The sequence below is a fragment of the Ornithinibacillus xuwenensis genome, assembly GCF_039614845.1.
Lineage (GTDB): Bacteria > Bacillota > Bacilli > Bacillales > Amphibacillaceae > Ornithinibacillus > Ornithinibacillus xuwenensis.
The window spans coordinates 57,672-104,767 of record NZ_JBDIML010000009.1; the positions used below are offsets into that span (position 1 = coordinate 57,672).

The 47,096-nt window shown below is 36.6% G+C and carries 39 protein-coding genes, 1 pseudogene and 2 riboswitches (1 of these 42 only partly in view); of the genes and pseudogenes, 11 read left to right on the forward strand and 29 right to left on the reverse strand.

Annotation, left to right across the window (positions count from 1 at the left end):
- On the reverse strand, positions 1–1,183 hold the start of the coding sequence (locus tag ABC228_RS17775; RefSeq protein WP_345826524.1) for a diguanylate cyclase. It extends 4,223 nt beyond the left edge of the window; the window shows 1,183 of its 5,406 coding nt (coding positions 1–1,183); the start codon lies at positions 1,181–1,183; its stop codon lies beyond the left edge, outside the window.
- 95 nt (positions 1,184–1,278) lie between these two features.
- A riboswitch (cyclic di-GMP riboswitch) is annotated at positions 1,279–1,365 on the reverse strand.
- A gap of 288 nt (positions 1,366–1,653) precedes the next feature.
- On the opposite strand from ABC228_RS17775, the gene ABC228_RS17780 reads away from it, so the two are divergent.
- Positions 1,654–2,556: a DMT family transporter gene (locus tag ABC228_RS17780; RefSeq protein WP_345826525.1), complete on the forward strand. Its 903-nt coding sequence runs from the start codon at positions 1,654–1,656 to the stop codon at positions 2,554–2,556.
- 41 nt (positions 2,557–2,597) lie between these two features.
- Here the strand turns inward: ABC228_RS17780 and ABC228_RS17785 are convergent, their stop codons facing one another.
- The 23 genes and pseudogenes from ABC228_RS17785 to ABC228_RS17895 all read right to left on the reverse strand — a co-directional run bounded on the left by ABC228_RS17785 (position 2,598) and on the right by ABC228_RS17895 (position 29,904).
- On the reverse strand, positions 2,598–3,938 hold the full coding sequence (locus ABC228_RS17785) for a short-chain fatty acid transporter (protein ID WP_427902239.1): 1,341 nt from the start codon (positions 3,936–3,938) through the stop codon (positions 2,598–2,600).
- Positions 3,939–4,150: 212 nt separating this feature from the next.
- Positions 4,151–4,282 (reverse strand): annotated as a pseudogene (locus ABC228_RS19125) (AEC family transporter); the annotation flags it as partial.
- Between the two features lie 154 nt (positions 4,283–4,436).
- Entirely contained in the window at positions 4,437–5,924 is a 1,488-nt protein-coding gene (locus tag ABC228_RS17795; RefSeq protein ID WP_345826527.1) for a tripartite tricarboxylate transporter permease, read from the reverse strand.
- 28 nt (positions 5,925–5,952) lie between these two features.
- The gene (locus ABC228_RS17800) at positions 5,953–6,477 is read right to left on the reverse strand and encodes a tripartite tricarboxylate transporter TctB family protein (protein ID WP_345826528.1); all 525 of its coding nucleotides are present in this window, start codon (positions 6,475–6,477) and stop codon (positions 5,953–5,955) included.
- 66 nt (positions 6,478–6,543) lie between these two features.
- Positions 6,544–7,524, reverse strand: coding sequence for a Bug family tripartite tricarboxylate transporter substrate binding protein (locus tag ABC228_RS17805; RefSeq protein WP_345826529.1), 981 nt, complete (start codon positions 7,522–7,524; stop codon positions 6,544–6,546).
- Positions 7,525–7,562: 38 nt separating this feature from the next.
- A complete protein-coding gene (gene pdxA, locus ABC228_RS17810) occupies positions 7,563–8,567 on the reverse strand; it encodes a 4-hydroxythreonine-4-phosphate dehydrogenase PdxA (protein WP_345826530.1) in 1,005 nt (334 codons plus the stop codon).
- 131 nt (positions 8,568–8,698) lie between these two features.
- Complete coding sequence (locus tag ABC228_RS17815; RefSeq protein WP_345826531.1) at positions 8,699–9,463, reverse strand: DeoR/GlpR family DNA-binding transcription regulator; 765 nt, start codon at positions 9,461–9,463, stop codon at positions 8,699–8,701.
- Between the two features lie 424 nt (positions 9,464–9,887).
- Positions 9,888–11,552, reverse strand: coding sequence for a glycoside hydrolase family 13 protein (locus ABC228_RS17820; protein ID WP_345826532.1), 1,665 nt, complete (start codon positions 11,550–11,552; stop codon positions 9,888–9,890).
- 239 nt (positions 11,553–11,791) lie between these two features.
- The gene (locus ABC228_RS17825; protein WP_345826533.1) at positions 11,792–13,831 is read right to left on the reverse strand and encodes a methyl-accepting chemotaxis protein; all 2,040 of its coding nucleotides are present in this window, start codon (positions 13,829–13,831) and stop codon (positions 11,792–11,794) included.
- 137 nt (positions 13,832–13,968) lie between these two features.
- Entirely contained in the window at positions 13,969–16,008 is a 2,040-nt protein-coding gene (locus ABC228_RS17830) for a methyl-accepting chemotaxis protein (protein ID WP_345826534.1), read from the reverse strand.
- Positions 16,009–16,140: 132 nt separating this feature from the next.
- Positions 16,141–17,883 carry a methyl-accepting chemotaxis protein gene (locus ABC228_RS17835; RefSeq protein WP_345826535.1) on the reverse strand — a complete coding sequence of 581 codons (1,743 nt, stop codon included), beginning with the start codon at positions 17,881–17,883 and terminating at the stop codon, positions 16,141–16,143.
- Between the two features lies 1 nt (position 17,884).
- Positions 17,885–18,241, reverse strand: a complete 357-nt coding sequence (locus tag ABC228_RS17840) for a response regulator (protein WP_345826536.1) — start codon at positions 18,239–18,241, stop codon at positions 17,885–17,887.
- Between the two features lie 15 nt (positions 18,242–18,256).
- Complete coding sequence (locus tag ABC228_RS17845) at positions 18,257–18,718, reverse strand: chemotaxis protein CheW (protein WP_345826537.1); 462 nt, start codon at positions 18,716–18,718, stop codon at positions 18,257–18,259.
- A gap of 13 nt (positions 18,719–18,731) precedes the next feature.
- Positions 18,732–20,705: a chemotaxis protein CheW gene (locus ABC228_RS17850; RefSeq protein WP_345826538.1), complete on the reverse strand. Its 1,974-nt coding sequence runs from the start codon at positions 20,703–20,705 to the stop codon at positions 18,732–18,734.
- Between the two features lie 20 nt (positions 20,706–20,725).
- A complete protein-coding gene (locus ABC228_RS17855) occupies positions 20,726–21,187 on the reverse strand; it encodes a chemotaxis protein CheX (protein ID WP_345826539.1) in 462 nt (153 codons plus the stop codon).
- 81 nt (positions 21,188–21,268) lie between these two features.
- A riboswitch (cyclic di-GMP riboswitch) is annotated at positions 21,269–21,353 on the reverse strand.
- A gap of 185 nt (positions 21,354–21,538) precedes the next feature.
- Positions 21,539–22,354: a PIN domain-containing protein gene (locus ABC228_RS17860; protein ID WP_345826540.1), complete on the reverse strand. Its 816-nt coding sequence runs from the start codon at positions 22,352–22,354 to the stop codon at positions 21,539–21,541.
- Positions 22,355–22,374: 20 nt separating this feature from the next.
- Positions 22,375–22,725: a hypothetical protein gene (locus tag ABC228_RS17865; protein WP_345826541.1), complete on the reverse strand. Its 351-nt coding sequence runs from the start codon at positions 22,723–22,725 to the stop codon at positions 22,375–22,377.
- 200 nt (positions 22,726–22,925) lie between these two features.
- A complete protein-coding gene (locus tag ABC228_RS17870) occupies positions 22,926–23,363 on the reverse strand; it encodes a hypothetical protein (RefSeq protein ID WP_345826542.1) in 438 nt (145 codons plus the stop codon).
- 92 nt (positions 23,364–23,455) lie between these two features.
- Positions 23,456–24,283 (reverse strand): MBL fold metallo-hydrolase, encoded by an 828-nt coding sequence (locus ABC228_RS17875; protein ID WP_345826543.1) that lies wholly within the window; start codon positions 24,281–24,283, stop codon positions 23,456–23,458.
- A 456-nt stretch (positions 24,284–24,739) separates the two neighbouring features.
- Positions 24,740–25,891, reverse strand: a complete 1,152-nt coding sequence (locus ABC228_RS17880) for a mannitol-1-phosphate 5-dehydrogenase (RefSeq protein ID WP_345826544.1) — start codon at positions 25,889–25,891, stop codon at positions 24,740–24,742.
- Entirely contained in the window at positions 25,892–26,329 is a 438-nt protein-coding gene (locus ABC228_RS17885; RefSeq protein ID WP_345826545.1) for a PTS mannitol transporter subunit IIA, read from the reverse strand. It lies immediately after the preceding gene.
- A gap of 14 nt (positions 26,330–26,343) precedes the next feature.
- Entirely contained in the window at positions 26,344–28,437 is a 2,094-nt protein-coding gene (locus ABC228_RS17890) for a BglG family transcription antiterminator (protein WP_345826563.1), read from the reverse strand.
- A gap of 39 nt (positions 28,438–28,476) precedes the next feature.
- On the reverse strand, positions 28,477–29,904 hold the full coding sequence (locus tag ABC228_RS17895) for a PTS mannitol transporter subunit IIBC (protein ID WP_345826546.1): 1,428 nt from the start codon (positions 29,902–29,904) through the stop codon (positions 28,477–28,479).
- A 288-nt stretch (positions 29,905–30,192) separates the two neighbouring features.
- Here ABC228_RS17895 and ABC228_RS17900 point away from each other — a divergent pair, with 288 nt between their 5' ends.
- The gene (locus tag ABC228_RS17900; protein WP_345826547.1) at positions 30,193–31,917 is read left to right on the forward strand and encodes an FAD-dependent oxidoreductase; all 1,725 of its coding nucleotides are present in this window, start codon (positions 30,193–30,195) and stop codon (positions 31,915–31,917) included.
- Positions 31,918–31,995: 78 nt separating this feature from the next.
- Complete coding sequence (locus tag ABC228_RS17905) at positions 31,996–32,457, forward strand: divergent PAP2 family protein (RefSeq protein ID WP_345826548.1); 462 nt, start codon at positions 31,996–31,998, stop codon at positions 32,455–32,457.
- Between the two features lie 44 nt (positions 32,458–32,501).
- Here the strand turns inward: ABC228_RS17905 and ABC228_RS17910 are convergent, their stop codons facing one another.
- Entirely contained in the window at positions 32,502–32,768 is a 267-nt protein-coding gene (locus ABC228_RS17910) for a DUF1292 domain-containing protein (RefSeq protein WP_345826549.1), read from the reverse strand.
- A 234-nt stretch (positions 32,769–33,002) separates the two neighbouring features.
- Between ABC228_RS17910 and ABC228_RS17915 the strand changes: the two genes are divergently transcribed.
- From ABC228_RS17915 to ABC228_RS17925, 3 genes are all read left to right on the forward strand, one after another.
- A complete protein-coding gene (locus tag ABC228_RS17915) occupies positions 33,003–33,170 on the forward strand; it encodes a hypothetical protein (protein WP_345826550.1) in 168 nt (55 codons plus the stop codon).
- Positions 33,171–33,410: 240 nt separating this feature from the next.
- Positions 33,411–33,788: a hypothetical protein gene (locus ABC228_RS17920; RefSeq protein ID WP_345826551.1), complete on the forward strand. Its 378-nt coding sequence runs from the start codon at positions 33,411–33,413 to the stop codon at positions 33,786–33,788.
- Positions 33,788–33,943 (forward strand): hypothetical protein, encoded by a 156-nt coding sequence (locus ABC228_RS17925; RefSeq protein ID WP_345826552.1) that lies wholly within the window; start codon positions 33,788–33,790, stop codon positions 33,941–33,943. Before ABC228_RS17920 ends, ABC228_RS17925 begins: the two co-directional genes overlap by 1 nt.
- A gap of 231 nt (positions 33,944–34,174) precedes the next feature.
- On the opposite strand, the gene ABC228_RS17930 is transcribed toward ABC228_RS17925, so the two are convergent.
- Positions 34,175–35,938 (reverse strand): DUF5050 domain-containing protein, encoded by a 1,764-nt coding sequence (locus tag ABC228_RS17930; protein ID WP_345826553.1) that lies wholly within the window; start codon positions 35,936–35,938, stop codon positions 34,175–34,177.
- 460 nt (positions 35,939–36,398) lie between these two features.
- Here ABC228_RS17930 and ABC228_RS17935 point away from each other — a divergent pair, with 460 nt between their 5' ends.
- The 5 genes from ABC228_RS17935 to ABC228_RS17955 all read left to right on the forward strand — a co-directional run bounded on the left by ABC228_RS17935 (position 36,399) and on the right by ABC228_RS17955 (position 43,723).
- Positions 36,399–37,556 (forward strand): HD-GYP domain-containing protein, encoded by a 1,158-nt coding sequence (locus ABC228_RS17935; RefSeq protein ID WP_345826554.1) that lies wholly within the window; start codon positions 36,399–36,401, stop codon positions 37,554–37,556.
- A gap of 180 nt (positions 37,557–37,736) precedes the next feature.
- Positions 37,737–38,924, forward strand: coding sequence for a peptidase (locus tag ABC228_RS17940; protein ID WP_345826555.1), 1,188 nt, complete (start codon positions 37,737–37,739; stop codon positions 38,922–38,924).
- Between the two features lie 293 nt (positions 38,925–39,217).
- Positions 39,218–40,684 (forward strand): methyl-accepting chemotaxis protein, encoded by a 1,467-nt coding sequence (locus ABC228_RS17945; protein ID WP_345826556.1) that lies wholly within the window; start codon positions 39,218–39,220, stop codon positions 40,682–40,684.
- Positions 40,685–40,916: 232 nt separating this feature from the next.
- The gene (locus ABC228_RS17950) at positions 40,917–42,626 is read left to right on the forward strand and encodes a methyl-accepting chemotaxis protein (protein WP_345826557.1); all 1,710 of its coding nucleotides are present in this window, start codon (positions 40,917–40,919) and stop codon (positions 42,624–42,626) included.
- A gap of 29 nt (positions 42,627–42,655) precedes the next feature.
- Complete coding sequence (locus ABC228_RS17955; protein WP_345826558.1) at positions 42,656–43,723, forward strand: sugar ABC transporter substrate-binding protein; 1,068 nt, start codon at positions 42,656–42,658, stop codon at positions 43,721–43,723.
- 76 nt (positions 43,724–43,799) lie between these two features.
- On the opposite strand, the gene ABC228_RS17960 is transcribed toward ABC228_RS17955, so the two are convergent.
- From ABC228_RS17960 to ABC228_RS17970, 3 genes are read right to left on the reverse strand one after another with little or no spacing between them, the layout of a single operon-like run.
- Positions 43,800–45,101: a TRAP transporter large permease gene (locus tag ABC228_RS17960; RefSeq protein WP_345826559.1), complete on the reverse strand. Its 1,302-nt coding sequence runs from the start codon at positions 45,099–45,101 to the stop codon at positions 43,800–43,802.
- Positions 45,101–45,601 carry a TRAP transporter small permease gene (locus ABC228_RS17965; RefSeq protein WP_345826560.1) on the reverse strand — a complete coding sequence of 167 codons (501 nt, stop codon included), beginning with the start codon at positions 45,599–45,601 and terminating at the stop codon, positions 45,101–45,103. The genes ABC228_RS17960 and ABC228_RS17965 overlap by 1 nt, the downstream gene beginning before the upstream one ends.
- Positions 45,602–45,615: 14 nt before the next feature.
- Complete coding sequence (locus ABC228_RS17970; RefSeq protein WP_345826561.1) at positions 45,616–46,656, reverse strand: TRAP transporter substrate-binding protein; 1,041 nt, start codon at positions 46,654–46,656, stop codon at positions 45,616–45,618.
- Positions 46,657–47,096 lie beyond the last annotated feature (440 nt).

The following is a 47,096-nucleotide window of genomic DNA, read 5'->3' on the forward strand; positions in this document are numbered from 1 at the left end:
CGACTAATTCTGGAAAATATCGCATAAGCTCTTCCTTGTATTTCTCAACCGTATGAATATCAGTTTCCACAATCATCTTACTTAAAATATCAATCCACATTTGCTTACTGCTACCTGTATCACTTAAACTAAAGCTTGCATAGACAGTTGCCTTTTGTAGCCCTAACAAAAACTTCATTTCCTTTAGAAAACGTGTTTTCCCAATCCCATCTTCTCCCTGAACTAAGAAAATTCGCTTACTGGGCTTATATTGTGATAAGTTCCCGAAGTTTCTGATAATAATATCGGTTTCCAATTCCCTTCCGACACTTTTCGTGTGGAATTGTAGCTTCTCTATCTCTTCTGTTTCTATTATAGAAAGCTTCAGGCCAAGACTTTCACCTAGCTTTGTTGTCATATCTTGAATAGAAGAAAATGGATAATCCTCTAACACTAACAAATCTTCTAAGATAGGGATTAATGCCTCCGTGATCCTCGAATTCGCTTGATCTAGTGAAGTATTTTCCTGCTTTAAAATCCGAAGTTCATCCCTAGGGTTTGTTATGTATGCTTTCTTACGTAGCATCGCCAAAAGGATAACCCCTAGTGCATACATATCCGCTTCCACATCAGGCTCATTGCCAGATAACACTTTAGGTGATTTGAAGTAAGAATCCTCAATCCCCTCATTGGTATGGATATGCTTATCTAATTCAACAGTTGCAAGATCCTTCAGCATCAGCTTGTAGCGACGATTTGATTCAACAACGAATATGTTATTTAAATTTAATTCACCATATATAAAGCCTTTTAAATGTAGATAATGCACAGCTGTACAAAGCTCGACAAATGCATCGAGAACTTGGTCAATTGTCATACTTTGAACAAAATCTACAAATGGTTCCTCTGTAGCAATATGGGCAGAAGTAAAGAAATAATTTTTATCCTGCTGCACTTTATTATCTATGTGCGAAATTGTATTGAAGTGAAAATTACGAACAATGCGCTTACTAGTCAAATTTTTAATCGCAATAAAAGAATCGGTGTAATAATCAATTAAGGATTGCGGTGTATATTCAGCATTTAGTAGACTTAGTCGAATTACCTTATTATCTGCTCGCATATCAACAGCTAAATAAGTTGAAACTAGTCTGTTCTGATGTAATTGCTCCATTATTCGATATCGGTTATTAATGACTTCCACTATTTTCACCTCTTAGTCATAAAGACTTCGTTTTAGGAAAATCAAAAAATGGCTATCCAAAGAACGATAGCCAAACATTCTAAAAAACGTAATATTTTGGCAGCCAGGCTATCATGGGTATGTACACCGGTAGACCCTTGGCTTTGCGTCCTATACTTTCGAATAGTTTGCCCTTTTCTCAATCTATATGGATATTAAGGTCATATTCACTACTACTTAATACCTATTTTACACCACTTCTATGATTATTCAATGATTAAAACAAGTTTTATTTTTTAAAAATGTAAAAAAAATCAAGTCTATTTACACTACTTTTTAGCTTACATATTATAACACGCTCCTACTGAAATTACAAAATTTTCAAAATTATAATTCTAGCAATTATTTTCCATCTCATACGAAGCAAATAACACCCTTGTCTAACCTTGTTATGGTAAGGTAACAGTAGGAAACTTTGAGAGGAAAATAGGATGAAAACAACTAAAAAAACCTTCATTTGGTTACTTATTCTAATCATTACGATCATCTGGGGATATGCATGGGTATTGATGAAGGCATCCCTTCAATTTGTAGGTCCATTCACTTTTTCTGCACTTCGTTTTGGAACAGGAACGATTACTCTATTAGTTATTCTTGTAATCTTAAAGATTAAACTTCCACCAAAACAGTATGTAAAACCACTAGTGGTTGTTGGCTTGTTACAGACAACGATTGTTTTTCTTTTCGTTATGTATGGACTTCGATTTGTCGATGCTGGGAAATCTTCCATCATTCTCTACACGATGCCCATTTGGAGTAGCTTATTAGCAGCTAAGTTTCTTGACGAAAAGCTAACTCCTAAAAAGCTAATAGGACTTATAGTCGGAATGGTTGGCTTAGTACTTATTATTGGATGGGATTTCTTCCAAGCACAAAGCATCGATACGATTATTGGAGAATTACTCATTGTTATCGCTGCAATTTCTTGGGGAGCTTCCAATGTATATTACCGATTACGATTAAACCATCTTCCCAAATTACAAGTTTCTGCTTACCAAATGTTTTTTGGAACAATCGGTATTGTTGTAGCAGCTATGATAATGGAGTGGGGGCAACCAATTAATTGGAATGGTCAAAGTATATTTTATATTCTTTTTACTGGTGTATTAGCTTCTGCTTTATGCTTCACGATATGGTTTGTCATACTGAGTAAAATTGATATGGTATCTGCAACATTATCCACCTTACTTGTACCAGTGTTTGGATTGTCCTTTAGTTGGCTAGCACTAAGTGAAGCAATTACACCAAGTATTTTATATGGTTCTTTCTTTATCATCGTAGGAATCACGATATCACAACTTACCGGAAGAAAAAGAAGCAATGCTAACCCATAATTAGCATTGCTTTTTTTAACGTTATTAGTATGAATGAATGATTAGAAAAACAATAATCCAATTGATATCGGAATGAAGCTCCAAAACAGAATCATCACACAGAATCCCATAATATCACGAACCTTTAATCCTGCAATGGCCAGAATTGGTAACGCCCAGAACGGCTGAACCATATTCGTCCAAGCATCTCCCCATGCAACCGCCATGGCTGTTTTCGCAGTATCCACATCTAGACCAATGGCAGCAGGAATCATGATATCGCCTTGAATTGCCCATTGGCCACCACCTGATGGAACAAAGAAATTTAAGATACCAGCACTGATAAAGCTTAACCACGGCAATGTAAAATCATTTGAAATATTGACAAACCACATCGATAGTTGATCAGATAGACCGGAGCTAATCATCATACCCATTATCCCAGCATAAAAAGGAAACTGAACGATAATGCCTCCTGCATTTTTAACAGCATCTGTGGCACTATTTAAAAAGCGACGTGGTGTTCCATGAAACAGTATTCCGAAGAATAAAAAGATAAAGTTCACAATGTTAATATTTAAATTCAGACCATTTTGAACAAAGTGATAAAGAATGAAAGCTAATCCTAACAACCCAATTAAAATCGAAATAACTCTACTATTTTCTAATCGCTCAGCTGGTGTACTTGTTTTTTCCTCTGCTTCTTCTACTTCTTCCTCTTCTATTACAGAAGCTTGGAGGTTCAACAATTCTGGATCAATTTCTCCTACGTTACGAGTTGGTCTCATCAATAGTCTATTTAACAACGGTAGGGATATTAGTAGCGTTCCGACAATAAACAGATTATAACTGCTAAATAGTGTCTCTGTAACAGGAATAATTCCCATCGTTTCTTCCAGAAAATGACCTTGTGTTGCAATGGTTAATGGAATAGAACCTGAAAATCCACCATGCCATAATAAGAAACCACTATAGGCACTTGCCATCAATAAACGATAATCAACTGATGGTACTCGTTTTGCAACGTGAATAGCCAATAGCGCCCCCACCACTAATCCAAAGCCATAATTTATTAAACAAGCAATGGAAGCAACAAATGTTACTAATAAAATTGCTTGCCCTGGTGTATTTGCTAGCTTACTAATTTTACCTAATAACCTTTTTACGATCGGACTATTTGCTAAAATGTACCCCGTAACCACTATCAGAGACATTTGCATCGCAAATTCTAGTAAGTTCCAAAAACCGCCTCCCCAAAATTCAACCATTTGAACTGGTGAATTATCAGTAAAAACGATACCAAGGATAAAAACAATAAATGTAAGAATAATTGCAAAAAGAAATGCATCTGGTAAGTACCTACGCACCATGCGATCAAAGAAATTCGCAATCGAGCTCAGCATATCCTATTACCTCCTCTTTAATAGATTAGATGTAGTATATTGTATTCGTTGGAGTAGGAATTATTCTATGAATACACTAAATAATATAACCAAAGAATGATTCGTCCATATGTTAGATTAAATTATTCCAATAATAATAGCAATGTATCTACTATAGGATACATTGCTATCAGGGCTGCTCCTTTAATAACCGAAGACTTTAATAACGCTTATTATGATGAAACAAACCAAATTGGTAACGTAATAACACTTAGTAGTGTACTAACAAAAACAGTAGAAGCTACTAGATCTGGTTCGACATCAAATGCTACCGAAAACATGGTTGTATTTGATGCTGTAAGCATTTCGGATACGATAATAATCACCGAAGCTAAAATCGTATCTTCAATACCCATCAAGTAAACAATTTCAAATGCAAGTAAAAACAAACTTATCAACTATTGTAGATAGCTACTACAGTTAATAAGTTTGTTAATAGAATTTCTATGTTTTTTACGATTACGATGTTGCTTTGCGTTTTTTACGGAACTTACTCCACAATGGTAGAATTAATGCAAGTAGAGCAAGACCTAATAGTACGGCACTAATTGGTCGAGTGAAGAAAATGCTGAAATCCCCACTAGACATTTGTAGCCCTCGTCTAAATTCTACTTCTGCAATTGGTCCAAGAACCAATCCAAGTATTACCGCGGCTAATGGAAACTTCATTTTATCTAAATAAAATCCAATTAGTCCAAATAAAAGCATAATCCATATATCAAATATAGAGTTACGAACTGCGTATGTTCCAATTACACAAAAGATTACAATGAATGGCCCTAATACTTTGTATGGAACCTTCATTATTTTTGAGAATATACGAATAAATGGTTTAGACAAGACCAAGATTAATAGATTGACTAATAATAATGAAATAAAGATTGTATAAACTAAATCTGGTGAATCCTTAATTAACATCGGACCTGGTTGCATTCCGTGCATAACAAATGCACCTAGGATAATGGCAGTCGTTGCACTTCCAGGGATTCCAAGTGATAGTAATGGAACCATCGCGCCCATCGCCGCAGCATTATTTGCTGATTCAGGTGCTGCAATCCCTTCCGGTACTCCTGTACCGAATTCTTTCGGATTTTTAGACCAGCGAGTTGCTTCACTATAGCTCACCATCGAGGCTGTAGTAGCTCCAACACCAGGTAGAATTCCGATTGTAATACCTAAAATAGAAGAACGAAGAATCGTACCTTTAATTCGATTAAAAATCGTACTATCAAATATTTTTGTCTTAAACTTTTGCATTTGTTGCTTAATCGTATGATCTTCTTTACTTTTTCTTAGAACCTCCGATACAGCGAATAAGCCAATTAAGACTGGGATAAGATCAATACCACTTAATAGCTCTAATGAACCAAATGTAAATCGCTCTGCTCCTGTCATCGGATCCATTCCGATTGTTGCAATAAATAATCCTAATGCAACCCCAATAAAGCCTTTAATTAAATCACCACCACTTAGTGATACAACAACTGTTAGTCCAAGGACTGCTAATGCAAAGTATTCCGGTGAAGAAAAACTAAGTGCAAACGAAGCAAGTAATGGTGTTAAGAATATAAGACATAGTACACCAAGTGTACCACCTGTAACCGAACTAAATATTCCAATACCTAATGCTTGGCCCGCTTTTCCTTTTTGGGCCATCGGATAACCATCCAGAACGGTTGCAACCGCTTCTGGTGTTCCTGGTGTACGGAAAAGTATGGCACTAATCAGGCCAGAAAAAACAGATGATGCATAAATAGTTGTTAATAATATAAAGGCTGGAATAGCATCTAATCCATATGAAATTGGAAGTAAGATAATAACAAGCATCGTACCACTAATTCCCGGTAGGGCTCCACCCAGGAATCCTATTAATGTTGCAGCAAATAATATTAATAAAGGAATTGGTTGAAACATATTTTCAATCCCTAATAACAATCCTTCAACCATTATTTACACTCCTTTCTCTACATCTTTCTTAATAAATCCAGAAGCTTAGTGTATGGAAAATCCCAATTCCTCGTGGGAATGGAATTCCTAAGACATAGATAAATAATACGACGAAGATAACCGTACTAATAACCGTTGAAAGTATTAGCATCATCTTCTTTCTCATTCCTAGAAGCCAAGCTGTAAACAAGAATAAGAGTGGCGTAGCAAAAAGGAAGCCGATAACCTGCAATAATGCAACATAGATGGCCATCGCAATCAAAATATACCAATGACTGCCCTTTAGCCCTTCATTAGCTCTTCCTTCAACTTGCGGTAGTTCTTCTCCATCATCCGTATTTTCATCTGAAGCAATAGCACTTTTTTTGCTTTCTAGTATTGTTTTGATTACCTGAAGAATACCCATGATTAGCATAAAAACTAATATAATAGTTGGCCATTCTGCTGAACCAATGATGGTAGATGTTCTAGAATCTGGAATTTGCAATGCAATAACTAAGAAAAACACAGAAAACAGAATTGTAATAACGCCCAATACCAAATTTGATTTCATTCTGCATTTCCTCCTTAAAAGAGGAGGGGGGATAATCCCCCCTCTTCCAAAAATCACTATTCTTTATTATTCAATCTCTGCAATGATTTCTTTATATTTCTCAATATCTTGTTCTAATTTTTTCGTGAAGTCTTCAGAACCCATCCAACCATCACGAAGGTTTAGATAAGAATTAGCAGCGTATTCTTGATACTCTTCAGATTCCATTGCTTTTTTAGCAGCATCTTCTAATAAATCAACAATTTCTTGTGGCGCATCAGCAGGAATCATTAGATAACGCTCAACACCATCCGTTAAATCCCAACCTTTTTCAACTGTAGTTGGAACATCTGAGAAGTCCTCTAAACGTTCTTCAGCAAAGAATACTAATGGCGTAAATTCTCCCTCTTCGATGTAAGAAACTGTCGGGCCAACTTCCTCTAAAATTACATCAATATGTCCACCTAATAGATCAGAGTGCATGTTTCCTGCACCTTCCATTGGGATATAATTCATGTCAACGCCAGCCTCTTTAATGAAACGACGTGCTGTAATTTCATCAATACCCATTGTACCAACTGCACCAAGATTCACTTCACCAGGATGTGCTTTTGCATATTCAATCAACTCATCAATGCTTTCAAACGTACCGTTTTTAACTTGTAGTGCATAAATATCACTTTGAATACGTGCAATCGGTTTCACTTTATCTAAACCGAACTGGTTTGTTCCAGCTGCAGTAGTTACCGCATAAGCAGAGTCACCGATTAGTGTATAACCATCTGCATCTTCTTGCATGGCATTTTGCATTGCAATAACACCAGATCCACCTTCTTGGTTAATAATATTGAAGTTTGCACCAAGATCCTCAGCCATTAGGTTTGTAATCGTACGTACGAAAGTATCTGTACCTCCACCTGGTCCGTGACCAACATAAACTTCAATATCTCTTTCTGGATAATCTTCTGTAGAAGCTTCTTCATTTTTAGACCCTGAGTTTGAGCATGCTGTCAAAACAATAAGTAATAAAGCGATTAATCCTACAAATAATGATTTCTTTTTAAACATTCGGTTTTCCCCCTTGGAATAGTTGATAGTATGTTAAATTAGTTTGAATAACCATTCATACGGACAGTCATTTTTATTGCTTCTTTTGTAGCTCCTGCATCTGCTTCACCTTTACCAGCGATGTCAAAAGCTGTGCCATGAGCAGGTGTTGTCAATGTAATTGGTAGTCCACCACTCATCGTGACACCTCGATTAAAGCCTAGTAATTTCATTCCAGTTTGTGCCTGATCATGATACATTGCTAATAGGCAATCAAATGGATCTTTTTCCAATCGTAAGAATAACGTGTCTGCTGGATAAGGCCCACTAACATTAATGCCTTCTGCTTGCATTTCCTTAATTGCTGGAATGATAAAGTCAATCTCTTCATTTCCTAGCATTCCACCTTCACCAGCGTGTGGGTTTAAGGCAGATACAACAATTTTGGGATTATCATAACCAGCGGTCTTTAATGTTTCATTAGCAAAGCGGATACGCTGAACAATTTTTTCCTTCGTAATGTTTTCGCTTACATTTTTCAACGGAATATGTGAAGTTGCACGCGTAACCCATAAAGAATTCATTACATTGACTTCACTAAATCCTTCCTTACATTCTAGTAGGTCTGCAAAGAAATGTAGCTCATCCTGGAAGTGATGTCCTCCACGGTGTAAAGCTTCTTTATTTAATGGCGCATACATAACTCCGTCGATTTTCTTCGTTTTTGCTAAATCTAGTACATACTTTAGAGTCTCTCCAGTTACTTTCCCTGAATGAGGTGATAGCTTCCCTAGCTCATATTCACTAGGATCTAAGTTTTCTAGATTCACAAAATAGATTGTTCCTTGATTTCTTTCTGCTTGGTCAACATCCTCTATTTCAACCAAGTCCAAATCTGCCCCCGCAATGGATTGGCCTTGTTGAAGGACACGCTTGTCTCCCACAATAACCCATGTTGCTAATTCTCGAATCTCTTGATCTTGAAATGCTTTAACAATTAATTCTGGACCAATACCAGTTGCATCACCTAAAGTGACACCGATAATTAGGTTTTCATTTTTCAATGTAGCGTACCTCACAATCGTTGTTTTTTCTAAACCTTCATTAGGTGTTTCTCAATAAAGCGGAAGTTTCTGTGATTTTTAAACATAATAGCAAGTATTAATATTCAAATTCGTATGCGTTTACATTTTTGTTATTGTATATCCCCGAGAAGTATTTTCGTCTTCTCTTGATAAGCTTCTATAATGGAAGGATCTGTATTCCTATCGGTAATAATTCCTTCAATTTCTGTAAAACTACATACTTTTGAAAAAGCTTTTTTATTAAATTTGCTATTATCTGCTAATAACCATGTTCTTTCAGCAGCGTTAACCATCAACTGCTTAATCATAGACTTTTCAAAGGTTGGTGCACTCACTCCACTTTCTAAATCTATTGCGTGAGCACCAAGGAAGAAGATGTCGGCATATATAATCTCGAGCATTTTCTGTGTAGCTGACCCATATAACGCGCCTATCCCTTGCTGCAATTCACCACCAGTAACAATTACTTTATTCGAACTGTCTAATAACTCGTTGGCAATGTTGACATCATTGGTTACTATTGTTAAGTCGCTTCGGGGTTTTAGTAATCTAGCTAATTCTAAAGTAGTTGTTCCCGAGTCTAATATAATAGTAAAATTTTCCTCTATTAAGGGTAGAGCTTTTGATGCAACCGCTTTCTTTTGTTCGTTATTTTTAGTGGCTTTCGAAGAATATGGGACTTCTTCCGCAAGCATTTCAAGCGAAACCGCTCCTCCATGCGTACGAATGACTTTGCCTTTTGCTTCTAATTCCTTTAAATCTCTTCGAATTGTCATTGATGATACATCCAACTGTTGAGAAACTTCCTCGATATCAATCTTTTTATTGACTAAAATCTGTTGTTCTAACCATTTTCTTCTCTCAATTGGGAACACTCAACTTCAACTCACTTACTATAAATTTGTTAATTTTAAACAACCACTCTTGTTATATTATGTTTTAGTTGTTCATAATTGTCAATATATTTTTAGGAATTTTATAAAAAACAATCGAACATTGTCGATTACCTGTATTTAGAAGTTATTTTTACATTGTCAATGTTAATAATTAACAATCCTGCCACTTTTATACCTTGGGAATATATTCTTTTTACGGATAAAACACTATCTTACGCTCTATACAATAACCACGATGTTAATTTTAAACATGATGATGTTAAAGCTAATCAAGAGTACTGTAAAATTGTAATGAATTATTAGGAAGTAGAAACTGTTTATCTCCATTTAAAAAAGACTAAAAACGATAGATTTATCGTTTTTAGTCTTCAGCATTTCTCCTCGATAAGGTCACAGAATTTATCTAACCAATATAAACCCGTGCCTCATATGGACGTAGTTTGATCGTAGCGCTCTCCAAGTTTTCCTCTACGTCTTCATAATTCCCAATTAGTAGCGTTCCAGTAGTAAGCTCATTATCTCGTATTTGGAATTCTGCTACTTCCCTACTAAAGTTTGTCAATACAAGCAGCTTTTGATCTTCATAAGCCCTAGTATATGCATATACTTGCTCATTAGCGTCATCAATTAGCTTATACTCTCCGTAAACAATAATCGGATTAGACTTACGTAATTGAATTAATTTACGGTAATAATGATAGATTGAATTTGTATCTTGAACTGCTTGTTCTGCATTTATATCTGAATAATTCGGATTTACCTTAATCCATGGTTTGCCTGTCGTAAACCCTGCATTGTCACTAGCATTCCATTGCATTGGAGTTCTAGCATTATCTCGCCCTTTTACATAGATAGATTCCATGACACTTTCATGTGGCTCACTACCCTCAAGTACTTTTTCTTTATACATATTTAGGATTTCAATGTCCTTATAGTCATCAATAGAATCAAATCGGACATTCGTCATGCCAATTTCTTCTCCTTGGTACACGTAAGGAGTACCTTGGAGCATATGAAGAAATGTAGCCAGCATTTTTGCTGATTCTACTCGATACTCCTTATCATCCCCAAAACGAGAAACCATTCTTGGCTGATCATGGTTATTCATATATAAACTGTTCCAGCCAACTCCATGGAGACCGGTTTGCCATTTCGTAATATTGTCTTTTAAATCCTTTAATTCTAATGGTTTCAAGTCCCATTTTCCATTTGGACCAGAGTCTAAATCCATATGCTCAAAGGTAAACACCATATTTAACTCATTACGACTCGGATCAGTATACAGCTTTGCATCTTCAACACTAGCACCCGGCATTTCGCCCACTGTCAAAATGTCATAGCTCGATAACACCTTTTGATTCATTTCCTGCAAGTAATCATGGATTCGGGGACCGTTAATGTAATATTGCCCACCTCCAACGTATTTCTTACCCTCAGGATTAGGAGCATCTGGTAGTCCAGGTGCCTTCGAAATAAAATTAATAACATCCATGCGGAAGCCATCAATTCCTTTTTCTAGCCACCAGTTCATCATGCTATAAATTTCATTGCGAAGTGTTTCGTTCTCCCAGTTTAAATCTGGTTGTTTTTTACTGAATATATGTAAAAAGTATTCACCAGTTTGCTCATCGTATTGCCATGCAGAACCACTAAAGGTTGATTCCCAATTATTGGGCTCTTTTCTCCAAATATAATAATCACGATATGGGTTGTCAGTTGATTTACGAGATTCCATAAACCATGCATGTTCATCAGATGAATGATTGACAACGAGATCCATGATGAGTTTCATATCTCGGTTATGTACTTCCTTTAGTAATTCCTCCCAATCCGCCATTGTTCCAAACTCATCCATAATGGCTTGATAATCACTAATATCGTAGCCATTGTCATCATTTGGAGATTTGTAAACTGGCGATAGCCAAATTACATCAATCCCTAGATTTTTTAAATAATCTAGTTTTTGTGTAATACCTTTAATATCTCCAATTCCATCACCATTACTGTCATGAAAACTACGCGGGTATACTTGATACACGACACTTTCTTTCCACCATTGTTTGTTCATTATGTCAGCTCCTAACAAAGTTCTGCTACTCGATAGTCTGCTATATCCTATCATGTAAATTGTATTATCTATTGTTCATTCGAAATCTCTAAATAGCGTTCAGTAGACAGCTACATTCAATAACATTTGAAAACCTTTTCAGTTTTTAATGTATCATAGACATGTGCTTTCGACAATTACCAAGTCTACAAAAAGAAAAAGATAGTAGTGCAACTAATACACTACTATCCTTATAGAATTTACAACTTAAATTTACGAACTAACCCATTTAATTCTTCGGCTAGCTTCGCTAATTGTTCAGAGCTACCAGCCACTTCCTCCATAATACTGCTCGTTTGCTGTGTCGATGCAGATGTTTGCTCAACTCCAGCTGCAGATTCCTCTGAGATTGCTGCGATTTCTTCAATAGAAGTACTCATTTTCTCACTATTAGTTGAAATGTCAGCTAGGTTCTCTGAAATGCTAGAAATACTGGTTACCATGCCAGATACAGCCTGACTAATCTTGCCAAAGGTCTCTCCTGTCGTAGCAATATGTGAGGTTCCTTGCTTCACCTCTTCATAGCCACCTTCTAGTGAGTCCGTTACATTTGTCGTCTCCGTTTGGATATTGGAAACAATCTCGGTAATATGTGTAACAGAATCTGACACTTGCTCTGCAAGCTTTCTGACTTCATCCGCAACAACAGCAAAGCCTTTGCCATGCTCCCCAGCTCTTGCCGCTTCAATTGCAGCGTTTAACGCTAGAAGGTTTGTCTGTTCAGCGACATCCTTAATAACGGTTACTAAGTTTGAAATTTCCTGTGAATGTTTGTCAAGACCTGTTACCTTCTGAACAGCCTCTTGGACAATACGATCAATCCGTTCCATTTGTTCTGTAGAGGTAGTCATTAATTGACTTCCTTCATTCGTCAATGATAAGACTACATTCGAATCTTTTCCGATTAAAAGACCCTGATCATTGGCTTCTTTTACCTTCGCGACAAAGGAACTCATCACTGATGACAAATCACTCGCACTATTTGCTTGTGTTTCGGAACCTGCCGCAAGCTCCTGCATGGTTGTTGCAACTTGGTCTGTCCCTGTTTTTACTTCATTTGCTGATTGTGTCAATTCTTCACTTTGACTCGATACCGTTTCTGATACTTCATTAATCTGATTTAATAGATCTCGCATATTCGTATTCATTTCATTTGTGGCTACAACGAGTTTTCCGATTTCATCTTGTGATTTAACTTCAAGCGCCTCATGGCTTAAGTCGCCACTAGCAATGCTTCTCATTCGCTCCATAATACGTTGAATCGGCTTCGTGATACGTCTTGTAACCCATATTGTTACTGCAACACCAATAATCAATACAATACCTAAACTAATTGAAATAGGAATAATAATTGCTTGAGCTTTTTTCTCAAAATCAACTTTGTTAATTGTTCCGGCAATAATCCAATCTGTAGTTGAATTTTTGACGAAACCTAGGGCTTTATCTTTTCCCTCTGATTCATACTCAACGACTCCATGGTCACCAGCGTCTACGATTTTTTGGTAGTAGTCTTCTTGTGACTGATCCTGCCCAATATTATCTACGGTTGGATGGGCAACATACTTGCCATCATTATCAAAAATCACAACATAACCAGTATCACCGATTTTTACTTTCGAAACCATTTCAATAAGTGTATTAACCGATACATCAGCACCCATTACACCAACTAATTGATTACCATTAAAATATGCTTTCGCTGCTGTTACAACCGTTTCACCGGTTCCCGCATCCACATATGGATCTGTCCAAATAATTTCTCCACCAGCGTCTACAGCATCCTGATACCATGGTCTTTCTCGTGCATCAAAATCTGCAGGAAGATCTAATATCGGGTATACAACCATCTCACCATTTTCTTCCAACCCAGTATAGAGGTTTAAAATGGAAGGTGATGTTTCTTTCGTCTCTTTTAAATAATTTATCACTTGATCATGTTTATCAGCTTGATAGTCTACCAATAGCTCATTAGACGTATAACGATCTAATGTACCAGTGATATTGGAGAAAAACATTTCAAATGTATCATCCATACTTACCATTTGACTTTCCACATTGTTTACGAGCTCATCTGTTGTATTTTGCACACTCGATAGATAGCTTACTACGGAAACAGTTCCCCCAGCTAATATAATCAAAAGGATAAACGGAATTAAGATTTGATTCTGAATGGACTTCGTAAAGAAATTACCTTTCCCTTTACCCACATTTACATGCTTGTCAGTTTTCTTTCTTTTCATTTTATTACCTCCAGTTTTAAATATTCAGTATTTTTTTCACCCAATTATTTATATGAAAACTGCATAAGCGTGTCCATGAAGGAAACGACTTATGCAGTTTAACTATTTTATCTCTCTCTATTTTTTCTATTATTTCTTTATAATTTAAATTGACGTACTAAGCCATTTAGCTCTTCAGCAAGTTTTGCTAATTGCTCAGAGCTTCCGGCAACTTCTTCCATGATGCTGCTTGTTTGCTGTGTGGATGCAGAGGTTTGTTCAACACCAGCTGCGGATTCTTCTGAAATTGCAGCAATTTCTTCTACTGATGCGTTCATCTTCTCACTGTTGTTCGCAATCTCTACTAAGTTCTCTGAAATTGTTGTAATACTACTTACCATTCCAGTTACAGATTGTGTAATTTTCCCGAAGGTTTCTCCTGTTGTCTCAATTTGGGAGGTTCCTTGCTTAACTTCCTGATAGCCACCTTGGAGTGATTCGGTTACATTATTCGTCTCTGACTGGATATTTGTAACAATATTCGTAATATCGGTAACAGAATTTGAAACTTGTTCTGCAAGCTTTCTTACTTCATCTGCTACAACGGCAAATCCTTTCCCATGCTCACCAGCTCTTGCAGCTTCAATGGCTGCGTTTAACGCTAATAGATTAGTTTGTTCGGCAACATCTTTAATCACAGTAACTAGATTTGAGATTTCCTGTGACTGCTTATCAAGACCAGTTACCTTTTGAACGGCATCTTGAACAATACGATCAATCTTCTCCATCTGTTTCGTCGAATCAGTCATTAACCTGCTACCTTCATTGGTCATAGCTAGAACTTGTTTTGAGTTTTCTTCTATAGACAACCCTTGTTCGTTTGTATCCTTTACCTTTGTAACAAAAGTGCCCATGATCGATGACAAGTCACTCGCACTATTTGCTTGTGTTTCAGAACCAGAAGCAAGCTCTTGCATTGTCGTAGCTACTTGGTCTGTTCCTGTTTTTACTTCATTAGCAGATTGCGTTAACTCCTCACTTTGACTTGAAACAGTCTCGGATACTTTATTAATCTGATTTAGTAGATCACGCATATTTTGGTTCATGTCATTGGCTGCTAATACAAGTTGGCCTACTTCATCTCGAGCTTTTGTTTGTAGGTCATCATAACTTAAATCACCACTTGCAATAAGCCTCATTCGTTCCATAACCGTTTTGATTGGATTTGTAATTCTACGTGTAATGAAGAACGTTATAACGCCTCCAATAATTAATACAATACCAAGACTAATCGTGATAGGAAGAATAATTGCTTGTCCTTTTTCCTCAAATTCATCGATATAAACTGTACCGCCTATTATCCAGCCTGTAGTTGGATTTTTAACAAATCCCATTACTTTATCCTTACCTTCAAACTCATAGTGAACAATCCCTTGATCACCAGTGCTCACTATTTTTTTATAATATTCCTCTTGTGATTGATCCTCACCAATATATTCCGCATTTGGATGGGCAGCAAACTTTCCGGCGTTATCAAAAATAGTTGCATAACCCGTGTCACCAATAGTTATTTTATCTACCATTTCGATAAGGGTTTCTGCTAATACATCTGCAGATAGTACGCCCGTTAATTTACTTCCGTTATAAATAGCTTTAGAGGCAGTCACAACTAATTCGCCAGTACTTTCATCAAGATATGGGTCTGTCCAAACAGTTTCTCCTTTTGCACTTACTGCATTTTGATACCATGATTGCTCTTTTACATTGAAATCATTACTTAATTCTGTCTCAGGATAAATAATAACTTCCCCAGTTTCTTCATATCCTATATAAATATTAGCGATATTGGCATCAGCTACTTGGGTCTCTTTCAGGTCTTTCAAGATATCCCCAAAATAATTGGAATCATATTTCATCATCATATCTTTTGATGCTAATCTATCCAGTGACGTCTCGATACTAGAGAAAAACATTTCAAATGTATCATTCATCCCGACCATTTGACTTTCCACATTGTTAACAAGCTCATCAGTTGTATTTTTTACACTAGTTGTATAACTTACAATTGAAACAGCTCCTCCAGCAATAATAATGAGTAAAATGAAAGGAATTAAAATTTGATTTTGTATTGATTTGGTAATAAAGTTGCCAGTATTTCTAGTATGTTTATCAGTTTTATTTTGGTTATTATTTCTCAATTTGTCTGTGTCCCCTAGCATGTATTATTCTAGATGTCTAATTTAGAACCACTATTTTGGAAAACTGCATAAGCGCCTCCTTGAAGGAAACAACTTATGCAGTTTATGTATGTTCTCTCTATCTATTTTTCTCTATAGTTTAAATTGTCGTACTAATCCGTTTAGCTCTTCTGCTAATTTAGCTAATTGCTCAGAGCTTCCGGCCACCTCTTCCATGATGCTACTTGTTTGCTGTGTTGATGCAGAGGTTTGTTCAACACCTGCTGCGGATTCTTCAGAAATTGCAGCGATTTCTTCAATGGATGTACTCATCTGCTCACTGTTGTTCGCAATCTCTGCTAAATTCTCTGAAATTGTTGTGATACTACTTACCATTCCAGTTACAGCTTGTGAAATTTTCCCGAAGGTTTGTCCTGTTGTCTCAATTTGGGAGGTTCCTTGCTTAACCTCCTGATAGCCACCTTGTAGTGATTCTGTTACATTATTCGTCTCTGACTGGATATTTGTAACAATATTCGTAATATCGGTAACAGAATTTGAAACCTGTTCTGCAAGCTTTCTTACTTCATCTGCTACAACGGCAAATCCTTTCCCATGCTCACCAGCTCGTGCAGCTTCAATGGCTGCGTTTAACGCTAATAGATTAGTTTGTTCGGCAACGTCCTTAATCACAGTTACTAGATTTGAGATTTCCTGTGACTGCTTATCAAGACCAGTTACCTTTTGAACAGCATCTTGAACAATGCGATCGATTTTCTCCATCTGCTTGGTAGAATCAGTCATTAATTGGCTACCTTCATTGGTCATAGCTAGAACTTGTTTTGAGTTTTCTTCTATAGACAACCCTTGTTCGTTTGTATCCTTTACCTTTGTAACAAATGAACTCATTACTGCAGACAAGTCACTTGCACTATTTGCTTGTGTTTCAGAACCAGAAGCGAGCTCCTGCATCGTTGTTGCAACTTGCTCTGAGCTAGCTCTTACTTCATTTGCTGATTGTGTTAACTGATCGCTCTTACTTGTTACAGTTCCAGATACTTCCGAGACTTGGTTAATAATAGAGCGTAAATTAGAGCTCATCTCATTAATAGAAGAAGAAAGCTTACCGATTTCATCTTTTCCATCATAATTAATATTTTCAACAGATAAGTCACCGGCTGCAATTTGATTACTCACTTCTACTACTTTATTTAAGTTTCGAGAAACCAATCTACTAATAAGAAGAAGTAACAGCGTTCCAATTACAGCTGAAATAACAAGTGCAGCAAGCTGTACAATAAACGTTAATTGTTGACTTTCCTTAACATTATCGATTGCTAACTCTCTATCTGCATTTACAGTATCCTGTAAACTATCCAAAAATTTAACAGTCTCTTCACTAATTCTGTTGGACTGCAGCACATAGTTTTCTGCTGAGACAGTTTTATCATTTTGTACCGCTGGTAGAATACTACCTTCAAATAGATCATTCATTAATTGATCATTGGCAACAATTTGTTCGAACAAGGTAATCTGTTCTTCTGTATCAAGTTCATCTTTAATATCAGCTTCCAATTTATCAAAGAATTCCTTTTCCATCTCTAATTGTTCTAATATCTCTGGATTTTCTGTTGCCCAATAATTTACGATATGATTACTCTTGGACCTTGTAAGAGAACCCATTTCTGAAATATTTAATGCACGATCACCTCTACGCTCTAGTGCATCCACATTATCCCCAATATTTCCAACTAAAATTGCACCAATTGCTGAAGATACTCCAAATAGAATTAATACGACCGTTAGAACAATCCCGTATTTCCAGCCTATCTTTAGGTTATTAAATAATTTAAATGATTTTTTTTGTCTTTGTACGTTAGTCTTTTTTTTCCCCATTCTACAACACCTTTGCGAGTGACTCCGAAATACGATCTGCATTAAATGGCTTCACCACAAAGTCATTTGCACCTGCTTTTATCGCATCTACAACCATTCCTTGTTGTCCCATTGCAGAGCACATAATTATTTTGACATTTGGTAATTTCTGTTTAATTTCAGTTGTTGCATCCACACCATTCATCTCTGGCATTGTGATATCCATTGTAATAAGGTCTGGATTTAGCTCGGTTGCTTTTTCGATTGCTACTAAGCCATTTTCAGCTTCGCCAACAACCTCATGTCCTAGTTTTGTAATAATATCTCTTAGTTGCATACGCATAAATGCTGCGTCATCTGTAATTAACACTCGTGCCATCTTGATGTCCTCCAATTAATTAGCTACTTCTTTTAATTCTTCCGCTTCTTCCATTGCTAATACTTTACCTAGTTCAAGTAATATTAGTAACTCGCTTTCAAGTTTCGCAACACCTTTAATATATTCCTTACGAACCATTCCGCCCATTTCTTTTGCCTCTTCGATTACACTCGAATCAATATCCAATACATCTGTTGCTGCATCTACAATTAGCCCTACTTGAATGTTGTCGACCTTTACAACGACAATACGGTTCAAATCAGATGGTTCTGTTTGATCGATTTCTAACCGTTCCTTTAAATCAATTACTGGAACAGTCTCACCATGAAGGGTCATGATACCCTTAATGAATTCTGAAGTTCCTGGTACCTTTGTGATTTCTTTCATTTTTTCAATGGACATAACCTGCTTCACATCTGCGCCATATCGTTGACCATTTAAGGTAAAAACGATAATCTTTACTGTCTCTTCCATCATGATGCCTCCCTCGTTATTTTACTAATGCATTTGGATCAACAATTAAACATACTTGACCATTACCAAGAATGGTTGCGCCACTAATTGCAAACACATTTTTCAAATAATTACCTAGTGTTTTTAATACGACTTCTCTTTGTCCGATAAAGGAATCCACTAGTAAGCCCGTACGTTTATCACCTTTTTGAATGATGACCGCTGAATTACTAGCGACATCTTCCTCTGTCACACCATAGACCTTATTCAAGGATACTAATGGTACAATATGACCTCTAAAGTCCATAACCTTTTGTCCATGAACATATTTAATATCTTTATCTTCCAATGCTACTGTTTCAATAATAGAAGAAAGTGGTACAGCAAATGTTTCATGTTGAACCTTCACTAGTAATGTAGAAAGGATAGAAAGCGTCAATGGTAATTGAATAGAGAATTTACTTCCATTACCAGGATTAGAGGTTACAATAATAGAACCACCTAATGACTCAATTTTGTTTTTAACAACATCCAACCCAACACCACGGCCAGAAATATCCGAAATTTGATCAGCTGTACTGAAACCAGATGCAAATATTAAATGATATACTTCTTCATCTGTTAACTGTTTGGAATGATCCTCGCTAATCAATCCGTTTTCAATGGCTTTCTTCTCAACCTTTTCACGGTTAATTCCTGCGCCATCATCCTCAATGTCAATATAAACATTATTTCCACTATGATAGGCTTGAAGTACGATTTTTCCTTCTTCTTCTTTTCCTGCTTGAATCCGTTTCTCAGGGGACTCAATCCCATGGTCCAGAGAGTTACGAATTAAATGAACAAGAGGATCACCAATTTCATCGATAACTGTCCGGTCAAGCTCTGTTTCACTTCCTATAATTTCCAGGGAAATCTTCTTATGTAAATCCTTTGATAAGTCCCTGACCATACGTGGAAAACGATTAAATACCTGCTCAATTGGAACCATTCGCATCGCTAACATTAAGCCCTGCATATCTTCGGTTACACGAGTTAAGTTTTCGACTGTTTCGGTTAATTCCTGGTCCTTGTATTTAAGCGATAAGTCCTCTAATCTACTACGATCAATGATAACCTCTTCAAAAAGATTCATTAAACTATCAATTCGCTCAATGTTCACACGAATCGTCTTAGATTGTTTCGGTTTTTCTTGTGTAGTAGCTTTTGTTTCTTTTGCAGATTCTGTTGTATTTGCTGGTTTTTCCGGTGCTTTTTTCTCAAAAGAGAAATCAGAAACTACAACATTTTGAATCTCAGATACTTTTTTAATGGTCTCTTTAATAGAATCCTTTGATTCTTGTGTTAAAAATAGAATAGAAAAGGATTGGTCAAAGCTGCCTTCTTCAATATCTTCAACTTCTGGAACAGTTTTAATAACTTCTCCTTCACTTTCCAATTTATCAAATACCATATAAGCTCTTGGACCTTTAAGGACACAGTCTTCCGTTAATTCAACCTTAATTTGATAAGCATGGAACCCATTGCCCTTAGCTTGGTTGATAACAGTTGCTTGATATTCATCTAGGTCTAGAGATTCTACAGGTGCATTTATGGTTGGACTGACTTCTTCAGAGCCTTGTTCCACATAGGTTCCTGCTTCAACTTGCTTTAATTGCGACACAAGTGATGTAACATCCTTTTTCCCATCATTTCCCTCACTAATGGCACTTACCATTTCTTCTAGTGCTTCAACTGCTGAAAATGTAATGTCAATAACTGCTGTCGATACAGCCAGCTCATTATGGCGTATCTTATCCAATACGTTTTCCATTTGGTGTGTTAAGGAAGCAATATCCTCAAACCCCATCGTTGCGGACATGCCTTTCAGTGTATGGGCTGAGCGGAATATATCCTGAACGATATCAATTTCCGTTGGCTGTTTCTCCAGTTTAAGAAGATTATCATTAATTGCTTGAAGATGCTCTCGACTTTCATCGAGGAATACTTCAATATATTGATCAGTGTTCATGTTGCACGTCCTCCTAGGATTTAATCTACTAATAGATATAGGTTTAGCTCGCCGATTGCGTTAAAATTAACAGTTAATCGAATCGCTTTTTCATACCCTAATAATGTAGTACTTCCTTCTACAATAGTTGGAGCAGTAATATCTGTTGTAATGCCACTTTCAACAATGTTTGTGGAAAGACCACCAGCAATCATATTACCTAGCTCTCCACTAAATGAAACAAGCATTTCGTCTTGTAATGGCATTCCAAACATCGCTTCACCGATAGCACCAAATACGGATGAATCTCCTGATAGCACTAAATTCCCTTTGATATCTCCAGTAATACCGATTAGCACACCAAACTGAATCTTTAATGATTCTCCTGAAAGCTGCGGTTTACTCATTTCATACTGAATTGGTATGACATTCTTGATGGAAGCCATCGTTCCATTTAATAAAATTGTTATTGCTTTACTCTTTTCTTGCTTTTTTCCCTCCAACTATGTTGACCCCTTTATCATGTAGTTTTAAAAAAAGCTATTCCAAACAAAGAAATAGCCAAGAAATAAAATATAAATCTACTTGGTAACCAGGCGATCCTAGTCAAAAGACCTTAGACCCTAGGTTTTGCGTCCTATTCTTTCAAATAGTTTGCCTTTTAGGTAGTAAAATATTCTTATTTGAATAGTACAAATTGACTATTAAATCATAGTACAGTAAACGCTAAAAATCAATAAAATTTTCAAAAAAGTATTATGGAATTTAAAGGTACAAATGACCATGACTTCAGTCTTCGGTATGATGAATTTTGAAACTCAAACGAAAGATAAAATTATTGAAGTTGTCATAATTCACAACGAAACTGTAGGCATTTTACTATTTCTTGCTAGAATTCTTGCTCCCTTGTCATTTGATACAAAAATAACAGGGACATTTTTCTCTAACAGCTTTAAACAAGATGCGATTATCTTCTCGTCTGGTCCCCCATTGAGATGATGTCTGTTTAAATATTCTTTGGATGGAACCTCTAAAAATTCACATCGGCCTGCTTCTTGATAGAGCTCTAATACATCAAAACCAATTTGTGCAGACTTTCTAGTACCTGGATCATCATTGCTTTTTAGCCCATCTAGCTCTCGCATAACTTGCTTACTAATGTATAGCTTCATATTACTATCACGATAGGCTGCGATAAGCATCAGCTGTTCGTGCATCAAAATATTCGTGTCAGGTGCGATTGCGATTCCTTTTTGGATTGCTTCCTCTAAACGTCGGTACTTCATAACCGCTAGCTTTTGAAGTGATTGCTTCGCAAGAACATCCTCCATCTTACCAGCTGTTCTATTAGCATGAATAGCAGCTAATATTGTAAGTCCAATCCAAGCGATTAACATCGTTTCATTATCAAACCCGATTGAAATGAAATATAGTATAAATTGTAAAAGAATAATGACAAAACCTAATACGACCTTACGAGCGTAAATATGTCCTAGTCCAGGAACAAGAACAGACAAGAATCCTGCCTTTCCCTGTTCAATTGAGGAAGATTGTTTTACTCGATAAAAATTTGCAAATAAGATAACGCTAAGGATATAGATAATAATTTGATAGATATCCTGAATATCTAACCACTTGGTTATCATTCCAACCACAATTGCAAGTAGCATTCTAGCTTCTCTCCTTTATGTTAAAAATGATTCTGGTCTCCTGTATCATGATGATGGTCGTTTACAATCCCTAATCCTCTATCCATTCCGAAGTGTGTTTCATCAACAAAAGCATCCATGCCTGGATTTTTATAAGGATCGTTTCGATCAGAATCATAGCCTGAATCATAACTGGAGTAGCTAGAAATATGGGTAGGACGCCTAGACATAATCATTGCGTCTAAAGTCTTATTTGTCCACTCATCCTTCGTTGTAGGGAATATGGACTTATACTCAATTTGTTTACCAGAGCTCTTTCCTCTTAGCTCAATTAAAAAAGTACCGAGGATTCCCCCTACTAATGACCCAATGATGATTAATCCTGTGTTCATCTAAAGCCCCCTCCCTCAGTTGTCTATAGGATCGTTATATTCCCTATATCGACACATTCAGACAAATTATTAATACAAATCAGTTATTTTATAGCGGAAAACGAAGAGTTTTTTCAAAAATTTGCTTGTAAGGAATTCTAGGCATTATGCACCACATAAAAAAATCCACCTTAATGAAAAGGTGGATTTCCAAACATTTACTATTTTCTTTTTCGAAAAAATACCGTTGCCGCTGCAACAGCACTAGCCGCACCTATATATTTCAAGCCTAGCAAAGACTTCTGTTTCCAATAACTTCGAATCGATTCCATACTCCTGATAAGATCTGCAACCTCTTCATAAAGAAATCGCTTTTCCATTGGTGTAAGGCTTTTATTTCGCAAGCTTTCCTGCAATTCCGATATAGCAACACGATTTAATTGCTTATCTTTTTCCGAAAGCTTTGTACTTATTTCATTTATTGCATCCAGATAATGAAGTATTTGTCCTGCCAATTTAATGGAATCCGAACGTTTGATTAAAATGCTAATGTAATCTTCTAATTCTAAATCCCTTAATTCCCCTAATTGGTGAACCACTTCAACAATTTCCTCTTGAAAACCATCTAAGCTTATTTCTCGCGTATCCATTCGCCCCATTACCATCACCCTATGTCACCATGAATTATGTCAAAATCTAACATTAATCATACAACATATCAACGAAAATTGGGACTATTTTTTCATTACATTTATGTTTCAAATAATTCACCATTTAAAGCTTGAATATATCTTGTTGCAGATCTCTCCACTGCAGCAATTCCATCCTCTTTCACGACCCGATAAAAGGCGTTGTAAATTCGATCAATTTTCATCTGTTTTACACGTGTTGAAATATCTGCTACTTTTGCAGCAGGTAAGGGAATTAGATTCGGATAACTATACATAAAACTTACCCAGTCCTGATCTTGGACTACTTGAATAATATCTCCTGAAAGTAGGATACCCTTTTCATCGTTTCCTTCCTTCCATTCTAATACTGCACCACCCTTATAATGTCCACCAAGACGATGCAAGATTATTCCTTTATCAAGCTCTAGTGTTTCGCCAGACCAAAACACGATTCGATCACTAGGTCTTGTGACCCATTCCTGATCATCCTCATGGATGTAAATGAGCGCATTAAATGCCTCTGCCCATTCGACCTGCGTGGTGTAGTAATGAGGATGAGATAATGCAATTGCATCAATACCTCCTAGTTCCTCAATAGCTTGAATGGTTTCTTCATCTAAATATGTTAAACAATCCCAAAGTATGTTAAAGCCACCATTTTGAACCAAATAGGCTGTTTGTCCAATCCCAAAGCTTGGCCTCGTATGAATACTATATAGACCTTTTTCATCCATAATAATTTCGTTTTGATAGTTATGGTTTTGAACCATTTCCTCTAACGTAATCCAGGATTGACCGCTTGGATGGACGTATTGCCTTTCTTCTGTGCATATTACACATTTCTCAGGTTCTTTCGGTGAGCCATTGTACTGAATGCCACAGGTTTTACATATATAATGCTTCATCATTTCATGTCCCCCATTTACATCTATTAATGGAAATATATGTGATTGGAGTTAGTACTATGATTTTGTTTTGTGGGTTGCTATTGTATAGGAATACTTCTGGAGAAAAAAGAGGCTTTACTAATAGTTCTATTTACCTAAAATTGGATTAAAATGAGGATGGGACAAAACTAAAAGGTAATTCTAAAAAGCCGAACGAAAACTAAACCAGATCCGGAATTATACATAGACTCCTGCGGGAGGAAAGGCATCGGTGAGACCCCACAGTGCGTCAGCGCGAGGAGGCTCACCAGCCGCCCGCGGCAAGGTAGACACTGTGAGGTTGCTCACGAACAGTTGTCGCCCCTGTACTGGAAGTGAAAGCGAAGTATATTTCCGGTTCGGAATATATGCACAAGCCATAATCGTTCGTTTTTTCCTTGCTAAAATACTTTTGTCCCAGCCTCTTTATCAACCTTATTATTTATGCAGGATATCCAATTCGCGTAAAATAACCGGAACTAGTGGATTGCTAGAATCCAAGTTAGATACTTTTTCTAACACACGCTCATACCCATGTAGTGAAATCATATCCTGTAATTCGATTGCTTCCATATCTTCCGTATTTTGATAGTGTAATGCTGCTGCTATTACTTTTGCGAGATTTGTAGGAGGATTACCCGTTATTTCCATAGATAGCTTAGCTGGCCTAATTAATCGATCATTTGGTCCTAGCTTACGAATTGGACCTCTACCTACTCGCAACACATCGTCAGAGATATAAGGATTCTGGAAACGATTGATAATCTTTTGCTTATATGCATCATGTTCACTTCGGTCAAAGTGATAGGTTTGAATAATCGCTTCACCAGATTCATCTAATACACCAGTAAGAATCTCCTGAATAGAATTATCCTTCATTGCTTCATTAATCGTCTTGTATCCCATAAGTTGGCCAAGATAAGCAGGCACTGCATGACCAGTGTTTACGGTAAAAAGCTTCCGCTCAATATAAGGCAATAAATGATTAACATATGTAATTCCTTCAATAGACGGTATGTCACCCTTCATGGATGACTTCTCTACGACCCATTCAAAATAGGGCTCGACCATGACCTCTAATCGATCACGATTAGTTTGATTTGGTACGATACGGTCGACAGCTGCATTTGGAAACCCAAATAGGTTATCAGCTATTTCGCTTTCTTCCTGTGAAAAATACGCATATACCTTTTCTTTTAGGAGGTCACTTCCGCCTACCATGTTCTCACACGCGATGAGGTTTAACGGCTTTGGATTAGCTTCCATGCGCTTTCGTAATCCTTTGGCAACTAGCTCTGAAATAATCGCTAGCACATTAGGTCCGACTGCTGTGGTGACAATGTCCGCTTCTGTGATAGCTTGGATAACTTTATCCGAATCTCGTAAACTATTAATACCAGAAACATCTCGAACCGTTACGATTTCCTCGGTTTCATCTGCTAGCTTAACCTGATACTGCTGTTTGTCATTAATAGCATCAATAACAGATTCATTCACATCTACAAATATCGTATGATAACCAGATTGATATAATAAGGAACCAATGAATCCTCTGCCAATATTTCCTGCACCAAAATGCACTGCTAACATTTAGTTCACCTCATCAAAAAGACTTATAATTTCCTCTGTTGAAATTGCTTCTAGGATCTTTTCGATATTTGCTTCTTCGGAAAGTACAATCGCTATTTTCGATAATATTTCTAAGTGTTCATCTCCTTTTCCAGCAATACCGATGAGAACCTTCGCCACATTACCTGAACCAAAATCAACGCCCTCTGGTATCGTTACAACAGAGATCCCTGTTTCCACGATTTCATTTTTTCCACTTTCTGTACCGTGAGGAATGGAAACATGGTTCCCCATGTATGTAGAGGATAGCTCTTCTCGCTCTAGCATTTTTTCCACATATTCCTGCTTCACATAACCATTCTCCACAAGAATTTTTCCGGTATAGCGAATTGCCTCTTCTTTATCTACAAATTTCTGATTCAAATGAATATTTTCCTTTGTTAACACTGCTTTAGTCACCCATGATGCACTCCCTACAATAGATTTTTTTCCTTTAAAAATTTTTGAAATTGCTTCGATAGAAATTCCTTAATTCTCGCTTCGTTCCCTGACTCAAATAATCTAGCATTGTCCTCATGTTGTATAAACAAATTACTTATAAAGCTTAGTACCTCAAGCACTTCTTTGCTTGTTTTTTCTGGTGCTAGCATCATCAATACGGTATCAACCTGCATCTCTTCATGATCCATCCCCTTCATATTTAAGGGATTTCGTAACGGATAAATACGCATACTTGGGACTACTATATCGTCAGAACGTGTATGGAACAATGCCATAGATGTACCAGGAATACCTAGTCCACCTAATTGTTCTCTTTTTATCAGCTTTTCTTGAATATTTCCTTTATCCTTTATAACACGAACCGCTTCTAAATCAAGACAAACCCTTTGCAATATCTCTCGCATGGACAAGTGTTCGGATATCGAATGAACAGCGAAGCCTTCTAAAAGCTCAATAACAATTTGTGCATATATCTGTGTTGTTTTTAAGTGAGAAACCAAATCGTGCTGCTGGGTATCCTCACTACTTTCCGATCGACTTTTCTTTTGCGAAGTGGGTTGAATTTTTCGCTTGCGAATTAGTTTTTGAATACGGCGGATTTCGGTATCTGTCAGCATGGGTGAAGTTAAGATATACTCTCGTTCCACCCCAGCTAAAGGAACAGTTGAAATAATTACATCATAATCCGTTAAATTTAGATTGTCTAAATCAAACAATGACTTATTCTCTACTGTTTTTATTTCAGGTACCTTTTGTAAAAGCTTAGAAGCTAATATTTTTGCAGTTCCAATTCCACTAGCACAGATAACCAGTGAGCGAATATGTAAATCCTTCTCATTTAATAATGTGGCAGCAAAATGCAACACTAGATAACCAATTTCAGCCTCTGGAAAAGTCATATCCGTGAAGATATCACCAACACCTCGGCTGATCAAATCAAATAATTCTAGGTAATCATTTTTAATTACGTCTAGCATCGGATTTTTTATCGGCATTCCTTGCTTCAAGCGATACACGGTTGGTTTCAGATGCGCAACTAGATCATTAAGTAACGAAACATTGTTGTTTAAATTAACATCTAAATTCGAACTAACGAATTGAATTAATTCCGTTGCCATAACTGCGATATCCATACTGGAATCCTCAATTAAGAATGGCTTACTCAACTGTAACTTTGCTCCCATTAAATGCATGGTAATATATCCGATTTCATCCTCTGGAATTTTCATCCCGAAGGAGTGCTCTAAATCTTCAATAATATTACGTGCTATTTCGTACTCTTTTGTCTGATTAATTTGCTTTAAATACTCCGAATCAAATTGAATCTGCTCACCCTTTTGTAATCTTTCCATCGCTAGTGCCAGATGAACAACTAACCCAATATAGGCATTATCCGCTAATTCATGTGGTAAGTATTTCCTTGCTTTTTCCACAGCATCTTGTATGTTGATTAGCTTTTTTTGATCAACTGATTCTAATAAACGACTAGAAATAATTGCAGACGGCTGATTCCAATTCCCATGATGCTCATCATTACTTAATGTTATCAGTTTAAATGGCTCCACATACTTGGTTATGAGTTGGCTTAAAGCAGCGCGCTTTTTGATTTCTTCACCTTTAATTTCTACTCCATAACCACGTCTGCGAATTAACACTAAATCAAAAGAACCTAAATCTCGCTCTACTTGATCCAAATCATTACTAATGGTAGCAATTGTCACATGTAATTCACTGGCAAGGGTGAACAGTTTAATTGGCTCATTGGATTCTAGAAGAGTGGACAAGACAATTGCTTGACGCTCTTCTGTCGTATACTCGGAAGGCGCTAGACTAGAAATAACCTGTATTAGCTCCTGCTTAGCCTCCATCGTTCCAGAAACACGTAATCCACTTCCAGACCGTTTGACGAGCGTTACATGATTATTAGTGAGAATCTCTTCTACATGTTTTAAGTCTCGATGAATGGTTCGCTCACTTACTTGAAGTGAATTAGCAATTTCCTTTATCGTCACATCGTCTTGTACCTGACATAACAGTTCGATAATCTTACGTTCCCGACTAGACACATACAAACTGTTCACCCCCCTCCAGTTCAATCTAATTCATTACTTCGAAAATCTAGTTACCAGTTCCTCATATCTTGGACTATTTAAGAAATTTTCCACTGAAATATGCTCTGCATTCGGGAGTTTAGCTTTAGCACGATCCGTTAATTCCTTTTGTGTAATTACAATATCGGCATCATTTGGCAGCTCATTAATGGCACTATTGGATACCTCAATATCAATGTTCGCTTTATTAAATTTGTTCTTTAATAAAGAAGCTCCCATCGCACTTGAACCCATGCCTGCATCACAAGCAAATATAACTTTTTGAACATCTACTTGGACAACAGCTGCAAGCTCCTCTGAAGCATCCTCATCTTGTGAATTTAATATACCCGAAACCGAGCTTTTCTTCCCTTTTAACTCTTCCATTTTCATCGTAGCGTCCGTTAAATCCCCTGCTTTTGATTTATCTGTTTTTAAAATAACAGCTGCAACCGCAAAGGATACTGCTGCAGATACAATGATTGCTAAGATAACACCAACATAGCTACCCTGCTCTGTCATAGCCAATACTGCAAAAATACTACCTGGAGATGCTGGGGCACGTAGACCTGCATCAAATATTGTCAGCGTAAATACGCCGCTGATACCACCAGCGATTGCTGCTAAAAGTAATACTGGCTTCATTAAAATGTATGGGAAATAGATTTCATGAATACCACCTAAAAATTGGATAGCAGCTGCGCCGGAAGCCGAGCTCTTGGCTGCACCTTTCCCAAATACAACAAACGCTAGTAAAATTCCTAAACCAACACCAGGATTTGCTTCTAATAGAAATAGAACTGATTTTCCTTCTTCAGCTGCTTGTTCAATCCCAAGTGGGCTTAATATTCCATGATTAATCGCATTGTTTAAAAAGAGAACCTTCGCTGGTTCAATAATAATGTTCGCAAGTGGTAATAACCCTGCGTCTACAATAAAGTCAACACCTGATGCCAATACTTTGTTTAAACCAGCCACAACTGGTCCAATTATTTTTACCGAGATACCTGCAAGGATAGCTGCTAGAATACCAGCTGAGAAGTTGTTGTATAGCATTTCAAATCCAGAACGGATTTTAGCTTGAAACAACCCATCAATTTTCTTCATACACCAACCTGCAAATGGACCAATAATCATGGCACCTAAGAACATTGGTACATCTGCTCCAACAATAACACCCATTGTAGCAGTAGCACCAACTACTCCTCCACGAAAATCGTAGACCATTCGTCCACCCGTAAAACCAATTAATAATGGTAATAAGTACTTAATTGTTGGGTCAACCAACGTAGCTAAATCTTCATTTGGAAACCAACCATCTGGAATAAATAATGCCGTTATAATACCCCAAGCAATAAATGCACCAATATTTGGCATAATCATGCCACTCAAATAGCTACCAAAACGCTGTACCTTAGCTCGAAAACCTTTTTGTTCGGCCATTGTTAACACACTCCTATTCTTAAATATAAATAAATGAATTCTTATTTAAATGATACAGCGCTTTCATGGATACCAGCAATGTAATCTAAACACGATTTTGTCACCTAACATACTGACAAAATTAAAATAATAAAGAGCATAACCTACTATTTAAATGAGGATTATTATATCATGAGTTTGAATATAGCGAGTTTTTGGAAAGTCCTGTCGACTAGTCGTGATGATTTGCAATTATCTAATTTGACCATACTAGATGAAAGGTGTTTCCAATATTGGGGAGGAATGGAATTGCGTTACATATGGATGGTACTAATAGTTGTTTCCGTATTATTAGTTGTATTTCTCGGTTTCCCTGAAGCTAAGCAGCAACACGAAGAATACGATGTCATTGTTATCGGTGGTGATCCTGAAGGTGTATCTGCAGCTGTTTCAGCTGCCCGAAGTGGTTCCAATACACTGCTCATTACATCTCGTAAATCCTTGGGAGGCTTAATGACAAACGGCATGCTGAACTACTTAGATATCGGTCTAGATGAACATGGCAAACCGGTTAATAAGGGAATCTTTTCAGAGTGGCACCAATTAGTTGGTGGAAATGTTTCCTTTGATATCGACTTGGCAACAAAGGCTTTTCACCAGCTAGTTGAAAATGAACCGAATTTAACCCTTCTAATAGATAGTAACGTAAGTTCTGTTCATGTAAATAACAATCAAATTGAGAGTATCGCTGTTGATACAGAAGAATTGTCTACTACTTATCAGGCGAAACGCTATATCGATACGACAACAGATGCTACTATTGCAGCCTTAGCTGGAGCATCCTATTTTATTGGACAAGAAGATATTCACAACCCATCATCTACAATGGGTGTCACACTCATCATGCATTTTGATGGGATAAATTGGGATAAGATTAGACAAGTAGCTACCAATGGAAAATTCGGTGAAGCACAGGTATCCACCGACACAGCTTGGGGGTTTTGGGGTATTGTAGACCGTTATCCAAAAAAGCATGCTAATACAAGGCTACGTGGACTTAATATTGCCAGAACAGATGATGGAATCTATATCAATGCCTTACAAATATTTGGTGTAGACGGATTAGATGAATCCTCTAAACAACAGGCTATACAAATCGGAAAAGATGAAACGGAGCATTTTCTCAATTGGGCAAAGGAAAATTTTCCAGGCTTTGAAAATGCCTATATCAAAAGCTATCCAAACGAGCTATACGTCAGGGAGACAAGACATATTCAGTCTCTTTACCAGCTACCTATTTCTGACGTATGGGAAAACAAAACACATTGGGATGGCATCGCCCTTGGTGGCTATCCAGTTGATATGCAAGCAACAAAGCCTAGTGGTGAAGATAAAATCATCCTCAACCCGAAGCAATACGAGATACCATTTCGATCGCTAGTACCTGAAGACTTAACAAATCTACTAGTCGCTAGTCGTTCAGCAGGTTTCTCTTCTCTTGCTGCAGGGAGTGTTAGAATCATTCCAACTGGGATGAGCTTAGGGCAAGCTGCTGGAATAGCTGCACAGCTATCCATTGAAGCAAACCGTAATTTTCACGAATTTAGTGAAGACAAAGCTAACATAAGATCACTACAGGAAACGCTAATAGAAAATGGCGCACGAATAGATGGAAAGGAGAGTCCCTATCCATATCAAAACGACCCAAATTATGCTGCTATCAAATATTTATATTCTCATGGACTAATATTCGCTACCTATACAAATGATTTACAGCTTGAAAAAGAGATAACAGGAGAAGCGTTTAGTTGGATACTAACAGAAGGATTCAAGCGCATTCATGATATGGATCTCTCAGAAGAGGCACATAATCTCACCCTGGAAGAAAACGTAACAAACAGAGAGCTTCTACCTATTGTAAGATCTCTTGAGAAAGATGAAGCAAGCAGCCTTATTGATCCATCTAATTCTAATCCTCTTACAAGAAGAGAGGCATACAACTTAATTGTTAGCTTATTAAAGCTTCAATGGTAGCGGACACGGATTAATAAAAGGATAAAATTCGACCACCCTGCAAATAATACATAACATCTTGTATGCTGAGGTGTATCTATGTTAAATCGCGCAATGACAACGGCTTTACTTGGGATTGGTGCAGCTCAATTCCTAAAGGTACCAATACATTACGCTGAAACTGGTAATTGGGATTGGAAAAAAATGTTTGGATCTGGTGATATGCCGAGCTCCCATTCAGCTGCTGTTACTTCTTTATCGAGTTATATCGGACTTCAGCGAGGATTCTCCTCGATTGATTTTGGAATCAGTAGCATTTTTAGTTTAATTGTCATGTATGATGCAATGGGAATTCGTTGGCAAGCCGGTCAAACCGCAATTGCTGTGAATGATATGTATGAGGAGTTAGAGAAATTAGTTGAACAACATCCAGGTATGTCCTATCGAAAACGAGAGAAGGAACTAAAGGAAATGCTTGGCCACATGCCAATTGAAGTGATAGGTGGAGCAGCATTAGGAATCGCAATTGGGGCTGTTAGTTATTTATTCGATAAGAAATAAAAATGAAATGGTCTGTACGCTTACATGTACAGACCATTTTTTTATCATTCATCATTTAGAATTTCATCAAAAGCAGAAGATACCTTTTCAAATTCTTCATCACTCTCTATTGGTGAGAAGTCACCATCCTGATCTACCTTTAGGAAAAAGATATCAATATCTTCTTCGGTTTCTGCCTGGATATCTTCCACAAAACCAACCGCTACATAAACCGTTCCTTCCATGTTGATGGATGCTAGCACTTCAACCTCATGTTCCTCATTATTTTCATCAATTATCGTAAAGACTTCCCCAACTTCAATGTTTTCCACAAGACACACTCCTTTTAGAATAGGTAATTTTTGAAAAGCGAGATCATAATCCTTATATTTCCAATATAACATGAATTCATACGAAAACATGTCCAAATAAGAAGTAAAATATTTTCTTTTAGAAGTCACTTTTTACTGTAACATTCTGTAATCTATGTTTGATTTTATTCATATCCTATAAAAGAAGTAATTATTTTCGGAGATCAATAAAAAATAGGTAAAAGGAAGATTACGTTGGATGAAAAGTCATTGCTAAAAAAGCTTAGTGAGGAAGAATTAAAAGAGTATATGAAGCATCGAAAGGCATTGAACAATGCATTGACTACAAAAGAAGCTAAAATTCATTATCATCATGCAAAAGCTATTCTTGATGGGAAGGCAAAGCCTCCATCTGATTCTTAATTAATGGCAGCTTTCTTTCTTCAACAAATTAAAAATTGCACTAGTTTTAGGTCTATTATGTTAGGACAGAGATGAACAAAAAATAGTCCATGAGCATACCCTTTAAATACCTAATAATATTTATTAGGTATTTTTTTCAACTTAGAAGAAAAGGGTGTGTTCTGCCGAGTTATCCATATCTTCATTGAATCACTTGGAAATTATTAATCTTACTACTATCGTTACGAAAGGTGTTTTAAATTGGAGGAGTTATGGTGGGTCTGCTTATCGATCATTTTAGGGAGTGCTGGTGGTTATTTTAATATTCTTCTCACAAATGAAGGATTTATTTCTCCTTACCGCTTCAAGGATGAAGATAATAGAAAAAGAACATCACTTGGTTCGTGGAGAGAGCTAATTCTAGGAGGTGGTGCAGGATTTGTATCTTGTATAATTGCCATTTCAACATCCGAACCAACGATTTGGACTATTATTCTTTACGCCCTTCTAACAGGAATAAGTGGTGGTAGCTACTTGGAAAAACTGGCAAACACCTATGTTGCCTCCAGAGTAATGGCGTATAACAAAGAATTAGATAAATTAGAACAAGATAATTCAACTAAAGGGGGAGATCAATAATGGATGTAATCCCTAATAAATCTATTCGTTCCATTAAAAACTTAAGCCAGATGGATGCGGGGAAATATAAGGAGTTAAGGCGAAAACTAAATCAAGCTAAAACTACGAAAGAAGCAGAGTCAATATATAATCAGATTATAAATTTATTAAAATAGGGCTGCTATTGAAGAGCATGCTTCCGTACCGGAAGAGTCCGCTGCAATTTTGAACAAACCAGCAGGAAAAATTTGAGAATTTAATGGATTAATTCGTAATGTTTAATTGTAAATAATATTTTATACAAGAAAAGCCTTGTGAAGATATTTCACAAGGCTTTCCTGATATAATCTATCTCAATAGAAGCTTGAACAGCTTGTGTTCCCTATAGATATTTAGATGAACATGGCCTACCACGTTACATAGCTCCCCTTAAATTCTTCCATGTTCTCATCCTCATACCATACGAGATAATAGTCATTATTCACACGCTGTAAAATAAAGACAATCATATAATCTTCATCTTCACGATCAATAATCATGGAATAATTTTCACCGATATCATTTACTATATTTTGATGCAACTCCGGATTAATATCCTCTGGTTTGATTTCTTCAAGTGGTAGGGCGTCTGTATCTCCTACAGCTAGTAGTCGTTCCGATAACCAGTCCATAAGAGCATATTCGCTTAAGTCTTCATCCTCAAGTAGCGCTGTTAACCGACTAACAGTAGCTTGATCGGATTGCAGTGAAGCTTCATAAATCTTTTTCAGCGTATCCAATGCTCCATTTACTTCAGTCGTGTCATTCCCATGTGAGACATCTACTTGATTATCATTGACTTGCAAATGAAAGTTCCCCTCCTGGAAAATCCAAGCATACACATTGTCATCTACTATACTAGAATAGCCATCTGTTGGATAGCCCATATACTCCGGTTGTCCACCTTCTTTGGAAATTCGATAGAAGAAACGATCCGCCTGCATTGTGAAGTAAACATAATCACCATTTAAGATAGGTGTTGAATAGCCATGAACATCAACCATTAATCCAAGGGATAATTCTTGATCATCAGAGCCGTCTAGGTTCACTTTTCTAAGACTATTTCCCGCAGTATAATAAATGGTCTCACCATCAATTTGCATGTAGCTAATTTCGTCTAGACGAAATAGCGCTTCTTTTTCATCATCAGCTTTTACACGATATACAGTGTCTTGTTCTGATTCATTTTTCACATAAAATAAAGTATCATCCTGTACTGCAAAAGAGTCCACATTCGTATCTATCTGTTGAAGAGTGTCTCCATCACGATCTATCATATACAGGTTCGTACTAGCATTAATGTCTTCACTACCAAGAAATACAATTTTATCGCCATAGACTAACAAAATACTTGGTTGAATATGATCACGATAGATAGCTTCCTTTTCCTGACCATTAAAGTTACTCTTCCAAATCTGGTAGTCCTTTAAATAATAGATATAGTCCTCAACCGCATTTAATTGCGTAATAAATCCAGTATCGATAATAGTTGATTCTCCACCATCTATCGATGCATATAGATGTTCAGAATCAGCGTAATAGCGATAATTCTCAGCTATAGTTGCAATTCCACTATTATATAAATTTCCGATAACATTCCCCTGAACGAAAGCGAGATTAGTATCTTCCATCATGTTTTCATTGGAATCTGCTTTCCCTTCTGTACTGGAGACTGGTGTACCTTCAAGCACGTCATCCAATGTACTACCTTGAGCTGAAACGATATGATACTTCTCATCTATCTCCTTAACAATCCAGCCAAATATATTACTTTCCTCGCTATACTCGACATAGAAAAAAGACCAGCTATCGCCGAATTCTTCATCAAGCTCTTTGACCACGTCAGGCTCCATTAGGTCCTTCGTTAGATGAACATAGGTGACCTGTAGAAATCCTCCTAGCTCCTCTATTTGATCGCTTACATCTTGAATCAAAGCATCGTTGTCACCATTGTATTCTCCAAAATATTTTAGATTATCCTCTATTTTATCTTGGTCATTCTCATCCACGGCTTCGTAAAAATCTATCACCGCATTTACAGCTTTATTATTACCTTCTTTTTCTTCATCTCCACACCCTGTTAATAAAACCCCTAAACAAGTTATGAAGACCACCCACCATATTTTTCTCACCTGATGTTTCCCTCCTGATTGTTTCAAAATGGTCTACTATAGACTTATCGGTAAATTTATACATAACGTGAAGTATTTTTTATTGTAATAAAGGACATAAACCCCTGATAGAATAGTCATTTAGAAAGGTTATCTGCCTGGTAAAAACTCACTATTACATTTTTCTGTTAAATTTACACCTAGTAAGATATAACATATACTAATATACTGGAACGAATAGGCGTTTAGCACCATGAAGAAACACACATACGTTACCCTTCAAACGATCGGATTCGATTAATTTTTCTATATCATTTTCCCTAATAAAAAATGCATATTTCAATATATCTAGTATTATTGCCTCTTTATAGATTTGAGCTAAATGTATATCCTTTAATCTATTATCAAAAAATAATTGTACATGTAACACTTTGTTTAAAGTTGGACTTTTTGTATAATTTTACTAAGAGAGGAAATTAACATGAAAAAAACCCTGCAGAAATCTTTATTATATGAAGAGAAGCGGGCAGTAAAATGGTTTTTATGGCTATTTTATTCCATTTTCTTTATTTATGATATTTTCTATATTTATATATTGCCTGAATTCCCTTGGGATATAGAAGTGGTTAAGTCGACAAATATATCGGATTACTTGTTATATGTTGTCATGATTGTCCTGTTGCCATTATCCATTTACTTTATTAAAAATAACAAACCTGAACTGATAAAGTACTTCTATTTCTTAAGCTATACGATCCTTAATTTAGCTAGAGAGCTGTATTTTTATTTAGGTAATGATTTTACGTATAGTAGTGGTAATTTAGTAGAGATTTATATGGTGTTGTTTTCACCAATCTTTGTTAATAAAAAGTTCTTTTATCTAGTCTCACTTGGTACGATTCTAAAATATTTAGTAGTAGGGGTTACAATACATGACAGTGTTGTTATGTTACCGCTATTAATTGTTGTGGTATTATCATTCATTGCCTATATTATTTTGCACCGCTTTTATAGCTACATGAATTCTGTAAAACGGGCCTATGATGACCAACTAGAAGGAATCGTAAAAGGGATTATTACGACATTAGAACTAAAAGACCCTTATACACGTGGGCATAGCGAACGGGTTGCAGAGTATGCGCTAAGCTTAGCGAAAGCCACTGAAAAATATAAAAAAGAAGAACTAAAGTTTTTTTACTATGCTTGCCTATTACATGATATAGGAAAAATTCATATACCTGATTATATCTTGACCAAGCCTGGGAAATTGACAGCAGACGAATACAATTTAATTAAAATGCACCCTGCAGTAGGTGCTAAGGCAGTTCAAGATGTGGAGGGAATCTCGGATAATATTTCGGTGATTTTATCGCATCATGAACGGTGGGATGGTAGCGGGTATCCAGAAGGATTAAAGGGCACAGACATTCCATTTCTCGCTCGCGTAACCACAATTGCTGATGCATTTGATGCCATGACTTCTTCCAGATCATACCGTTCTGCACTATCCATAGAGGAAGCCTATACACGTATTCTTAACGGAAAAGGGACACAATTTGATCCGGAATTAGTTGAATTATTTACGCACGTATTTCCTGAGTGGAAAGAAATTCATACGAACTATTATCACTCATCCTAATGTGACGGTTCGCTGGTATAATAAATTGTTTTTTTTTGAAAGGGGGTGACATACATGAAAATCCGTAAGCTAAAAAAAATCAAAGCAACTTGCTGGTGGTGCATCTTTTTCCCACAAGGATAATGATGCAGCTTGTTAAAATACTAGTAACCTATTAATCAAAAAAGTGATGGTGTGGACATGAATATCCAGGTTCAATCAAAGATAAGCCTATACCCTTTGCAAATTCGCCCTGATAAAAGGCATTTTATCGTAGAGGAAAGTACAACTGGTGAATTTTATGAAATGCCAAAAATTTGCATCGATGCCATTGAACAAATTAATAAAGGCATAACGCTCGAGCAAGTAGAGCAAGCGTTATTGAAAACTTATCCAGCAGATGAAGTCGATGTCATGTCTTTCGCCCAACAATTAGTGGAGTTTGGATTAGTTAAAGAAATCGATGGCACGGAGTTATCCATAAAGAAAAAAAGTCGTAGGGCTGATGGCTTTGGATGGATATCGCCTAAATTCGGCCGTATCTTTTTTAACAAAGTAACCAATAAGCTTTATATGACCCTATTACTCGTAAACATTCTATTGGTGCTTTCTAATCCAGAACTTCTACCTAATTATAAAGAGATTTTTTTATTTGATTCTATGGTTCTTAGTATTTTATCGTATATGGTAATTTCGCTAGCATTAATCGTCATTCATGAATTTGGCCATATACTCGCAATTCGTTCATTTGACTTACCTACAAAATTAGCTATTGGTCATCGATTATTGTTAATCGTATTCGAAACAGACCTATCTGCAGCTTGGAAGTTGGCTCCACGCCAAAGAAACACCTTATATTTTGCAGGTATGTCATTTGAACAAGTAATCATCACGATAGCTTTCTTGCTCACCATGTTTATCGGAGATGGTAATGCTATCGTGACGGGAGTACTAGCAATTGTCATTTTTGATATTTTTATTAAAACAATTTATCAATGCTGTTTCTATATGAAAACAGATTGTTACTATATAATTGAAAATATATCAGGTAGCTATAACCTAATGGAAAATGGTAAGCAATATTTACGGAAATGGCTTCCATTTATAAAAAAGGATTCTACTACCCAGACATTTCAAGACGAAACATTGGCTGTTCGTCTTTATAGTGTATTTTATGTGTTTGGGTTATTCGTTACCATTGTATTATTCGTAAGCTATTTTATTCCGCAAGCATATTATGCTTATTCTCAAATCTTCACGAATCTATTGTCATCTATTAAAAGTCCTTATTTTTGGGATTCCCTAGTATTATTAGGGCTGACCATTCTAATGGGAGGTCTTTTAATCGTTGCAATGATTAAGAAGCGTTTGGAAGAAAAGTCGGAATAACGATCGTTATAAAACTTACAGGCCCGCGAATGTGGTGCCTTTTTTAATTTTGTTCGAAAACATTGCGTTCATCTGAAACCATTTATATAGTTGGTTATAATTACCAACTATTTTTATAATACAACCAAACACCTAATCACCTCATATAGGACAAGGGTTTAGACAACTTTCCCCCTTTCACAAACCGACTAATTCCGACAATTGGAAAATTTTCTAATACTTAAACGTTAACTTCTATTTATTTATGCCGATATTAGTAGAAAAAGACTTTGCTACTAATAGGGGGCAATTACATGACAAGAGCTTTACAGTTAAAACAGCAAGACGTGAAAAAGAAAAATATTCTAACTTTATCGGTTTTTTCCTTTTCACTACTTAGCGCACTAGCTTTGGCGCTAGTACAAGGTCAGGCAAATAAAGGCATGTTCTATGGAGGAGAACTCTTACTATTGATTGGGAGTTTCTTTATCATAAAGTATGTAGTGAAAAAAGATAATATATATCCCTACTTTATCGTCGGTATTGCCTATATCTCATCATTTATCGGCATTCAATTATTCTCGAGTTCATTATCAATGTTAATTATCTTTTTCTTTTTACTTTTCTTATCCACTAGCTATCTAATGCTACCAGTATTCTTAACGGGATATATTTTAGGGGCAGTAGGTATTGTATACAATAGTATAGCCGCAACTGATCAGGTCATTTATTTAAAGGATAGCTTGTCCCTAGCATTAGTTACCTATGTACTGAGTGGAATCGTCTCTGGGGTACTAATCTATTTAAACCGAAAACAGTTTAATCAGATTGAAGTCCTCTTAACAAACAGTGAACAAGAGGCAAAAGAAAAAGAAGAAAATCATCTTGTTCTAGAGAAGCAAGTCAATAGCATTACTAGTAAAATAACAACTGTAAATTCAAAGGTACAAGAAAACATTATCGCGCAATCAGAGATAACGGAGGCAATTTCAGAAATGGCCTCTGGTAGTTCCGTACAAAATGAAAAAGTATCTGATATCGCACAGAGTATTCAAAATACATTGGCACAAATTGAACAAATGCTAGAAAAATCGAATGCCATTAAACAGGATTTTGAACAATCAACCGATACTGCAACTACAGGAAATCAACTATCGGATGAATTAACAGCTAATATGAATGAATTCCGTAAGCATGTAGAAAAGCTCAGTGAAGCCTTTCATTCACTTTCTAATAAAATACATGAAACCAATTCATTATCAAACGATATCATCAATGTAAGTCAGCAAACGAATCTATTAGCATTAAATGCATCGATAGAAGCAGCTCGTGCAGGAGAAGCAGGTAAAGGATTTGCTGTTGTAGCTGACGAAATCCGAAAGTTAGCGGAAATGACAAATAATACAGCAGAAAAAATAACAAGTAACTTACATGATGTTAATGAAACGAATGATTCTGCACTCGATATTATGAACGAAAATATGCAAATGGTTACGGAAAACTTATCTAAAACAGAGCAAGTAAACTCTGCTTTCAGTAATTTAACCACTGTATTAGAAACGATTAGTACACAGTTCACTAGCTTCCAGTATTTAGCGAACCATGTGAAGGATAATTCTTCTACAGTCGATAATGCCACAAACGAATTAGCTGCCATTATTGAACAATCATCTGCCGCTCTAGAAGAAATGAGTGCTACTGTGGAAAACTTAAATGAACAAAATGAAGCAATAGGCGTGGAAATGAAAGAAACGGAAAAAGAAGCAAAAAGTATTATATAGACTGATAATAGAGACCTAGGAACCAAGTTCCCTAAGTCTCTTTTTTCCATTTCATTCCAGCCTAAAATGTATTACTGTCTCCCCAAACCTTTTATCATCTAGGCTTTAAATCTTATCGATAGATTTTATTAAATTTTCACTGATTTCTACCTATTTGATTACCTATAAACCAACTGAATCTTGCAGCCGATATGTATATAGAATAGAAATACTATCATAGGGAGGACATCACGTGTTACAGAATTGGAAATGGACCAATTTGAGAATTGGTGGTAAGTATGCAGTTGTGTTTTCCATTATGGCTATTATATTTCTTGCCACCATCTCGCTAACCCTTTATTTACTTTTTCAAACGAACACAACCATGGATGAAACGTCGGCTACGAATGAGATAGCGATTAGTTCATCTGAGCTTGTTTCGTATTTTAATGAGAAATATATACAAATTCCAGATTATCTTGTTGAAGAAGATGAGGAAAAACTACAGCAATATCTGACTTCAAGTAAACAGTTTGTAGAAACTGCAAAGTCTTTAAAATTGAAATTAGAGAATCAGGAACAGCTAGACTTATTTAATCAAATCATTGCCAATAATAATGAGTTAGATGAGTACTTTTTCAGCATGGTAGTTCCTCAGGTACAGGAAATAAATACACAGCAGTATACGGAATTACAAGCAGCAACGAATAAACTTAAAGAAAACACCAAGGAATTAGGAGAACAATTAAAAAATGCCGCAACAAAATCAAATCAACTTGCGATAAATGATGCGCATTCAACCATTAACAATACAACAAAGCTCTTATTTATTACTGGTATATTAGCCATTGTAATCTCCTTCATCCTGCTCATCATCATTAGCAGAAAAATTAGCAAAAACCTTAATCTGATTGTGAATAGAAGTAACCAAATTGCATCTGGCGATTTGAATTTGAATGAGCTTACCTATCAAGGAAATGATGAGATAGGACAACTATCCAAGTCTATTAATGATATGGGTGGTAGTCTACGAGAGATGATTCGAGAAATTACGAATCTATCTGTAGAAGTTGACCAACAAAGCAATATCATGTCTAGTACAACAGATGAGGTAAAATTAGGAAGTCATCAAATTGCATCAACTGTTGATGAGTTGGCTACTGGGACAAGTAATCAAGCAAACGAAGCTGCAATTATTTCTGAAAGCACAAATGAATTCAGCTCTAAACTCCAAGAAGCAACCAAGCATAGTCAAGCGTTAGTTGAAGTTTCTAATGGCGTACAAAATGCTTCAACGAAGGGTAATCAACAAATGCAGCAGTCATTAGAACAAATGAAACGAATCCATGAGGTTGTTGAAATATCTGTAACCAATGTAAAAAGCTTAGAAAAGAAAACGAATTCGATAACAGAAATTGTCTCAGTCATTAAGTCCATTGCCGAACAGACAAATCTACTAGCCTTAAATGCTTCGATTGAAGCAGCAAGAGCTGGTGAAGCCGGAAGAGGTTTTGCTATTGTTGCAGAAGAAGTTCGAAAGCTTTCAGAAGAAGTGGCTAACTCTGTGGCGAATATTTCGGACATTATCTTTAGCATTAAGGAAGACACTGTTGAGATGTCCTCACAGTTAACAAAGGGATATCAGGAAACAGATAAAGGTACAGAAGAAATGCAAATTACAAACGAATATTTTACGGACATTAAAGACCAAGTAGAAGATATGAGTCAACGTATCCAAAAGATTGCATCAACCTTCGCTTATTTTGAAAAGTCTAGTCAGGAAATTAATACCTCTGTAGAGCACATCGCAGCAATATCGGAAGAGTCAGCAGCTGGTACAGAGGAAATAGCAGCATCTATTCAGGAGCAAAGTAGCTCGATGGACAATATATCTTCTAGTGCTGGGGAATTGTCACGAATGGTAGATAATATGAATCAGCTTTTGAAAAAGTTCCGCATTTAATAGTAGTCAAGCACAGAGAGGAGACAACAATGAATATGATAATCAAACGAAGCTTGTTACTCATTTTAGCTATTCTTATCACAGCATTTATAGTAGGCTGTTCTAGCGAGTCTTCAAAGACAGATAATCAAGCAAATGACACAACAAAATTAATTGCCAATGAAGAAAAACCGTACATTGGATTTGTATTAGATACATTAAAAGATGAACGTTGGTATAAGGATAAAGAGTTATTTGAAGGAAAAGTAACAGAACTTGGTGGTCATGTTAAAACATTAGCAGCAAATGGTAGTGACGATATTCAGATCACACAAGCGGAGTTATTAATCGAAGAAGGAGTAGATGTATTAGTTGTCGTACCTACAAATGCAGACACCGCTTCTTCTATTGTAGAAATTGCGCATGAAAATGGCGTTAAAGTTATTTCTTATGACCGACTAATCCTTAACGCAGATGTTGATCATTATATCTCCTTCGATAATGAAAAAGTTGGTGAAATGCAAGCAAGCGCCATAATAGCGCAAAGAACAGAAGGCAATTTTGCTTACATTGGTGGAGCAGAGACAGATAACAATGCTGTTCTTCTCCGTCAAGGTACCATGCGAATTTTACAACCATTAATCGATGAAGGGAAAATCAATCTTGTATACGATAATTACACGGATGGTTGGAACCCTGATGTTGCAGAAGAAAATATGAAAGCTGCTTTACAAGATAATGGAAACCAGATTGACGCTGTTATTGCAGCCAATGATGGAACTGCTGGTGGCGTCATTAATGCATTAGCTACCAAGAATTTAGATGGTGACGTTCCTGTATCTGGCCAGGATGCTGAATTAAATGCTATCAAACGGATAATTGATGGAACCCAAACTATGACCGTTTACAAATCCATTAACTTATTGGCGGAAAACGCAGCAGAAATAGCGATTCAATTTGCCAATGAGGAATCCATTGCTACGGATCAAACTATTCCTAATGGAAAAATTGATGTACCTGCTACTTTACTAGAACCTATTGCCGTAACAAAGGATAATATCGAAGAAACCATCATTAAAGATGGATACTTAACTACCGAAGAAATATATGGTAAATAATTGGACTAGCTCTCTACAGCTTTATTTGTAGAGAGCTAGTTTTTAATAATCAGCAGAAAAAACGAAACCTTCAAATTCACTTCATTAAATCTGGTAAAAAGGTTACAATCTCTGGAAAGACTACAATCAACACTAAACATAGAACCATCATACACAGCATTGGGATAACCCCTTTAAATATACGCTGAGCGGGTATGTACTTGACGACACCACTTATGATGTACACACTTAACCCCATCGGAGGGGTTAGTAGACCTATATTCATGACCAATATCATGACAACACCGAACCATACGCCATCAAATCCAAGCATTGTAATAAGTGGATAGACAACCGGTAACGTTAACACAAAAATCGCAATTCCTTCTAAAAATAAGCCTAATATTAGATATACAGCTAATATTAAAAGTAATATGCCTGTTGCAGACAAATTTAATTCTGATACGTACTGTGTGATTTTTACTGGAATAGTGCTTAAAGCTAAAAATTTACTAAATACATCAGCACCGATAATGATAAAGAATATAGCTGCCGTTAAGCGAGTTGTCTCATTCAACGATGCTTTAAAATCTTCCCAGCTCAATCGTCTTGTTAAAACCGTTAAGATAAACGCACCAAATGCACCTATTCCACCAGCTTCAGTCGGCGTAAAGTATCCAAAATAAATTCCACCAATGCTTAAAGCAAATAAAAAGACAAATGGCCAAATGCTTGATAACGACTTCACCTTAACCATGAACGATTTCTTTTCCGATACCGGTGCTAGTGAAGGATTCCTCCATACCATAAAATAAATTAATAGCATGAAGAGAGCCATCTGCAGTAATCCTGGTACCAATCCAGCTATTAATAATTTTCCAATTGGCTCCATTGTTAAGATGCCATATAATACAAGGATGACACTCGGTGGAATAAGGATACCCAGTGTTCCACCAGCAGCCACACAAGACGTTGATAGTGCATCATCATAGCGATATTTTTTCATCTCTGGAAGTGAAATCCTTGCCATGGTGGCCGTAGTTGCATTAACCGAACCCGAAATAGCAGAAAACAATGCACTTGTCCCTATTGTTGTCATCGCAAGTCCGCCCTTTATATGCCCAATCCACGCATCCACTGCTATATATAAGTCACGTCCAAATCCACTATAGGATAAGAACATACCCATTAGAATAAATAGTGGGATTACGCTAAGTGAATAAGAGCTTGCTGTCGAAAATGGTGTTGTACCTAATTGAACAAGAGCTGATTCCCAATCACGAATAATTGCTAACCCAACCGTCCCAACCAGAATAAGCGATATAGCTACAGGAACTCTGATAAGAAATAGTAGAAGTAGAACAACAATACCTACTATTCCAACTAGCTCTGGACTCATTACTTATTCACCGCCAATCGAAAGTAGGTAATTGCCTTAAATACTGCTGTTAGCATAAAAATAATCACTGTAAACGAAATAACAAATAAAAAGGGGTGAACAGGCAGCATTAAATCCGTTGTTGTTGAATTTCTCTCCATCATACGTAATCCATTTTCAAAAATATGTCTTGCCATAAAAAACAGCACAACTGAAATAACGAGTTCAATCAGACCATTCAAACGATACTTTGTTTTCTCAGAGAAACGATCAAGTAGAAAATCAATCGTGATATGGTCACCCTTGCGATGCGTTATCGCTAATGCGAAAAAAACAACTAATGCCGCACCCAGTTCCGTCATCTCATAGCTTCCTTTAACTGGTTGATTCAAAAGATTTCGACCGAGCACATCCAACGTAATAATTGTCATGATTACAAGGAGAAATACATTGGCAATAAGCTGCTGAATATCTACTATTCTATTTAATACCCGCTCAGATTTCTCTAATATTTTGGGCATCGTATTCCTCACTCCTATTTACCACTTAATTCTACTGCGCGATCATATACTTTCTGTCCAGGTAGCCCTTTTTCTTCTACATTATTAATCCAATTTTCTATGGTTGGATTAATGTATTCCTTCCATTCTGATAATTCATCCTCGGATAACTCATAGATTTCAATTCCTTTTTCTTTGGCCTGTTCTACTGCTTCACTACCATACTGATCGAATGTTTCACCAGTTTTTGTCGCCATTTTCTCACCAGTTAGCTCCTTAAGGGTAGCCTGGTCCTTTTCACTAAGACTATTAAACACATCCTCATTCATCACGACAAACATGGTGGTAGAATAGAAATTCCCTACAGTTGCATAGTTAATTACTTCATCTAACCCCCAAGTCTTTACCGCTTCCCAAGGAGCAATCGTTCCATCAACAACACCACGCTCTAACGCTTCAAAATTTTCATTCATTGGCATTGAAACTGGTGTAGCACCAAGTGCTTCTAACCATTCACTAGTTTCCGGAGAAGGAGAACGGATCTTCATTCCCTTTAAATCTTCGATACTTTTAACCTGTTTATCTACCGTAAATAGCTGACCGGGATCTGTTGTATAGAGCCATAACGGTACAGTTCCAGCATACTCTTCATCATAGTCATCAAATTCATCATATAGCTTCCATAGATTTTCAGAACCTTTAACTGCAGATTCCGCCATAAACGGTAGCTCCATCACCGATGTTAGTGGGAATTCACCTGGTGTATAGCCATGAACACTTAATGCAAAGTCAACTGAACCCGTTGCAGCAGCATCAAAATGCTCATCCGGATTTGCTAAAGCAGCCCCTGGATATGAAGTTATCTTCACCCTTCCATCTGTTGCCTCTTCCAGTTCTTCACTAAATGATTGAATCTCCTCTTCCATAAAATGAGTGGGTGGAAAAAAGTGTGAGAAATCCAGCTCTATCTCTTCGCCACTGGAATTAGAAGTTTCTTCATCCCCACATGCAGCTAGAAACAGTAATCCAAACCCTGCTACTAGTAATAAAATACACTTCAACATTTTGACCTTCAATGTGATCTCTCCTTCTAAAAATAAAGTTTTAGAAAACGCTTACATTAAAGTCTACAAATATCTGCTCCTTAAATTATATACATTATCATATATTATTTAGAATACGATATCAATAATATAAAGAATATTTTATATTTTTAGTTTTATTTTACCGGTAATGACCTAAGTTGACCGGTTACCGTTGGGTATTTAGAAGATGAAATAAAAAAGGCTGCGTGCTACAACCTCCTGCCTATGTAACTACAAAACGTATTAAGAGTGGTTGAGCGAGAATTTTTTGCTAAAAAAAACCGTCTGGATCCATTGGCAAGAATGGTACCGACCCCCGAAAGTTAGAGTGAAAATCTAACTTTCGGGGGTGTTTTTTATGGCTAAATATAGTGAAGAATTTAAAATAAAGCTTGTAACCGAGTATTTATATGGGAATCTTGGATATGGAT

Excerpts from the sequence above, each read along its gene's own strand:
- ABC228_RS17955 (WP_345826558.1), top strand. The coding sequence starts at position 42,656 with ATGAATATGATAATCAAACGAAGCTTGTTACTCATTTTAGCTATTCTT.
- ABC228_RS17925 (WP_345826552.1), top strand. The coding sequence starts at position 33,788 with ATGGATGTAATCCCTAATAAATCTATTCGTTCCATTAAAAACTTAAGC.
- ABC228_RS17940 (WP_345826555.1), top strand. The coding sequence starts at position 37,737 with ATGAATATCCAGGTTCAATCAAAGATAAGCCTATACCCTTTGCAAATT.
- ABC228_RS17800 (WP_345826528.1), bottom strand. The coding sequence starts at position 6,477 with ATGAAATCAAATTTGGTATTGGGCGTTATTACAATTCTGTTTTCTGTG.
- ABC228_RS17850 (WP_345826538.1), bottom strand. The coding sequence starts at position 20,705 with ATGAACACTGATCAATATATTGAAGTATTCCTCGATGAAAGTCGAGAG.
- ABC228_RS17935 (WP_345826554.1), top strand. The coding sequence starts at position 36,399 with ATGAAAAAAACCCTGCAGAAATCTTTATTATATGAAGAGAAGCGGGCA.
- ABC228_RS17965 (WP_345826560.1), bottom strand. The coding sequence starts at position 45,601 with ATGCCCAAAATATTAGAGAAATCTGAGCGGGTATTAAATAGAATAGTA.
- ABC228_RS17825 (WP_345826533.1), bottom strand. The coding sequence starts at position 13,831 with ATGAAAAGAAAGAAAACTGACAAGCATGTAAATGTGGGTAAAGGGAAA.
- ABC228_RS17880 (WP_345826544.1), bottom strand. The coding sequence starts at position 25,891 with ATGTTAGCAGTGCATTTTGGTGCAGGAAATATTGGCAGAGGATTCATT.
- ABC228_RS17895 (WP_345826546.1), bottom strand. The coding sequence starts at position 29,904 with ATGGCCGAACAAAAAGGTTTTCGAGCTAAGGTACAGCGTTTTGGTAGC.
- ABC228_RS17875 (WP_345826543.1), bottom strand. The coding sequence starts at position 24,283 with ATGATGAAGCATTATATATGTAAAACCTGTGGCATTCAGTACAATGGC.
- ABC228_RS17860 (WP_345826540.1), bottom strand. The coding sequence starts at position 22,354 with ATGCTACTTGCAATTGTGGTTGGAATGATAACCAAGTGGTTAGATATT.
- ABC228_RS17845 (WP_345826537.1), bottom strand. The coding sequence starts at position 18,718 with ATGATGGAAGAGACAGTAAAGATTATCGTTTTTACCTTAAATGGTCAA.
- ABC228_RS17960 (WP_345826559.1), bottom strand. The coding sequence starts at position 45,101 with ATGAGTCCAGAGCTAGTTGGAATAGTAGGTATTGTTGTTCTACTTCTA.
- ABC228_RS17835 (WP_345826535.1), bottom strand. The coding sequence starts at position 17,883 with ATGGGGAAAAAAAAGACTAACGTACAAAGACAAAAAAAATCATTTAAA.
- ABC228_RS17780 (WP_345826525.1), top strand. The coding sequence starts at position 1,654 with ATGAAAACAACTAAAAAAACCTTCATTTGGTTACTTATTCTAATCATT.
- ABC228_RS17785 (WP_427902239.1), bottom strand. The coding sequence starts at position 3,938 with ATGCTGAGCTCGATTGCGAATTTCTTTGATCGCATGGTGCGTAGGTAC.
- ABC228_RS17945 (WP_345826556.1), top strand. The coding sequence starts at position 39,218 with ATGACAAGAGCTTTACAGTTAAAACAGCAAGACGTGAAAAAGAAAAAT.
- ABC228_RS17795 (WP_345826527.1), bottom strand. The coding sequence starts at position 5,924 with ATGGTTGAAGGATTGTTATTAGGGATTGAAAATATGTTTCAACCAATT.
- ABC228_RS17820 (WP_345826532.1), bottom strand. The coding sequence starts at position 11,552 with ATGAACAAACAATGGTGGAAAGAAAGTGTCGTGTATCAAGTATACCCG.
- ABC228_RS17905 (WP_345826548.1), top strand. The coding sequence starts at position 31,996 with ATGTTAAATCGCGCAATGACAACGGCTTTACTTGGGATTGGTGCAGCT.
- ABC228_RS17865 (WP_345826541.1), bottom strand. The coding sequence starts at position 22,725 with ATGAACACAGGATTAATCATCATTGGGTCATTAGTAGGGGGAATCCTC.
- ABC228_RS17840 (WP_345826536.1), bottom strand. The coding sequence starts at position 18,241 with ATGGCACGAGTGTTAATTACAGATGACGCAGCATTTATGCGTATGCAA.
- ABC228_RS17870 (WP_345826542.1), bottom strand. The coding sequence starts at position 23,363 with ATGGGGCGAATGGATACGCGAGAAATAAGCTTAGATGGTTTTCAAGAG.
- ABC228_RS17805 (WP_345826529.1), bottom strand. The coding sequence starts at position 7,524 with ATGTTTAAAAAGAAATCATTATTTGTAGGATTAATCGCTTTATTACTT.